This window comes from Cupriavidus sp. WGlv3, from assembly GCF_023952475.1.
GTDB classification, from domain to species: Bacteria; Pseudomonadota; Gammaproteobacteria; order Burkholderiales; family Burkholderiaceae; genus Cupriavidus; species Cupriavidus phytorum.
The window spans coordinates 225,992-282,619 of sequence record NZ_JALHRX010000004.1 but is presented as its reverse complement, the minus strand read 5'-3'; the positions used below and the strand labels follow the sequence as shown (position 1 = coordinate 282,619).

The following is a 56,628-nucleotide window of genomic DNA, read 5'->3' as shown; positions in this document are numbered from 1 at the left end:
CAGCACGAACTCTGCCTGGCATCCCTTGCCATGGCCCATGACGCGATCGCCCTTGCGCCAGCCGTTCACGCCTTCGCCGACATCGGCCACCTCGCCCGCGAACTCGACGCCGGTGGTAATGGTGCTGCCGGTACGCAGCTCCTTCGCCTGGTTGATTTCCCCCCGGTTCAGGCCCGATGCACGAACCCTGACCAGCACCTGGCCCGCTGCCACGACGGGCGCGGGAATATCCTGCACTTCGACCTTGCCGCCCTCCGGGCCGGGCACTACACGGACTGCCTTCACTGTTGGCTCCTTGTCTGACTCTGTCCTTGTCTCTTGATCTGTCTGCGCTTCACGCGCTGCCGGTTCACGTGGCGCCAAGCGCCGCGGCCCGGATCCGCGTCAGCAGCGTCAGCGCGCGTTCGGCCGCGGCCTCGCCGCCGGCGTGATTGCCCCGCACGAACGGCGCGCGGCTGTCCTCGATCGCCGCGAGCGCTGCGAGCGGCTTGTCCGCCGCCACCGCGAGCCGCCGGAATTCATTGACGGTTAGCAGGTAGGAGTGGAATACGTCCTGCTGCGGCGGCGTGGCGCCGAGCTTGTGCAGCAGCACGTTGAGCCAGTGCGTGCCGGCCAGCATCGCGGCCTCGATCGTCATCTCGTAGTCGGCCTCCTCGCACTTCTGCATGGACGACTCGATGCGGCGCGCAATCTCCAGGTGTCCTTCAATGTCCATGTGCGCCTCCTTCCATGCGCTGTGCCAGCAGCCCCAGGCAACGCTGCAGCGCCGCGTCGCAGCTCTGCGCGATCGCCTGCGTCGGCGTCAGGCCTTCACGCAGGCAAGGATCGCGGTAGTGCTCGATCCGCTCCATGTCTTCCATCATGGCAGCGATGTCCGCGGGCACCGGCGCCTCCACCTTGGGACGGCCGACGTGCAGCACGTCGCCAAGCGGCCGCAATGCCGCCTTCAGGCCGCCATCCGGCTGGGGCACCAGATAGACCCCGGGCTGCGTGGGAAACATGTCCTCATCGAGCGTGATCCCGGCCTGATGCAGTGCTGCATTGACCGCATGGGTTCCCGCCGTCATGCCTGCCCAGAACCACAGCTCGAAATCCTGGAGCGGATCCAGCCGTTCGCGCAGCGCCTGCAGCTTCGCAACCTTCTCCAGGTGTGACACCACCTTCATGCCTGCCTCCTCGCGTTGTTCACTCGGCGCGAACCGCGGCGCCGTTGTGATGACAATAGACACGGCCGATGCCGATGTCAACAACTTCTATATAGGACTTCTACGGACGAGTAGTGGTTTTCTCGGGGATTGCATTATTTCTCCTTGACTTGATGTGGCGAGACTCCCTACATTGCATCTCAACACCTATATAGGAATCTATCAATGCCGCGAGCCATCGTACTCAACCCGGCCGACAATGTGGCCACCCTGCTGGATGCCGGACATGCCGGCGACGCCTGCGCCCTGGAAGGCGAGCGCTCCGGAAAACTGGTCCTGCTGCAGGACGTTCCGTTCGGCCACAAGGTGTGCGTCACCGACACCTCGCCGGGTCAGGAGATCCGCAAGTACGGGCAGGTCATCGGCCGCGCCAGCCATGCGATCCGGGCCGGCGAACACATGCATGTCCACAACATCGAGTCGGCGCGGGCGCGCGGCGACCTGCACAAGGACTAAGACAGATGCCAACCACCTTTCTCGGATATCCGCGCGCGAATGGCGCGGTCGGCGTGCGCAACTGGGTTGCCGTAGTCTCCGTCATGGATAACTGCAACCCGGTGACGCGCACCATTGCCCGCACCGTGGGCGGCTGCATCCCGGTCACCACGCTGTTCGTGCGCGGGCAGTTTGGCGCCGACCTGGACTTCGCCTTCGAAGCGCTTGCCGGCCTGGGCCGCAACCCCAATATCGCGGCCGTGCTGCTGGTCGGCCTGGAGCCGTCGTCCACGGAAGAAGTGGCGCGCCGCATCCAGGCCGCCGGCAAGCCGGTGGAGCGCGTGCACCTGCAGCCCGACGGCACGGTTGCCTGCATTGCCGAAGGGACGCGCAAGGCCGCACGGCTTTCGCTCGAAGCATCGCGTGCGCGCCGCGTGCCGTGCCCGGTGTCGTCGCTGGTGATCGGGGTGGAATGCGGCGGATCGGATACTACGTCGGGCCTGAGCTGCAACCCGGTGATCGGGCGCATGGCGGACCTGGTGATCGCCGAGGGCGGCACGGTGATCATCTCCGAGACCTCCGAATTCATCGGCGCCGATCACCTGTTCGCCGAGCGAGCGGCCGACGGGCGCGTGCGCGAAGCTTTCGTCAGCGCCGTGCGCAACATGGAAAACCTGGCCATTTCTCGCGGCGTCGACATGCGCGAGGACCAGCCCTCGCCCGACAACAAGCGCGGCGGCCTGACCACGGTCGAGGAGAAGGCGCTCGGCGCCATGGCCAAGGCCGGCACCACGCCGCTGGTGGGCGTGCTGCGCTACGGCGAGGCACCGCAGAAAAATGGCCTGCATTTCATGGACGCCCCGGCCGCGGCAGTGGAAAATCTGACTGCGCTTGCCGCCGGCGGGTGCCAGCTCACCTTCTTCGGAACCGGGGTGGGCAACCCGATCGGCAGCATGGTGGCACCGACCGTCAAGGTGTGCGGCAACGTCAATACGCTGCAGACCATGGCCGACAACATTGATTTCGACGTCAGCGGGATCCTGCAGCACGGAGAAAAGATCTCCGATCTCGGCGATCAGCTCTATGCCTATGCGATGGACATCGCATCGGGCACGCAGCTGACCAGCGAGGTGCTCGATATCCGGGAGACCGCGATCAGTCGATTCGCACTGAGCCTCTGAGCAACCATGACCAAACTCAACAGCGTCTCCGACGCGATCATCCGCTCCATTGAATCCGGCGACCTGCGTGAAGGCGACCGCCTGCCGTCGGAAGGCGAGCTGGCCGCGATCCATGGCGTGAGCGTCGGGACCATCCAGAAGGCGCTGATCCGTTTGACGCACTCGGGACTGATCACGCGCGAGCAGGGCCGCGGCACCTTCGTATCCGGCACGCGCGTGGCGCCCGCCGATGTCCGCTACCTGCGCTTTCGCGATGAAGACGGGAACGAGCTGCCGTCCTACGTCCACGCGCGTTCGGTGAAGCGCATCAAGCGCAAGGGCCCGTGGTCGGACTTCCTCGAAGGCGACGGCTACGTGCGCATCGAGCGCGTGATCAATGTCGGCGGCCGCTTCGACCTGTACAGCGAATTCTGGCTGCGCGAGGAAGACTTCGCGCAACTGGGCGGCCTGGACCGCGAAGCGCTGGAGAAGAACCTGCGCGAGCTGATCGGCCAGCGCCTGTCGCTGCCGACGTTGCGCGTGGACCAGTGGATCCGCTTCGGGCAAGCGCCGGCGACGGCTGCGCGCGAGCTGGGGCTCGACGCCGAAGCGCCCGCCTTCATCATGGAAATGCGCGGCTACACACTGCGCGACCAGCCGCTCTATTACCAGTCGGTCTACGCCGCCCCGTTCACCGAGCGGCTGATGATCGTACGGGAGAAATCTTCATGACCAGTCGATGGAGCGCCCAACACCTGGAGCGCTGGACCTCCGCGGTATTCGAATCTTGCGGCGTGGCGCCGGAGCATGCCGTCGAGGCCGCCGCCGCGCTCGTGCGCAGCGAACTGCGCGGCTACAAGACGCATGGCATGACGCGCGTGCCGTCCTATGTCGAGCGCCTGCGCGCCGGTGACTTCAACCCGCGCGCCGCACTGTCGCACCGTACTTTCCCGGGCGGCATCGTGCTGGATGCCGACGGGGCCATGGGCCAGGTCGCCGGGCCGCAAGCCGTGCGACTGGGCCTCGAAGCGCTGGAATCTAGTGCCAGCGTACTGGTTGCCGTGCAGTCGTGCGGCCATCTGGGGGCGCTGGGCATTCACGCGCTGCTCGCGGCAGAAGCCGGCGCGTTCTGCATCGTCGGACAGCGCACGCCGCCGGTGCTCGGCATGGAAGGTTTTGCCCGCCCGGCCATCGGGCACAATCCCATCGCCTTCGGCTGTCCGCTGCCGGGCCAGGCACCGATCGTGTTCGACGTGGCCTGCAGCGTCGCCGCACGCGGCCACATTCTGCTCGCCGCGCGTGAAGGCGAGCCCATTCCGCAAGGCTGGGCGCTGGACGCCGACGGCCAGCCGACCACCGATGCGCAGCGCGCGCTGGCCGGCTCGCTGTTGCCGACCGGCGGCCACAAGGGCATGGGCATCGCCATGATGGTCGAATGCCTGGCAGGCGCGCTGTCCGCTACCGCAGGCTCGCTGGCCCCCGAGCGCAACAGCGTCGGCAGCGGCGGCGCGGTCGGACGCCAGGGGGGTTTTGTCTGGCTGGTGCGCCCCGAAGCCTTTGCCGGCCAGGACCTGTTCGCCGACTACATGGCGCAGTGGACTGGCAACTATCTCGCTGCCGGTGGCCGCGACGCAAGGCTGCCAGGCCACCGCGGCGACACGCTCGAACGCGAGGGTCGCGAGCGCGGCATTGCCCTGCCCGATGCCATCGCCCGCGAACTGGGCGAACTTGGCCGGACCTTGGCCATCCCGTTCCCGGCCTAGCCGGATCCGCGACGACATCAACGATATCCGGGCCACCGGCAGACGCTGGCCGCCCCTACCCCCCACTACACAGGCTGAATCCGTCCCATGAACGCCCCAATACTCCCCGACGACGCCCGTAAGGCCATGGAGGCCGTGTCGATCGACGACAAATACGCACTCGAATCCGGCCGCGCCTTCATGAGCGGCGTGCAGGCACTGGTGCGCCTGCCGCTGCTCCAGCGCCGGCGCGATGCGCTGGCTGGCCACAACACCGCGGCGTTCATTTCCGGCTACCGCGGATCGCCGCTCGGCAACTATGACCAGGCCATGTGGCAAGCCAGGAAATACCTGGCCGACAACCATGTGGTGTTCAAGCCCGGCGTCAACGAGGAACTCGGCGTGACCGCCGTGTGGGGTTCGCAGCAGCTCGACTTCGACGCGGACAGCAAGAAGTACGACGGCGTGTTCGGCATCTGGTATGGCAAGGGCCCCGGCGTCGACCGCAGCGGCGATGCGCTCAAGCATGCCAACCTCGCCGGCACGTCGCGGCTCGGCGGCGTGATCGCGCTCGCCGGCGACGACCACGTGTCCAAGAGCAGCACGCTGGCGCACCAGAGCGACCACACCCTGATCGCCTGCGGCCTGCCGGTGTTCTTTCCGTCGAACGTGCAGGACATCCTGGACCTGGGGGTGCACGCGTTCGCCATGAGCCGCTTCAGCGGCCTGTGGGCCGGCATGAAGACCGTGCAGGAGGTGGTGGAATCCGGTTCATCGGTGGTCACCGACTCGGACCGGGTCCGCATCCTGCTGCCGGAAGACTTCGCCATGCCCGAAGGCGGCCTGCATATCCGCTGGCCGGATGACCCGCTAGCCGCCGAGGCGCGCATGATGGAGTTCAAGTGGCCCGCGGCACTCGCCTACGTGCGCGCCAACCGCCTGAACCGCAACGTGGTGGAAGGCCCGAATGACCGCTTCGGCATCATCGCCAGCGGCAAGGCCTACAGCGATACGCGGCAGGCACTGCTCGACCTGGGTCTCGATGACGCCACCTGCCGCGCGCTCGGCATCCGCGTCCATAAGGTCAGCGTGGTGTGGCCACTGGAATCGCTCAGCGTGCGCGAGTTCGCGCATGACCTGCGCGAAGTACTGGTCGTGGAGGAAAAGCGCTCGCTCGTCGAACAGCAACTGAAGGACGAGCTGTACCACTACCCCGAACAGGCTCGCCCCGCCGTGTTCGGCAAGTACCGCCACACTGAAGGTACGGGCGGTGAATGGAGCCACACGCGGCCGGCCGAAGACTGGCTGCTGCGCGCCAAGGCCGACCTGTCGCCGGCGCTGGTCGCCAAGGCCATCGCGCAGCGCCTCAAGGCACTGGGCGTGCCCCCCGACGTGGCCGCGCGCATGGACGTGCGCCTGAAGGAAATCGAGTCTAAGGAACGCGCCACCGCGCAGGGCGATGCGCGCGGCACCGACCGCCTGCCATGGTTCTGCCCGGGCTGCCCGCACAACACCAGCACGAAGGTTCCGGAAGGCTCTGTTGCCACGGCCGGCATCGGCTGCCACGGCATGGTGGTGTGGATGGATCGTTCTACCACCTCCTGGTCGCAGATGGGCGGCGAGGGCGTGCATTGGATGGGCCAGTCGCCGTTCAGCAAGCGCAACCATATGTTCGCCAACCTTGGCGACGGGACCTACAACCACTCCGGCCTGCTGGCGGTGCGCCAGTCGATCCACGCCGGCGTGAACATGACCTACAAGATCCTGTTCAACAGCGCCGTCGCCATGACGGGCGGCCAGCCGGTGGACGGGCAGCTCGACGTACCCGCGATGTCGCGCGAGCTGCACGCCGAGGGCGTCCGCCAGATCGTGGTCGTCACGGATGAGCCGGAGAAGTACCAAGGCGTCACCAACCTGGCAACGGGCGTCACCGTGCGCCACCGCGACGACCTCGATACCGTGCAACGCGAACTGCGCGAAGTCAGCGGCGTGACGGCGATCATCTACGACCAGACCTGCGCGACCAAGAAGCGCCGCGAACGCAAGCGCGGCACCATGGCCGATCCCGACAAGCGCGTGGTCATCAACGAACTCGTGTGCGAAGGTTGCGGCGACTGCTCGGTGGAAAGCAATTGCCTGGCCGTGCAGCCGGTGGAGACCGAGTTCGGCCGCAAGCGCAAGGTGAACCAGGACACCTGCAACAAGGACTTCTCGTGCACCAAGGGCTTCTGCCCGAGCTTCGTCACCGTTGAGGGCGGCAAGCTGAAGAAGCCGTCGACCGGCGGCAAGACCCAACCGTTGCCGACCGATATCCCGCTGCCCGTGTTGCCGGAAGCGGCCCGCATCGTCGTGGCCGGCATCGGCGGCACCGGCATCGTGACCATCGGCGGCGTGCTGGGCATGGCCGCGCACCTGGAAGGCAAGGGCGTGATCACGCAGGACGCCACCGGCATGGCGCAGATGGGCGGATCGACCTGGAGCCACATCCAGATCGCCGCGAGCCCCGATGCCCTGCATGCGAGCCGCGTCGACATGGCCATGGCCGACCTGGTGATCGCCTGCGACACGGTGGTGGCCGCCAGCAAGGCAACCATTGCGGCCATGTCGCCGCAGCGCACCTATGTCGTGCTCAACAGCCATGTGACTCCGACCGCGGCCTTCGTAAGCAATCCGGACTGGGACCCGCAGACCGAGGACGCCGTGGGCCGCATCGCGCAGGCCGTCGGCCAAGGCCAGGTCGGCAGGTTCGACGCCGAGCAGGTGGCGAAGCAGGTGATGGGCCAGTCGATCTACGCGAACCTGATGATGCTTGGCTACGCCTGGCAGAAGGGCCGCGTGCCGCTGTCGCATGCCGCGCTGATGCGCGCGATCGAACTCAACGGCGTGCAGGTCGACAGCAACAAGGCCGCGTTCGAATGGGGCCGGCTGTGCGCGCACGACATGTCGCGGGTCCCGGCCGGCCACGCCAATGCGCAAGTCATCCAGTTCGTGCGCAAGCCGACGCTGGGCGATCTGCTGACCCGGCACGTCGAGTTCCTCACCGACTACCAGAACCGCGCCTATGCCGCGCAGTACGAAGCCCTCATCGACCGCGTCTGGAGCGCCGAGTCCGTCACCGGCGGCACCCGCCTCACCGAGACCGTGGCGCGCTCGCTGTTCAAGCTGATGGCCTACAAGGACGAGTACGAAGTGGCGCGCCTGCACACCGGCGCGGCGTTCCGCAAGCAGATCGAGTCGATGTTCGAAGGTGACTTCCGCCTGGTGTACCACCTGGCGCCGCCGCTCCTCGCGAGGAAGAACGAGAAGGGTGAACTCGTCAAGGGAACGTATGGCCCGTGGATGCGCACCGCGTTCGGCGTGCTGGCCCGCTGCAAGGGCCTGCGCGGCACCGCGCTGGACCCGTTCGGCTATACCGCCGAGCGCCGGGAAGAGCGCGCGCTGATCACCGAATACCGCCGAAGCATAGAAGCCCTGCTGCCGAAGCTTTCCGCGCAGAACCTGGAGTTGGCGCTGGAGATCGCGCGGCTGCCGATGGACATCCGCGGCTATGGCCACGTCAAGGCACGCAACCTCGCGGCCACCCGCACGCGTTGGGAACGATTGATGGCGCAGTGGGCGAGCAGTGAAGTCCGCAGCAAAGAGACCAAGCCGACCGTGGCAGCCTGAACCAGACTGATGTAGCGAGGCCCCGCTGCATGGCGGCGATGGGGACCACCAGACACCAAGAGAGGAGACAAGTCATGACATCCGTACTGCACCGCGTCGGCCGTACCTTGGGCGCCGTTGCGCTCGCTGCCTGTGCCGCCAGCGCCCTGGCCCAGGGCGGCTACCCGAACCACCCGGTCCGAATCATCGTGCCCTGGCCGGCAGGCGGGGGCGTCGACACCGTCACCCGCACCGTGGCCGAGAAGCTGACCGCGAGCCTGGGCCAGCAGTTCGTGGTCGACAACCGTCCCGGCGCGACCGGCAATATCGGGGCCGGCATGGGCGCCAAGGCCACTCCCGATGGCTACACGCTGCTGGTCGCCAGCGCGCCGATGGCCATCAACGCCAGCCTGCAGAAGAACCTGCCGTTCGACCTGAGCAAGGACTTCGCGCCGCTCGGTCTGATGGCGAGTTCGCCTTACATGCTGGTGGTCAATCCCGCCGCCGCGGGCTCGGTGAAGGAACTCGTCGCCCGTGCGAAGGCAGAGCCCGGCAAGCTCAGCTACGCGTCGGTGGGGCCCGGCACGCAGCAGAACATCGTCAGTGAAGTCTTCAAGGAGGCGGCCCGCGTCGATATCGTCCACGCGCCATACAAGGGCGGCCCGCAGGCGCTCACCGACATGGTCGGCGGCCATATCCACATGATGTTCCACGGCGTGCCGGCGGTGATGCCGTTCGTGAAGGGCGGCCAGCTCAAGGGCATTGCCGTGGCCAGCAAGCAGCGCCTGCCGCTGTTCCCGGAGATTCCAACCATGGCGGAAGCGGGCTTCCCCGGCATCGAGGCGAGCGAATGGTACGGGCTGGTTGCACCGGCCGGCACGCCAAAGGAAATCGTCGCGCTGCTGGGCAAAGAGATCGAGAAAGCGCTCAATGCGCCAGGCGTGCGCCAGCAGTTGGTCAGCAAGGGGTATGAACCGGCCAACAGCACCTCGCCCGCCCAGTTCGCGACGTTTATGGCCGCCGAGCAGAAGAAATGGGCGCTGGCGGTCAGGCAGACGGGATTCCGGCTGGAATAATGCACTGGTGCGCCACCGCTCACCGGGCGGGGCGCGGACAAGACATCGGCGCGGCCGCTGCCGCGAAGGCCGTCCCGTACGGCTACGCCCTGCTGGTAGCGACCACGCCAATGATCATGTCGTGTGATCGTGAGTTGAGCGGCGGGCTTGTCGAGGAGCGGCTTAAGCCATTAGCGGGGACCGTGTTCAACTGGCGCCGACTTCGTTCGTGAGCGACTTGCCGCTTTCGAACTCCGTCACGCTACGCAAGGTTGTTTCGCAAATGGTCGTCACCGCCTCTCGCGTGAGGAAGGCTTGGTGCCCGGTCACGATCACGTTTGGAAAGGTGATTAGCTGCTGCAGCACAGAGTCGTCGACGATGGTTCCGGACAGGTCGCGGAAGAACAGGTCCGCCTCCTGCTCGTACACGTCGATCGCCAGCCCGCCGAGATGCCCGCTCCTGAGCGCTTCGATGACTGCCTCCGTGTCGATTAGCCCGCCGCGGCTAGTGTTGATCAGCAAGGCTCCCGGCTTGGCGCGCGACAGGGTTTCGGCGTTGATGATGTGATGGGTCTCGGGCGTCAGCGGGCAGTGCAGCGAGATGCAGTCCGCGCTTGCGCCGATTTCCCCCTCGTCCGCGTAGCGTCCGCCAAGGGCCTCGAATTCCTGGGACGGGTACTTGTCGTAGCCGATCACGTTGCAACCGAACCCGACCATGATTTTTGCAAACACGCGCCCGATCTTGCCGGTGCCGATCACGGCCACGGTCTTGCCGCACAGGTCGAAGCCCATCAGGCCTTCAAGCGAGAAATTGAAGTCCCGCGTGCGGTTGTAGGCCCGGTGGATCTTGCGGTTGACCGCCATCAGCAGGGCCGCCGCGTGTTCGGCGACCGCGTTGGGCGAGTAGTCGACCACGCGCACGACCTTGATCCCGAGCGCCTGCGCGGCTTTCAGGTCGACGTTGTTGAAGCCCGTGCAGCGCAGCGCGACCAGCCTGGTGCCGCCGCGGCCAAGCGCTTCCAGCACGGTCGCATCGGCCCGGTCATTGACGAAGATGCACACGGCGCCGTGGCCTGCGGCGAGGCCCACCGTCTCGCTGTCCAGGGAAACTTCGAAGTACTTGAGCTGATGGCCTTCGGCCGCATTAGCGGCATCGAGATGTTGACGATCGTAGGACTTTGCGCTGAATACGGCGATTTCCATGATGTGTCTCCGCGGCGAATCGCATGGCGCGCTTCGCCCAGGTTGCCCTGCACTATCCGCCAGCCAGTGTGGCGGCGACCTGTACGAACAGGATTTTCACGATGGTCATTGACGGGAAGATCATCGAGTAGCCGAGGTCGGGCCGGTCGGTGGGCGCGACGCGGTTGGCAAATGCAAGGATGGCGGGATTTCCGGTCGCGCCGCAGATCACGCCCACCGCCAGGTCGAACGGCAGCCTGAAGACCCAGAGGCAGAAAATCGCAGTAATCAGCAGCAGGGCAAGCAGAATCACCACGCCATAGATCAGAAAGGACACCCCTGTCACGCCGATGGTGGCGAAGAACTTCGGCCCGGATGCAATGCCCACCTGTGCGAGGAAGATGGTCAGCCCGAAGTTGCGCAGGACCAGGTTGGCCGACAGCGGCATGGTCCAGACGAACGGCCCGAGACGGCGCAGCCGGCCGAGCACGAGGGCAACCAGCAGCAGCGCGGCGAGCCCCAGCGCCAGCGTGCCGACGCCGGGAATCGGCACCGGGATCAGCCCGACCAGCAGCCCGAGCGCCGCGCCGATGCCGATCGAGATAAAGCTCAGCTCGGCGGTGCCCTTGATGGAGTCGCCGAACAGCGCGCGAATCGGCTTCATGTGGGCGCGATTGACCAGCAGGCCGACGCGGTCACCGAACTCGAGGGTGAGGTCATCGCGGGGCATCAGGTCCGCATCGCCGCGCCGCACATGGGCGATCGAGCAGACCATGCCTTCGGGAAAACGGATATCGCGCAGCGTGCGCCCGACCACGAGCCGGCTTGAGGCGAACACGCGCATATAGTCCAGGTCTTCGCGATGGCTTGTCATGCGGCCTGGCTGCAGTTCTCCGCACAGCGAGGTGGCCTCACGCAGCAAGGCCGGGTCGGTGGCGGTCGCGAGCAGCACGTCGTTGGCCTGCAGGACCAGGTCGTCGGCGGACGGGTGGTTGTGGTGGGCGCGACGCACGGCGGCAATCGCTACTCCTTCCGGCAGGCGCGCTACCACCTCCGACAGCCGCACGCCGATAAACGCCGGGTTGGTCAGCGCAATCTCGGCGGTTTCGATCAGCTTTGGTGGCGGCCGCACGATATTCGGCTTGAGCAGCGCGGTGAGGGCATACAGAAACAGGATCGGCCCTGCCACGCCGACCGGGTACGCGACGCTGTAGCCCACCGCGGCGCCGTCGCTCTTCATCGCCGTCATCGCGGCCTGCAGGCTTGCCGTACTGGTGCCCGCGCCGGCGAACATGCCTAGCGACTCGTCGAGCTTCACGCCGACCAGCGGCACCAGCGCAACCGCGACCAGTCCGGAGCCAACCACGCCAAGGACCGCAGCGGCGTTGGCCTTGATGCCATCGGGGCTGGTCAGGCCCTTAAAGAACTGCTCTCCGTACTGGATCCCAATGCCATAGAGAAAGAGCAGCAGCCCCAGCGTGCCAAGGATGGCAGGCGGCGCGGCCTTGGGCGCGAACCCGCCGATCGCCAGCCCCACGAACAGCACCGCGCCCGAACCGAGTGACACACCCTTGATATTGATCTCGCCGATGACATAGCCCAGTGCAACCGTGAGGAACAGCGTGAGCAGCGGCTGGGTTTCGAGCAATGTCCGGACTGCATCCATGGCAGCTCCTTTCTGATGCCTGCGAGCATGGCGGGCGGACCTGGCCGGTCCTGGAGCGCTACCTGGCCGCAGCCGGCTGTACGGACACTGCAACGGCCTCGGTATAGACCGCTTCGACACGGTCGCCCTTCTGGATGCCGTTGAGGCGTGTCGGATCCCCTACCAGCAGGACCATGGTGCGTCCCTTTGGCCCCTTCAGGGTGACGGACCTGGCGCTGGTGTCGAAAGCGACGACCTCTGCCGTGACGGTCACTTCCCGGCCGACGGTGCCGCCCGGCTTTGCTCCCGGCGCAGCGCGCTCCGAGATCTGGCGCTCATGCATGGCAAGCGGACCACTGCTCTTCTTGAGGCTCATGGTCAGCGCTTCCCTGTACTCGACCGTGACAGTGTCGCCGACCTTGAGCTGCTCGAAGTTCCTGGCCTCCGGCCCCACGACGAGATCCCTGGTCTTGCCGTCGCCGGATTTCAGCCGGACCGTCCGCGTCGGCGCATCGATCCTGGTGATCGTGGCGGTGAGCTTGGCGGTGCCGGTCGCAGTCGCCCCTTCAGGGGACTGCGTGACGTCCACGCGGGTTTCGGGTTGCGCCCATGTTGCCGTGGTTGCCAGCAGCATTGCCGCCGCGGTCAGTAGTGTCTTGCTTTTCATGCCATCCTCCGTTTTCTGATCGGGCCCCGATGTGCGTCTTGTTCTGAACTCTAACGTTAGCCCCGGACGCATCAGAACTGAATCTTTTCGGATGACGAGATAAGAAAAATTTCCGGCCAACGGATGCGTCCGCCTTAACTAACCTGACGTCACGGTCGGCGTGTCTCCTGTGCGGGCTTTACTGAGACAGTTCACTTGAACCGCAGAGTGAGTACTTCAATTGCACGGAGTACCTGGGAGAGAGATTCCATCAATGGTTTTCCCACGACAGAAATCACGGGGCGTAGTGGCAACGTCCTCTAGGTCCAGCTCTCGGTCGAGGGGCAGTTTGCCGATTTTAGTGCAGCAAGAGCGAAACTCCGTCGAAAGTGCCGGAGTATTCATCATGGCGGGAGAATCGACGGCGGGTTGCTGAGGTGTCCGGCCACTCTTGGCCGCCGAGGGCTGGGCGGGTTGTTCAGATGCCGGGCCACTCTTTCTCGCCGGAGCAGTCTTCGCTGGCTGTCCGGTTGGCGGGACATTCCCCGTCGCCGGACGAACCCTTGCAGGTGGCTCGGGTGGCGGGGCGATTTTTGTCGCAGAAGATGGTTGGACAGGTGGTTCTGGGTTCGGGCCTGTCGACGCAGGAGAGACGCATTGGCCCAGTTGGCAAATGCGCTCGCCCTTGCATTGCATGTCATGTTCGCATCCAACTGCACCGGCGTGCGGCGCAGTCCCCGTGGCGAGTGACAGGGCGAGGAGCAAGCCTGGCGCTTTCATCTTCAGCTTCGCCTCCTCCTCTACGTTCGGTGACTGGCACGCTGCTCGACCCTGGCGCAAGTCAGACTGGACCATTTCGTAGTCTTAGGGCCATGCGGCGGGCGACACTCCTAGTATGGAATGTTCAAACAGTGAGCGCCACCCGAGCTGCGAGTGGGCGAGTTGCGGCAACGCCCGCCGCCAGACAGCCCGCGCCAGTGCGACGGCGTCGGCACATGTCCTCTTCAGGACAGCGCATGCGTATTGCGATGCCGGATGGCCTCATGGCGCATCGCGTAATGCCATCCCAGGTCGGCTATCGGCCCGGCCTTTCGGCCAGTCTCGACGGCATCCGCGGCGGCAGCGTTGCCTTGTCGCGCTCGCTCTGCGATACCAAACATAATGGCGGCCAGCCTGAACAGGTTGTAGGCGATGTAGAAGTCCCAGTGTTCGATACCCGCAGTGCCGTTGGCTTCGGCATACCACTGCAAATATGTCTGTTCGCTCGGGATACCGAGGCCTGCGAAGTCGAGATCGGCGATACCGCGCCACAGCGATGAAGGGATGTGCCAGCTCAGGCAATGATAGGCAAAGTCAACGAGCGGATGTCCCAGCGCGGACAACTCCCAGTCCAGCACCCCGATGACCCGGGGCTCGCTGGGGTGGAAGACCAGATTGTCAAGGCGGAAGTCGCCATGGACGAGACGCGTCTCCTCGCCCGCGGGGATGTTCCTTGGGAGCCAGCTCATCAGCGCTTGCATGGCGGAACTTTCGAGCGCGCCGGTGGCACGGCTCTGGCGCGTCCATCCGGCAATCTGACGCGCCAGGTAGTTACCGACAGGGCTGTAGTCGGCCAGGCCTGCCGCCCGGACATCGATGCGATGCAGCGCTGCCATCACCCGATTCATCTCCGCGTAGATGGCCCTGCGCTCGGCGCTTTGCATTCCCGGCAACGACTGGTCCACCATTACCCTGCCATCGAGGTACTCCATCAGGTAGAACGGGCTGCCAACCACGGACAGGTCTTCGCTGTACAGGTACACGGCGGGGACGGGCACATTACTGGCCTGGAGCGCGCTCATGACCCGAAACTCGCGGTCGATGGCGTGCGCCCTGGCCTGGATGTGCCCGGCAGGCTTCATCCGCAGCACGTAGCGGTGTGCACCGGAGGAGACCAGGAAAGTCGGATTGGACTGGCCACCGGTAAGCCGGGTGGCAGCAAGCGATGCCTGGTCGATCAGCCCGCGCGCAAGGAGCAGCCGGGCCAGCGCGTCCCAGTTGCGGTGAGTCGTATCGTTCATTGGGCTGTCCTTTGGCTGATGTGGAGAATCGCTTGACGCATCACAGCGTGCTGACGAGATGCCCGCCATCGACGGGCAACACGGCGCCGGTGATGTAATCCGATGCCCCCGATGCCAGCAGCAGCAAGGCGCCATCAAGCTGGGAGGGCTGTCCCAGGCGCCGCTGAGGGATCCGCCGGACCATCGCTTGCCCGCCGTCTGTCTGGAAGAAGGCGCGATTGATCTCAGTGGCGAAGTACCCCGGCGCCAGGGCGTTGACGCGGATGCCATGGCGTGCCCATTCCAGTGCCAGCGATTGCGTCAGGTGGATCAAACCGGCCTTTGCCGCCGTGTATGCGGGAACCTGCTGCGCCACCCGCAGCCCCAGAATGGAAGCGATGTTGATGATGCTGCCCTGCCGGCCAGCTTCGCGCATCTGCTGGGCGGCGTACTGCGCCACACGCCAGGCGCCGGTCAGGTTGGTATCGATGACCCGCGCCCAATCCTGCTCACTCGTCTCTAGCGCGGGCCCGGTGGTTGCGATGCCAGCACTGTTGACGACGATGTCCACGGTACCCTGCGCCTGCTCGGCCCGGAAGAAGGCGCCGGATACGGAATCGGGATCACACACATCCAGTTGAACCACACATCCGTCCGCGCCCGTCGCCCGGATCTCCGCCAGCAAGCGTTCCCCTTCGGCGAGTCGGCGGCCGGCAAGCACTACGCGGCATCCTGCGTTTGCCAGGGTCACCGCGAAGTGGCGGCCAAGCCCGCCGAATGCGCCCGTCACAAGTGCCACTTTGCCCTCCAAATCGGGAAAGACAGGTTGAGGACGAGGTGAGGAAGCCATACTTGCAGTCTCCTTGGACGCGGTCGTTGGAGCGCAGGTTAGGCCGTTGCGCCTGCCAAGCCAGCCACCCGAACGGGGAGGCACCCCACCATGCCCCCCCGAGGCAAACCTCGGGATGCCCGGTGCCTCCCCTGTTGGGGGGCTGGAAAGCCGCGCCATGGCGCTTACGCTGGCAGGCATCCGGCGTCCCTGGCGCTGCATGCAAGTCAGGGGCATGCTGCCCAGGCCGCTGCCACAGCGATCAAGGAGTTCCTCCGTGACACGGCCTACCCCAATCCCCCGCACGCCATCGGCGTACGCCTATCCGCTGCTGATCAAGCAGCTCCTGCACGCGCCGCTGGCGGTCAACCCGGAGCAGGAAATCGTCTACCGCGGTCAGGTCCGACACAGCTACTGGACCATGCGGCACCGCATCGGCCAACTGGCCAGCGGCCTGCAATCGCTCGGCATTGCACCGGGCGATACGGTGGCAGTCATGGACTGGGACAGCCACCGCTACCTCGAAAGCTACTTCGGCATCCCCATGATGGGCGCGGTGCTGATGACGGTAAACGTGCGGCTGTCGCCGGAACAGATAGCCTACACACTGAACCACGCTGGCGTCAGGCTGCTGATCGTCCATGCCGACTTTCTGCCAACGCTCGCCTTGATTCGCGCTCAGCTCGAAACCGTCGATCGCTTCGTTCTGGTCAGCGACGACACCTTCGCACTGAGCAACGCGCGCTTGCCCGATGGCTTCAGCGCCGAGTACGAAGCGCTGCTGGCGGCGTCGCCACCTGACTACGCCTTCCCGGATTTCGACGAGAACGCCCGGGCCACGACCTTCTACACCACAGGCACCACTGGGCTGCCCAAAGGGGTGTACTTCAGCCATCGGCAGATCGTGCTCCATACGCTGGCCACCATGGCGGCTCTGGCCGCTGCGCCCAGCCAGGGACGCGTGCATCGGGACGACGTCTACATGCCGCTGACGCCGATGTTCCATGTGCACGCGTGGGGGATGCCCTTTGTGGCAACGGCGCTTGGTGTGAAACAGGTCTATCCGGGCCGCTACGCCGCAGATCACCTACTGCGGCTGATGCAAGGCGAGCGGGTCACGTTCTCCCACGGCGTGCCCACGCTGCTCCACATGATCCTGTCGCACCCGGATTCGGCCGGGGTCGACCTGAGCGGCATGAAGATGATCGTGGGCGGTTCGGCGCTGCCGCGCGGCCTGGCGCAGGCCGCCATCGACCGCGGCATCGACGTGTTCACCGGCTACGGCATGTCTGAGACCTGCCCCATCCTCACACTGGCGCAGGTGAAGACCTCGCTGCTTGGCGATGCCGCCACCGAACTCGACCTCCGCACCAAGACCGGCTTGCCGGTTCCGCTGGTCGACCTGCGCATCGTCGATGACGAGATGCGCGACATTGCGCACGATGGCGAAGCCAGCGGCGAAATCGTGGTCCGCGCACCGTGGCTCACGCAAGGCTATCTCGGCGATGCGGCTGGGTCCGAGCACCTGTGGGCCGGTGGCTACCTCCATACCAACGACATTGGCTCGATCGACAGCGACGGTTATCTGAAAGTCACCGACCGCATCAAGGATGTAATCAAGAGCGGCGGCGAATGGGTGTCGTCGCTGGAGCTCGAAGACCTGATTTCGCGTCACGCCGCGGTGAGCGAAGTGGCCGTCATCGGCATCAAGGATTCACAGTGGGGCGAACGCCCCCTGCCGTTGGTCGTGCTGCGGCCGGGACAGTCCGCTGGGACGGAAGAAATCCAGGAGCATTTGCGCAACTTCGTCCGCCGCGGCGCGATCTCGAAGTATGCGATCCCGGAACGGGTGCTCTTTGTCGACGCAATCGAAAAGACCAGCGTGGGCAAGATCAACAAGCGCCTGCTCCGCGAAAAGTACCAGAACGCCCCGCCCCTTTCCCCTGCTTTCGGCACCCACCCATGAACCGGCGGCCAACGCCGCTGTGGCAAGTGCGTTATCACTAGAAAAACCGCTTCAGGAGACAAAGCAATGCAAGCTTCCACCATCACAGAGCGCATCAGACGCCATCCCAGGTTCGGCGAACTGGTCCGACGCCGCGCCCGCCTCTCGCGGGTATTGCTGGCCCTGGTCCTCGCCCCCTATCTCGCGCTGATGCTTGCGGTTGCGATGCAGCCCCAACGCCTGGCCGAGCCGCTTCATCCGGAAACACTGCTCAACCTTGGCATCGTCCTTGCCGTCGGAATCGTGCTGCTGGGCTGGGCCGCGACATGGTTTTACGTGCGCCGTGCCAACGGCAAGCTCGAGACGATGGTGCAGCAGATCCTGTCGGAGGCCGGACAATGAATCTCCAGGCCATTGCCATGTTCCTGCTCTTCGTCGCGCTGACGCTGGGCATCACGTACCGGGCCTCCTCGCGCACCCGGACTGCCAATGACTTCTTTACCGCAGGCGGCGGCATCACGGGTATGCAGAACGGCCTGGCCGTGGCGGGCGACTACATGTCGGCTGCCACGCTGCTCGGCGTAGTCAGCCTGGTCTATGCACGCGGTTTTGATGGGCTGCTGTATATCGTCGGGTTCTTCATCGGCTGGCCGGTCATGCTGTTCCTGATGGCCGAACGGTTGCGTAATCTCGGCAAATTCACCTTTGTCGACATTATTTCGGACCGGCTCGATCCCGTCAGCACGCGCTGCATTGCAGCGGCCAGCAGCCTGGTGGTGGTGCTGCTCTACCTGATCGTGCAAATGGTCGGCGCCGGCGAGTTGGTGCAGTTGTTGTTCGGCATCGACTATGCCTATGCCGTCGTCGGGGTCGGCGCGCTGATGATGATCTACGTGACTGTTGGCGGCATGATCGCCACGACATGGGTGCAGATCGTCAAGGCAGTGCTACTTCTGTTCGGCGGCTCGTTGCTGATGCTCCTGGCGCTGGGGCATTTTGGCTTCAGCCTTGAAGCGCTGGCTGCCAGGGCAATCGCGGTGCACCGCAGCGGCCCCGCCCTGCTCGCGCCGGGCACGCTGTTCGCCGATCCGGTCTCGGCGCTCTCGCTGTGCGTGGCCACCGTGCTCGGGCTGTCGGGACTCCCGCATATCCTGATGCGCTTCTTTACGGTGCCGAATGCGTGCGAGGCACGCAAGAGCGTGTTGGTGGCCAGCACCTGCATTGGCTACATGTTCCTCGCCATGTTTGCCATCGGTCTTGCGGCCATCGTGATCGTCGGTACCGAGCCGCGCTACTTCGAAGGCGGCCAGGTTGGCGGCAAGCTGCTCGGCGGCGGCAATATGGTTGCAATGCATCTCGCCAGCGCGACCGGCGGCAACCTGTTCCTCGGGTTCCTGGCGGCGGTCGCCTTTGCCACGATTCTCGCCGTGGTGTCTGGCCTGACGCTCGCGGGCGCTTCCGCGATCTCGCATGACATCTACGCCGGTGTCCTGCGGCGCGGCTCTACCACCGATGCAGCCGAGGTCTCCGTCACCAAAAAGGCCACGCTCGCCATCGGCATCGTCGCGGTGCTGCTGGGGATTGCCTTCAAGGGGCAGAACCTGGCGTTCCTGGTCGCGCTGGCTTTCAATGTAGCGGCATCGGCGAATTTTCCGGTGCTGGTGCTGTCGATGTACTGGCGCGGCCTGACCACCCGGGGCGCGGTCTGGGGCGTGGCGTCGGGCCTGGCGTCGTCGGTCGCGCTGGTGATACTTTCCCCCGCCGTCTGGAAGAATGTGCTGGGGCATCCTTCAGCCATCTTTCCGTACGACCACCCGGCCCTGTTCACGGTCCCGCTCGCGTTCCTGGTCACATTTCTGTGCTCGCGCTTCGACCGCAGCGCCAGGGCCGAGTCAGAGCGACTGGCCTTCGACGCGCAACTGGTCCGCGCACAGACCGGCCATGGAGCAGAGGCACCGTCCAGCCACTGAAACCCGGCGCATGACCCGGCGCGGGTTGCGCGCCAAACCGAGGTGCAACCCGCTGCGGTAGCCCCGTGCTAGGTCGCTGCAGGCGTCAGCGCGGCATAGAACGCCGCGTTGTCCCAGTAAGCTCGCATGAATTCGATCCGGCCATCCGTGTCCATACGAACGATAAAGACGTGCGGCAGCGAGAAGGACTGGCCTCGGCTTGCGATCCCGAGCACGTCCCGGGCCTGCGTGCCCGTGATGGTCACCTCGGCAATCGCGGTGCGCTGGTCATCGTCGCCATAGACCGCGGTGACCTGGTTGTTCAAGTCCGGGAAACCATCCATCAGTGCGCGCCAGATTGCCTTGCCGGCCTCGCCAACCGGCCCCTCCATTGCCATGGGGACATAGTCGATCCGCGCATCTTGAGAAAACATGGCAAGCATGCCGTCTATGTCATGCTCACGGTAGCGGGCGAAGAATGCCTTGACGATCTCGATCTGGTTCATCACGTATCTCCCTGGAAACACCCCCCGGCAAGCTAGCTCCGCGTTTCAGGGCGCTGCGCGACCCGAGGCAGGTCCCGACCCAGGCCGCTGCGGACCGCCTGGATGCGGGAGTTCACTTTCAGCTTCTCAAAGATATTCTTCAGATGCCACTTCACGGTTTCCGGGGCGACGCGAATGGCGCGGGCAATCTCCTTGTTGGAAAGCCCCCGTGCCACGTAGTCGAGAATTTCCACTTCACGGGCGCTTAGCCTGCTGGCGGACGCCGGCTCCACCTGGTCATCCGCGGCGTCTGGCGCGCGTGCCGGCGCATCGAAGCCCGCGCATAGCCTCCTCACATACCAGGGCTCAACCTCGGCCAGGCGGTCTTGCTGCTGACGCAGCGCGTCAAGGATTTCCCGGGCCGCAGGCCCGGCATCGAGAAACACGCGGTACAGACCGTTAGCCTGGCCATACGTGAGCGCGGCACGCATGGCCTCCACAGCCTCCACACGCTCGCCCGCACTGTGCAGGGCGACCGCCAGCATCACTGATATCTGGGCGGAAAGGTACTGCATGCCCGCCGCACGCAACTCAGCCTGCACGCCCCGCAAGATGGGAACCGCTTCCGCCGCCCGGCCACGCGCCACCAGCAGACGGCAATGCGCCATCTGGAAACGCTGCCAGGTCTCCAGGTAGCTGCCCTGCAAGCCCGCTGGCCGCTGCCCGACAAGCGCTTCCAACTCGTGGCCGATCCTCGTGGCGCGGCCCAAGTCGCCGGACCGGATACCGATCCGGATCGCCTCGGCCTTGCATGCGACCTGCATGCGCAGCCATCGGCGGCTTCTGGCAACGGCTTCCGCGTTTTCTACGACCCGATAGGCTTCGTCCTGCTTCCCCGCCAGCAGCCTCAGGCGCGCCAGCGTCACGCAGAAGCCGACCAGTGGCCCCAGCGAGCACGATTGCATCGCCATCTCGAGCCGCCCTTCCAGCAGTTCGGCGACCCGGTCCAGGTCATTCCATTCATAGTGGATGGCGGCCAGGTAGCCGACCGGGAGCACCGATGCGGCAGACTGCCGGCCGGCGCGCGCGTTGGATTCGCGCAGCACATCCTCCAGGGTCTGAACGGCCTCGCCCAGCCTGCCTTCCACGAACAAGCTGAGCCCAACCATGCTTTGCCGGTACACCTTGGCGTAGATCGGCGTATCAGCGCCGGTATTGAGGGTGAGCGTGCGCCGCAGGCGTTCGACCTCGTCAAACCCCGCTGCATAGCTGAGCCCGAAGATCTGTGTGGTCAGCCCGATGCCCTCTTCCCATGAGCCGGTTTCGGGGCCGAGCGCCAGCACCTTGCGGCCCATTTCCAATGAGAGTTCGCTTTCATCGGACAGACCCGCGATTAGCGCCGTGACCGCCTGCAACTCGACGCGCACTACCTCGGTCAAGGGCAGCCGCCCGTGGCCGATGTCCTCCTCGACCGCCTGCAACACCGCTTTGGCCGCCACTGTCTGCATCGTCAACGCGAGCGCCCAAGCCTGCGCCAGGCGCAGGCGCAGCCGGCCATGCACCGCCTCGGGGGGCAGCTTGGCAACCCAGCTCAGCACCGTCCGCACGTCGCTGGCCTCGACCAGGGTCATCGCGCATTGCTCGACCCAGCCGGCGGCGCGATCGACATCCCCCGCGGCCAAGGCATGCCGGACCGCTTCCTGCCACAGCGATTGCGCCGCAAACCATTCACTGGCCCGGCGATGCAGTTCGGCAACTTCGTGCGGACGCTCCCTGACCAGGCGTTTTCTCAGGTATTCGGCAAACAGCGCGTGATAGCGGTACCACTGGCCCTCGGCGTCCAGGGGTCTGACGAACAAATTCCGAGCCATCAGCCACTCGAAAGTGGCATGCGACTTGCTGGAGCCTGTCACTGCCTCGCACAAGGGCACCGACATTCGGTCCAGCACCGAGGTCTGCAGGAGAAAAGTCTGTAGCGGCTCGGGGACGTGAACAAATACGTTCTCGTTCAGATACGCTTCAACGCTGCGCCGGACGAATGGCAAGCGCTCGGCAAAGACGTCTGGCTTGTCGGTTGCGCTTAATGCAAAGGTCGCCAATTGCAAGCCAGCCGCCCAGCCTTCGGTCGCTCGAAGCAGGACCTCAGTCTGGGCAGCGCTCAGTTCATGCCCGGAAACGGCGGAAAAAAACGCCTGCGTCTCGGCGCTGTCAAAGCGCAGGGCTTCCGCATCCAGCATCAACAATTGACCCCGGGCTTCGAAGTAACTCAGCGGAAAGCCTGGCTCGCCCCGCCCCGCGACGAGTAAATGCAGGTTCTCCGGGGCATAGCGCAGCAGCCGGAACACCGCCTCGTGGATGGCGGGCGCTGCCAGCCGATCGAAATCATCCAGCACCAGCACCATCCGGCGCGGCAGCGCCAAGACCGCATTGAGTAGCTCGGCAAACATTGCGTCCGCCGGCGCCAACGGGTCCGGCGCCAGGCCGCACGGGATCTGAACGCCGGCCCGGCTGCAGGCATCCCTGGCCGCTGCGAGCAGGTAGGCGCCGAACTGGAAGAGATCGTCGTCGTCTCGGTCGATACTGAGCCAGCCAACGGCGCAGCCTTCCTGCGCCATGACCGTCTTCCATTCACTCAACAGCGAAGTCTTGCCGAAGCCGGCGGGGGCTACCAGAACCGTCAGCTTGCGTTCCATGCCAGGGCGCAACAGCTCGATGGCGCGCTTGCGACGGATATAGTGACGCGTTCTCGGCGGCGCCAGCTTTGTCAGGATCAAGGCTGGCCGCCATTGGGGCAGTTGCGCAGCGGCGACCGGCGATGATTGGGTCATGCGTGGCTCTTCCTAACGGCGGGTGCGACCACTACACGATCACACCCATTTATCCGCCTGCTCCCGGCGCACCATCTCGGCGGCTGAATCAGGCGTGATGGTTCGGTAGCGATGCGACGCGGCGGTGATGATATCGATCATGGCATCGATCATTTCCTGCGGGTCATGCTGGTTATTCAGCGCACGCTTTACCCGCGACTGCATCTCGGGGCACTTATGAAGCTTCTCCCCAAGACAAGAGGGTCTTCTTGCCACTCGGATCTAACTTTCCTTCACTAGGATCAGCCGAGCAGGTCTGGATGCGACTGTAACGGATGATCGCCGAAACGGAAGTCAAGCCACAAGGGCAGGAGATACCGTCAGCGGGGGGGACGGCGGGGGGCTTGGCCGGCGATGCCAACTCGCCGCTGTTTCCGGGCGTTGCTTTGTACTTCGGTGATACCTCCTGGGCTGATCCGAACGCCGCTTTCAGCATTGCCAGGACCTGTACTGGGTACCCCCCCCACTTAGGGAGGCTCCTTGCAAACACCGCAGCGATACGGGAATGATTGCGTCAGCGATGCGAACGGCGTGTCTCGCGTTTCCACTAACAGTTTCTCGCAAATGGGAATCGCAAGGCATAGATTGGTTCGCGCATCTTTAAGCACTCCGGCGCCGCCAGCTACGGGCCAGGCCTGGCTCGGCAAGCGCGAGATGAATCCAAGGAACCTGCCATGTCGACTATCTCAAGACGCTCCTTTGTCCAGTCCATCAGCGCCGCAACACTCGCGCCGGGGATGTTGCTCGCCTCGGCCGAGGCTGGAGCGTCCGAAAGCTCCGCTCTGCCCAAAGGGGCCGGCGCAAACTACGCCGATTACAAGCATATCCAGGTCACCAAGGACCGCCACGGCGTCGCCACCGTTACATTGAACTATGCGCCGCTCAACCTGCTCGATGAGGTACTGTCGGATGAGTTCGACCGCGTGACCCGCCAACTGGAACAGGATGCGGGGGTGCGCGTCATCATCCTGCAGAGCGCCGTTCCGAAGTTCTTTATCGCTCACTCGGGCTTGCGCCGTGTCGGCTCCGCACCGAAAACGACTTCGAATACACGTACCTTCCGCCTGACCCAGATGCTCGGCGAGCGCTTGCGCAACATGCCAAAAGCCGTGATCGCCAAGGTTGAGGGCATCGCCCGTGGCGGCGGCTGCGAGATCGCGCTGGCCGCGGACATGTGCTTCGCCGCGATCGGCAAGGCTGTGTTCGGCCAGCCCGAAGTCGTTTGCGGACTGGTCCCTGGCGGGGGCAACACACAGCGATTGCCGCGGCGCATGGGGCGCGCACGTGCCCTTGAGGTGCTGCTCGTCGGCGAAGACTTCTCGGCAGAACTGGCCGACCACTACGGCTATATCAATCGTGCGCTGCCGGCCGATGAACTGGGGCCATTCGTGGACAGGCTCGCACGCCGCATTGCGACCTTCCCCACCACCACCATCGCGCACCTGAAAAAGGCGGTGGACATGGGCTCAGACGTATCGTTCTCCGAAGGGTTGTTGGTCGAAGCGCATGAAGCCGATCTTTGCGTAGCCAACGAAGCGATACAGGCGCGTGTGAAGGCGATACTCAAAGCGGGCGCCGAGACCTACGAAGGCGAACTCCATTTCCCCGACCTCTCTGCCAACCTGCCGCCCGCCGATTAGGCGATCTACCTGCCTCCGAACGGTCATCGCCCGCCGGTGCGAAAAAGCGTTGATACGAGCGAGAGAGTGCAGTGCACATAGCAAGGTGCCGGAATGCATGGCTCCTGCTGGTGATTGGGGGATTTCCCCTCATCCTTAAAGCCGGTGGAAACTAAGCACCAAAAACCCGTTCATCCTTAGAAGGAAGCCCATCATGACGTCCCAGACCGACAGCAAGCAGCCGACGCCTGATCAAGCCGAGCGCAACGCATTCTTCCCCTCCCCATACTCACTCTCACAATTCACTTCGCCAAAGTCGAACCTCTCCGACGCCGACTATCCGGACGCTTATCAGGGCGGCCGCTGGAAAGTTCTGCTCGTCGCTGCGGACGAGCGCTATCTCCTCACCGGAAACGGTACCTTCTTCTCTACTGGCAACCATCCCGTCGAGACCCTGCTGCCCATGTATCACCTGGACCGCGCAGGCTTCGAGTTCGACATTGCCACGTTATCCGGCAACCCGGCCAAGTTCGAATGGTGGGCGTTCCCTTCCGAGGACGCCGAGATAAAGTCCCTCTACTCAAAGTACGAGCAAAAGTTCCAGCAGCCCCTCAAGCTTGCTGACGTGGTCAGTTCCTTGAACACGGATGCAAACTACATTGCCGTCTTCATCCCTGGTGGACATGGTGCCCTGATGGGGCTACCCTTCAGCGCAGATATGAAGGCAACGCTTCAGTGGGCCATGCAAAACGACAGGTTCATCATCACGCTTTGTCATGGGCCTGCCGCCCTGCTTTCCGCAAGCGTCGACGAACCTAACGGTGGAGATCTGTTCCGCGGCTACCGCATCTGCGCATTTCCAGATTCCATGGACAAGCAGACCCCGGATATTGGCTATATGCCCGGCCCCTTGCGTTGGTTCTTTGGCGAGAAGCTTGCAGCGATGGGAGTCGAGATCGTAAACACCAAAATCGATGGGAGTACTTTCCGTGACCGGAAGCTCCTCACAGGTGACAGCCCGTTCGCTGGCAACAATCTTGGCAAGCTGGCTGCGCGCGCGCTACTCGATGAAGTGCAGAGTACGGGTGGGCGCTAGTTGTGAGTCGTCAAGACGTTATCTCCTGACGCAGGTCGGGACATGCGCGCAAGGGCGCCGACACCGTTTGGTGGTCGGCGCCAATTGTTGAGGTATGGGGTCGGGCGCGACGCCCAACGGGCTATCCTCAACGCCACGCCTGCGTAAACTCGCTGATCACCCTCTCCAGGTGGTTACGCATTGCCGCCCGCGCCGCTGTCGCGTCGCGCGCCATCACCGCAGCGAAGATGCGCTGATGGTCTTCCTGCGATGCCTCCCGCAGCTCCGTGGTATGGAAGTGTTCCTCGATCTTGCCCCATAGCGGATCGCTGCGCCCGCTGTCCCACAGTGCGGTGACCATATGCAGCAGGACCCGGTTGCCGGTCGATTCGGCCAGGCACAGGTGGAACTGCCGGTCCGCCGCCTCGTTGGCCTGCTTGTTGTCCATGTGCTCGCGCATCAGGCTCAGGGCCGCGAACATACGGTCAAGGTCGCCGTCCTTGCGCTCGCTGGCCGCCAGGCCGGCGATTTCCGATTCAATCAGCGCCCGGGCGCGCAGCGATTCTATCGGCCCCGGCCGCCAGGGCATCTCGAACGGCTCGCGACCGGACGCGGGCGCTTCTGCGCAGACGTAGATCCCGGAGCCGCCGCGCACTTCGACCAGTCCCTGCACCTCCAGCGCGATGATGGCCTCGCGCACCAGGGTGCGGCTGACGCTGAACCGCTCGGCCAGCGTGCGTTCGGACGGCAAGCGCATGCCGGCGGAGAACTCGCCGGATGCGATCAATGCCTGCACCTGGCTGGCCAGGCTCAGGTACGAACGGTCGCTGGCCGCTGGCGGGTTCTCGAGTATCGGTCGGGTTGCAAGATCGCTGTGGGAATGTGGCATCGCAGGTAAGGCGGCGGCTGCCTAATGTGATCACCGGTTGACCACTCGCCACGAGAAGGTGGGCCTGGCAGCGCCTGATGCACACCATGGTAAACCATGACGGCAAAATCGGGCAACCTGTTCATAATTGGTGAACCAAAATATCCGATTCGGTACACCAGTGTGGCGTGGCCTACCGGCCATGACGCGCGCCGGTTCAGGCCGGATTGCCTTTCCGCTCTCTTCCGCCGCATCAGAGTCGCCCCAAGGAAGCCCACCCATGAAGATGTCGTTCCGCTGGTTTGGCCCGACCGACCCAATCCCCCTCGAATACATCCGGCAGATCCCGGGCATGACCCACATCGTCTCGGCCATTTACGACGAACCGGTCGGAGAGGTATGGCCGCTGGACAAGATCCTGGCGCTCAAGTCCACCATCGAGGCGGCAGGGCTGCAGTTCAAGGTGGTGGAGTCGGTTCCGGTCCATGAGGACATCAAGCTCGGCAAGCCGACGCGCGAGCGGCTGATCGCGAACTACCAGCAGACCATCAGGAACCTGGCCGCAGCGGGCATCGAGGTCATCTGCTACAACTTCATGCCGGTGTTCGACTGGACCCGTACGGAACTGGCAAAGAAGCTCGATGACGGCTCGACCTGCCTTGCCTTCAGCACCCGCGAGGTAGAACAGGTCGACGTCAGCCAGGGTATCGCCCTGCCCGGCTGGGATTCCAGCTACGCGCCAGAAGAACTGCAGTCGCTGCTGGCCGAATATCGTGGCATCGACGAAGGCAGGCTCTGGGAGCACCTGGAGCATTTCCTGCGCGCGATCATTCCGGTGGCCCAGGAGTGCGGCATCAAGATGGCCATTCATCCGGACGATCCGCCGCGCCCCATCTTCGGACTGCCGCGCATCGTCAAGAACCGCAACGACCTGGCACGCATCCTGGGGATGGTCGACACGCCGGCAAACGGTCTGACGCTGTGCTCCGGCTCGCTTGGCGCCGGCCCGCAGAACAACGTCGAGGCGCTGGTGCGCGAGTTCGGCGGCATGGGACGCATCCACTTCGCCCATATCCGCAACGTCAAGATCACGCCGCAGGGCGATTTCGAGGAAACCGCCCACCTGTCGAGTTGCGGATCGCTGGATATTGCCGCGATCGTCAAGGCGTACCACGACGTCGGCTTCCAGGGCTATTACCGCCCCGACCACGGCCGCATGATCTGGGGCGAGACCGGCAAGCCGGGATACGGCCTCTATGACCGGGCACTCGGCGCGGTCTATATCAACGGGATGTGGGAAGCGATGGAAAAGACGGCCTGAAACGCCGTGGGGCTGCGGCCCAGTCAAAACATAATCGGAGACCTGTCATGACAATCACCAAGAAATCGCCCGTGAATGCGCGCCGGTCCGCGTTGATCCTGGGCGTCGCAGCGCTCGGCCTTGGCGCGCTGGCAACGACCGCCGCGTGGGCGCAGACCAACTGGCCGACCAAGCCAGTAACGCTGCTGGTGGGCTTTCCGCCCGGTGGCCAGACCGACTTCGCGGGACGTGCGTTGCTTAACGGCCTGCAGAGTTCGCTGGGTCAGTCGTTTGTCATCGACAACAAGGCCGGCGTGAACGGCAATATCGCCTCCATCGAGGTCATGCGCGCGGCGCCCGACGGGAACAAGCTGCTGGTAGGCAACGGCTCGATGACGATCATGCCGCACGTCTACACCAAGCTTGGCATCGTCGATCCGCAGAAGCTGACGCCGATAGGCGTGATGCTGCAGTCGCCGCTGGTCCTCGTCGTGCCCGCCAGTTCGCCCATCAAGACTTACGCGCAGTTCGTCGACGAGGTCAAGGCGCGCGACAAGTCGGGCAAGACCATCGACTATGGCTCGGGCGGTACCGGCGCATTGCCGCATGTCACGATGGAACTGCTGCGCGAGCGCATGGGCGGCCCCAGAATGAACCACGTCCCCTATAAGGGCAGCAGCCCCGCTATGGTCGACCTGATGGCCGGACGCCTGGATGCGATGTTCGATGCCACGTCGGTCGTCGCGCCTTTCATCAAGTCAGGCCAGTTGCGGCCGCTGATGGTCACGGGACCCAAGCGCGTGGCCATGATCCCGGACGTGCCAACGGCCACCGAGAGCGGCATCAAGGACTTCACCATCATCTCGTTCATCGGTCTGTACGGACCGCCGGGCCTGAGCCCCGACATCGTCAAGAAAGCCAACGGCGCATTGAATACGGCGCTGAAGGACCCGGCCGTCGTCAAGAGCATCGTCGACCGCGGTGACGAGCCCGGCGGCGGCACGCCCGAGCAGCTCGCAACGCTGACCCGCACCCACTACAAAATGTGGGGCGAGGTGGTGAAGGCCAACAACATCACGGCTGATTAAGGCTGCGCAGGCCGGTGAATGCCGGTCTGTCGCCAGCGCCGCGTCGCGGCACTACGTGCGCGCTCTGCGCGAATAAGGCACGGAAGGCGGATGATCCGACGGCTGAGTTCGGCCAGTATCGGTCCCACACCGGCCATTTAGGTCTGAGGGGCGATTGTCCGAGTGAGGTCGGCATGAGGAGATGAGATCCAAGCGATAGTCGGACCCTCTCTTCCGCGAACCTACCGGCCATGCGTTGTCAACTTGCCGGCTGGATCAGCATAAAAAGGCGGCCATAGCCTGCCCGGGAATGGAGGGCTTCAGCGGATCAACCCGATTTTCCTCAATGCAAGGCATGGCCGCGCGGATAGGAGCTTGCGCCAACCCGGCGAGCGTCACAGTCCCGCCCGTCAGGTATTCTCTATGCGGCCAAGTACTCGACGGGCCGCCGCTTCGAATCTCGGGTCCAGGACGGCGCCAACATTGAACCGCGACCATGGCGATTTGACTTCGGAGTTCACGCGGAAAACGCGGCCTGGCGCGATGACCACCTTCTGCTGCAGAAGGTGCTCGGCCAGAACCAGTGAGTCTTCCACGTTCGGTAGTGCGCCCCACAGGTACAGACTTTGTTCAGTCCTGGCGAGTACGTCAATATTGAGCCTTTCAAAGAGCGCCAGCGCCCTGGCGGTGGCTTCAGCCAGGCGCGACCGCAGCCTGGTCACGTAGCGCTGGTAGTGGCCTTCGCTGAGAATTACATCGACGGTCCGCTCGCAATACTCTGAACTGCTGACATGGATCAGCGCCTTTAGGTCGGCCAGATCGCTTGCCAGGTCGGCGCCGCATGCAATGAAGCCTACGCGCAAGGCAGCCGAGAAAGACTTTGAGAAGCTGCCGATATAGATGGTGCGTTCGAGCTGGTCCAGCGCCGATAGCCGGGGCAGTGTTGTGGGCTTGAAGTCCGCGAGCGCGTCGTTCTCCACGAGCAGCAAGTTGAAGCGCTGCGCGAGCTGCAATACTCGGTACGCCTTGGCAGGCGAGAGATCCGAGCCGGTCGGATTGTGTGCCACGGATTGCGTGAAGAACAAGCGTGGGCGGTGCTGGACAAGGAGCTGCTCCAGCATCTCCACGTCCGGCCCGTCGGCCAGCCGCGGCACGCCAATGATGGTAGCGCCGGCCAGCTTCAGCTTGCCGAACAACGGGTAGTAGCCCGGATCATCGACAAGAACCGTGGCGCCGGCCGGGACAAAGTACCGGATCGCCAGGTCGAGCGCATCGTTGGCGCCATGGGTCAGGACGATCTGCCGGGGATCGGCGCCCACGCCGACGTCGCCTAGCTTGCGCACCAGATGGTCACGCAAGGGGCCGTATCCGAAGCGATTGCCGTACCGGAACAACGCACCCAGACCGGTGCGCACAACTTTGTGGTGATACTTGTCCAGTCGCGCTTCCGACAGCCATTCGACTGGCGGGAATCCATCCCCCACGGCTAACACGTCTGGCCTGCTTTTCAGTTGCTCTCGCATCAGCCAGACGATGTCCATCGCCCGCCTCAGCGAGCCGGCGTCCTCGTCGGCCTGTGCCTTCACAGGCCGGTCGAGCACAAAATAGCCGGCGCCGCGCCGGGGTTCCACCAGCCCGCGGCTGACCAGCAGTTCGAACGCAGCCACGATCGTGTTCTTGCTGTATCCGTGCAACAGGGCCAGTTCCCGCAGCGAGGGTAGTTTGTCGCCGGTCCGGTAGGCGCCTTCGACAATCTGTCTTTCCAGAGTGTTCGCCAGCGTTGCGGCGAGTGTAGGGGACTTTGTATGCATCGCAGGCGTTATGGTCTAGGCCGCGCTTCGCGCCGGCAGGTTTCACCCAAACTGTCCCGTCAAACTGTACCTTTTTTCACGGGTACAGTCAGCCTAAAGTGTCACCATTCCATACCCCAAGGAAGGAAACATTCAATGGCTACCGATTCCAGACTGCCCAATTTCCGCGCCATGACCCCGGCCCAGCGCCTCGAATATGTCGCGGGCGCAACATCGCTGACACAGGAAGAGATTCGCTTGCTCGCCGAACCCGGCGCACTGGGCGCGGCCCGGGCCGACGGCATGATCGAGAACGTAGTGGGCACCTTCGAGCTACCGTTCGGCATTGGGGGATATTTCCAGGTCAATGGCCGCGATGTGCTGGTGCCGATGGTGGTGGAAGAGCCGTCTGTGGTGGCGGCAGCTTCCTACATGGCAAAGCTTGCGCGCGAATGCGGCGGCTTCGAGACCTCCAGCACCGGGCCGCTCATGCGAGCACAGGTGCAGGTACTGGGGGTGACCGATCCCTACGGCGCCCGACAGGCCCTGCTGCGTCATCGCAAAGAGATCCTCAGCGTAGCGAACAGCCGCGACCAGGTGCTGATTGGCCTGGGCGGCGGCTGCAAGGACATCGAGGTCCACGTCTTTGCCGACACGCCAAGGGGCCCGATGATCGTGTTGCACCTGATCGTCGATGTGCGCGACGCGATGGGCGCCAACACGGTGAACACCATGGCAGAAGCGGTTTCGCCACTGGTGGAGCAAATTTCCGGTGGCACGGTGCGCCTGCGCATCCTGTCCAATCTAGCCGACTTGCGCCTGGCACGGGCGCGGGTCCGGCTGACAGAGGCGGTGCTGGCAACCAGGGAACGCAGCGGCGCCGAGATCATCGAGGGCATCATCGATGCATACACCTTCGCCGCCATCGATCCCTACCGGGCGGCCACGCACAACAAGGGGATCATGAACGGCATCGACCCGGTCATCGTGGCGACCGGCAACGACTGGCGCGCCGTCGAGGCGGGCGCCCATGCCTACGCCTGCCGCGGCGGACACTACACGTCGCTGACGCATTGGGAAAAGGACAGCAGCGGCGCCCTGGTCGGCACCATTGAAATGCCGATGCCGGTGGGCCTGGTGGGCGGTGCGACTAAGACCCACCCCCTGGCACGCCTGGCCCTGAAGATGCTCGACGTCGATTCAGCCCAGCACCTGGGCGAGATTACCGTTGCCGTGGGCCTGGCGCAGAACCTAGGCGCACTGCGTGCACTGGCCACCGAAGGTATCCAGCGCGGCCATATGGCGCTGCATGCGCGCAACATCGCGTTGGTAGCGGGTGCCGTCGGTGAAGAGGTCGATCGTGTGGCCAAACGCATGGCCGATGAGAAGGACGTGCGCACCGATCGTGCCGTAGCACTGCTGGCCGAACTCAGGGGCCAATAGGCAGCGCAAGGCGCCACCGCGTGGCGCCCCATTCAATACACAGCCAAGAGCTGCCGACGCGCCAGAGCGCCTCAATGCCGGCCAACTTACGGAGACAACCCAATGAAAACAAATGAAGCGCGACTCGCGTCGCGCCTGGTCGAAGTCTGGGGAGACACCGCGGATACCGGCCATCTTGCCTGGTCCATCCTGATTGGCGGCAGCGTCAGCATCGTGGGCTTCCTGGTAGCAAGCCGCCTCCTGGCGGGGCTGGTCGCGACACCGGAGCTGGCGCGCGCCTACGCCATGCTGGCCGGCCTTGCCGGCTGCCTGCTTGCCGGAATCATCTGCGCAATCCTGTTTCGGCCCAAGCGAGAAGTCACCGAAGACGACTCCGGCGACCCGAGCTGGCGCGAGGAAGTCCTCGACAAGCTCGCCGCGGAATCTGGCGGTCTAGGGTCGGTCGCCGACCTGCCCGCCGCCGCCGTGCGCGAGATGCATGAGCTGGAGTTGTTCGAACTCTTCGCATCGCGCGAACGCCATAGTGCGGGGATCGAGCCGATTGGCAACGCCGCTTCCCCGGCAGCGCCTGCAGCGTCCACAGTGCCCATCCAGCCGCAATTCACCGCGACGTGAACGCCTGCCCAAGGATATCGGAGACACATCATGCTTGAATCCGCAATACTGAACCACATCCTCGTTGCCGCGGGCATGGGCCTGGCCGGCGCCATCATCTTCGCCGCCATCGGGCTGATCTCGGGCACCGACGAAACCACCACGCTCGCCCCGCTCACCCTTCTCGTCGTGTTGCTCGGCGTGCCACCCGAAGGGGTCTTCACCTTCTTCCTCGCGGGCGCCGTCGCCAAGCATATGACCCACGCGATTCCGACTGCGCTGCTCGGCATTCCCGGCGACACCATGGCGACGCCCTTGCTGCAGGATGCCAACCACCTGCGCAACCTGGGCGTGCCGCATATCGCCCTGCGCAAGATGATCTCGGGCGCCATCATTGCGGCCTTTGCCGCGGTGCCGCTCGCCGTGCTGTTCGCGGTGCTGCTCGCCCCATTCGGCGCCGCGATCACCAAGGCCGCGCCGTGGATCTTCGTCGTGGCCGCCGTGATCATCGCTTACAGCTCCGCCGGGCGCTGGGCCTCGATTGCCACGCTGGTGCCGTTCGTCGTCGTCATCGTCGCGCTGCAAACGTTCACGGCGAAGTTCGGCGTGAAGCTCAGTATCAGCTACTTCCTGGGCATTGCCATTGGCCCGCTGATTGCGGATTTGTTCTCGGTGATCTCCCCGGCGGACAGCGCGCGCATGCGCCGCGACAAGGTGCGCACGTTCACGCTCGCGCCCGACGTGAAAGGCTGGTCGGGATACTTCCCGAATCCGTTCCGGGTTCTCGACCGCGACCAGACCAAGTGGACGGTAGCGACCGCCGCAGTGTCCAGTGCGACCTTTGTGTTCAGTCCCGTGGCCATGACCGTGGTCCTGGGTGAAATTGTCGGCGCGCGCGTGAAACATGCCTATCATCGCCTGACCACCGTGCTCAGTGCGCGCAACGGCGTGACCGAAGCAACCTATATTGCCGAGGCGCTGATCCCCCTGATCGCCTTTGGCTTGCCGCTGAGCCCCGTAGCGGCCGGCCCTGCCGCGCCGTTGTTCAACGCGCCGCCGGTATTCACTGTCGATGCCGCCTCGGGCCAGACGCATAACCTGCACAACCTCCTGAACCATTGGGAGTTCCTGGGCTACGGGCTTCTCGCCGTCCTGCTGGCCGCGCTGGTCTCCTACCCGTTCGCCATGAACTACGCGCGCAGTGCCGCACTGTTCGTGTCCCGCAGGATCTCCCACGAAGCCATCATCGCCACCTTCGTCGGCCTGATCCTGGTGATCAGCGTTTGGGAGGGCCAGCTTCTTGGCCTGCTGGTCATCCTAACGATGGGGCTGCTGGGTGGACTGCTGTCCAGGACGATCGGGTTCAACACGGGCGTGCAGTTCATGGGCTACTACACGGCGGTGCTGACGGTGCCGGCGTTGCTGAAGCTGATTGGGTGATTCCACGGGCAAAGGACGACCATGACGGAGCATGTAAGGATTGTCGAAGTCGGTCCGCGCGACGGGTTGCAGAACGAACGGCAGGCCGTTGACGTGGAGACGAAGGTCTCCTTGATCGAGCGCCTTGTGGCGGCTGGCGTCACGCATATCGAGGCGGCATCGTTCGTCTCGCCGAAATGGGTTCCGCAAATGGCCGGCAGCGCCGATGTCATGCAGAAAATCAGCCGCCCGCCGCACGTGCAGTTTAGTGCCTTGACGCCAAATCTGAAGGGGCTGGAGGCAGCACTGCGTGCCGGGTGCGACGAGGTCGCGGTCTTCGGAGCGGCGTCCGAAGCGTTCTCGCAGAAGAACATTAACTGTTCCATCGCGGAAAGCCTTGATCGATTTCGCGAGGTAGCAAACGCCGCGATCTCAGGCGGCATCCGGCTTCGCGGCTATGTATCTTGCGTCATGGGGTGCCCTTACGAGGGCAATGTCGATCCGGCGCAAGTCGTCCAGGTCGCGCTTAGACTCCTGGATATGGGATGCCAGGAGATTTCACTGGGCGATACCATCGGGCGTGGGACGCCGAGCGCAACGAAGGCGCTCCTTGACGCCTGTCTGCGCCGAATCCCCGCAACACAACTGGCGGGCCACTACCACGACACTTATGGCATGGCCATCGCGAACATTGCCGCGTCACTTGAGTTTGGTCTGCGCACCTTTGACAGTTCCGTGGCCGGTCTCGGCGGATGCCCATATGCCGTGGGTGCCAGCGGCAACGTGGCAACCGAGGACGTTGTCTACCTGCTGCACGGCTTGGGCTTTGAAACAGGTATCGACTTACACAGGCTTGCGGATACGGGGCGCTTCATCAGCGATGCTGTTGGTCGCACCTCAGCTTCCCGGGTGGCACGCGCACTAGACAAAGGCGGACGGTAGGCATTGCTCCGTGATTGGACTGCCTTTGCGATCAGCATGTTAATTCCCACCAAACCTGATTGGACTGACCATGGATGCTAGCGAAACCAGTTTCACCCACATCAAGCCGATGGATACAGAGTTCACTGAGGGCGGCTTACGAGACTTCTTTGTTTACCGCGATCTCGGAATCGCAAAAGCTACAGGCGGCAAGGTGGTGGCCCAGTTGGTGCGCGCCAATAGAGCGCCAGAGGCAGGAACTGGATGGCACGTCCATGAGGCCGACTTTCATATTGTCTACATGCTGAAAGGATGGGCACGCTTCATGTACGAAGACCAAGAAACATTGGTCTCGGCAGGAGACTGTGTCCACCAACGCCCAGGCATCCGGCACTTCCTGTTTGACTACTCGCTAGACATGGAATACCTGGAAGTGGTGGGGCCTGCCCAATTCACTTCGATTGGAGTGAGCGGCCCTTGCGCCGTGCCCAGCCCCGGGAAATGGAAGCAATCTTAGAAAGCACCCAGCGCTATTCTGGCCGCCGTCCTATCAGAATGGTTCGCCCCCTTTTCGCGGGATCGCGGATGGGTCCTCACTGCCCCTTGTTCTATGGCAGCGTTCAGTGTGAGCTTGCTATTCTGAACCGCCAGTGAGCTTGCCGACGCCCTCAAGTGTCTGATGAGGGTGAGCAAACGGTCATTGACCTTGCGTATTGCGACCGGCCGAAAAGGGTCGAAAACAGGCGCCGGAATTACGGCTTGACCAACATATCCCTGGCGTACTTGAGCCCCATACCATAGCCACCGCCAAAACGCTCAACCAGTCCGCGTGCCCGGTCATAGGTTTCCTTGCGCGTCCAGTCCCTCTGGAACTCGAGCAGGACCTGCAACCAGCTCGTCACCTCCGCGCCTTTGGACCGCATGCGGTCCAGCGCGTAGTGGTGGGAATCGACGGTCGCCCCGCCGCAGGCGTCCGCCACGACAAAGGCCTGATAGCCCTCGGCCAGGCAGCACAGGACCGGGAAGCACACACAGGCCTCCGTCAGCATGCCCGCGAACAGCAGCTTCTTCCTGCCGGTGGCAATCACGGCCTGCCGCGCGGCGTCGTCTTCCCACAGGTTCATGGAGCGCCGGTCGTACACCGGAACGTCGGGCAACAGCTCGCGGATGGCCGGAAACGGAGGACCGCTATACACCTTCGTTGCCGAGGTCGAGAGAATCGCGGGGACGTCGAATGTCCGGGCGGTCTCGACAAGCGCCACCAGGTTATTGAGTAGCTGCTGGCGGTCCATGGACTGCACCGCGAATCCCAGGCCTGCCTGGGGATCCACCAGCACCAATGCACACTCCTGCGGCGAATTGAGTTCGTCCATCTCGCACCTGCCTCAAAAGCTGAAGTTAAGTCTCGGAGCACCCCAAGACATTCAAGCTAGTCGATCGTCGCCGGCTACCCAAGTACGGCCTTCGAGCGCGCGCAGGATCGGGCACTTGTGGCGGCATCGCCGGGGTGCAGTTCGCAGGCGATACCAAACCACGTCATCAACTGTGCCCCGGCCTCTGCCATGGCTGAGTTCGGCCAGTTTCGGTCAGCCGACATTTACCCTGCCGCAGGGCCGATTTGGCAGAGAAGCGGTCGTCCGTGGCGCTTCCGAACAGCATGGGTGCGCTGGATTTTTCGTTAGTCAACCTTGATCTCTGCGGTTGCCGCCAGCGCTTTCCACGCCCGGATATCCCTCTGGATCACCCGTGCAAACTGCTCCGGCGAATTCTTCTCGACCCACAACAGGCCCTGCTGCGCGAAGCTGGCCTGCAATGCCGGCGCCACCATTACCCTGGCGATTTCCTCGTTGAGCCGCAGCACGATCCCGGCCGGCGTATGGGCCGGGACAAAGACGCCATACCAGCCATCGAGATCCAGGTCGAAGCCCTGCTGCTTCAGGGTGCGCACCTCCGGCAGCATGGGCGAGCGCCGCGTGCCGGTCATGGCAACCGGCACCAGCTTGCGGGCCTGGATCAGTGAGAGCGGCGAACGCGCGTCGACGAATGCAATGCTGACAACCCCGCCCTGCAGGTCGGTCAGCAGTTGCCCCATGGTCTTGTAGGGAATATGCCGCATACGCAGGTCGCGCGCGCGGGCAATGGCTTCCATCGCCAGGTGGCCGGTCGAGCCGACGCCCCAGGTGCCGTAGGCAATGTTGGGATGCGCGCGGACGTAGTCGACAAAGCTGGCAAGGTCGCGCACCGGCGTCTCGGCGGTTGCCACCAGCAGCACGCCGCCGGCGCTGACCTGGATCACCGGTGCAAGGTCCTTGTCCGTGTCGTAGGGCATGCCGTCACGCAGCGCCGCATTGATCGCGATCGCGGAAGCGTTGCTGAACAGGATGGTATAGCCGTCCGGCGCTGCCTTGGCCGCCAGGTTGTTGCCGACGATGCCATTGGCGCCGGGCCGGTTTTCGACCACGACCGGTTGCCGCAGCGCGCGAGAGAGCGGCTCGGCGAACACCCTGGCGACGAGGTCGGTGCCCGAACCCGCACCGCCCGGCACGATCATCCGCAATGGGCGCGATGGCCAGGCAGAGGGTGCCGGGGCCTGCGCAAACACGTTTGGCGCGAGACAGGCCGCGATGGCGGCGGGAATTGCGTCCTGTAACCACCTGCGTCGGTTCATCATTGTCTTCCTCGGGGATTGTCCTGCCATGCATTGACCGCGCGCTGCTGCCTGGCGCTGGATCTTGCGCCGCGGCAGCGGCTGTATCGGTCGCCGGTGCTGCTCAGCCGCTCAGCCGCGCCTGGGCGGCGGCTGGAAGCCAACGAAGGCGCGATTCCAGGTGGGACTGATGACAAGCTCGTTCACCGTGGCGCGCGCCGGCAGGGACAGCACAAAGGCCACCGCCGCGGCCACATCCTCCGGCTGCAGCATGCGCGCCAGGTCTTCTGCGGCGGGCGGCGTGGGCCGGTTGATCAGGATCGGCGTGGCGGTCTCGCCGGGATAGATGGCGCAGGCACGGATGCCGTTGGCGCACTCTTCCATCGCCACGGACGTCGTCATCGCCGCCATGGCGTGCTTGCTGGCCCCGTAGGCGGCACCGGTCAGCGCCGAGGCGTAGCGTCCGGCCCACGACGAGATATTGATGATGGTGCCTTCGCCCTGGTCGCGCATGCCGGGGAGCACCGCATGCATGCAGTAGAACGCGCCGTTGAGGTTGATGTCGATGACCTGGTCCCAGTCGGCCGGCGTCAGGCGGGACAGCTTGCGGTTGACCACGTTGATGCCGGCGGCGTTGACCAGGATATCGACGGCGCCAATGCGCTCCTGAAGCTGGCGGCCGGCGGCAGCCACGGCTTCGCGGTCGGCCACGTCCAGCGGCAGCGCGATCACGCGCTCATTGCCGCATTCTGCGGCGAGGCTGGCGACCGCCGCTTCGCTGCGCGCGGAGACCACAACCGTGGCGCCCGCTTGCCACAGCGACAGCGCACAGGCGCGGCCGATGCCGCTGGAGCCGCCGGTGATCCAGGCGGTCTTGCCGTGAAGGGAAAGGATGGGGGCGTTCATTGCGAAAGATTCCTTGGTCTGGGATAGCGGTAAGGGAGACGCTTCAATGCGTGGTCACGCCCATGATCTGGTTGACGTCATAGATCGGCGGGCGCGGATTCTTCGCCCACGCGTCGGTCAGCAGGTAGCGCAGCCGGAAGCTCTCGGGCACGTCGGCCAGGCCCGGCGTGAACAGCCACAGCCGCAGCAGGTGGCGCTTGCGGTCCAGCTCGGGATGGTCCTCGTAGCTGGTGCGCGAGTGCAGGACCACGTAGTTGTTCAGGAACTGCATGTCGCCGGGCGCCAGCTCCATGTCGATGCGAAAGCGCGGGTCCTGCGTGTATTGGTCGAATCTGTCGAGCGCGGCGATGTCCTCGGGCGCCAGCGGCGGCGCGTCGGGGAAGCGCTGCGCCGTATTGATGAAGCTGCGGATGTAGCGGTTGAACAGGCGGCCGTTGTGCCAGCTGAACACATGCGTCATCGTGTACGGCGCCTGGCCCGGCGCTTCCTCGTGCCGGCGGTCGAACGCAAAGGGCTGGTACAGCCGCGCCAGCAGTTCGGGATGCTCGCGCAGCATGGCGTTATGGATTGCCATGGAACTGGCGATGCTGCTCTTGCCGCCGCGGCGCGCAGTGCGCAGGCACAGCAGCCCGACCACGTCGGCGCCATCGGTATGGAACGGCAGCCGATGGCGCGACTGATAGCCGCGCGCCGTCATGTCTGACTTCGGGTCCTTGCCAAGATCCCAGACATGGCCCAGCACGTCGCCGAACGCGTTCTGCGCAACCGCGCGGCCCAGGTGCATGCCGATGCCCCAGTAGATCGTGCCGGCGTCCATCTTGGAATAGCGCTCGACCGGCAGCCCGCGCAGCAGCACCACGCCCAGTCCCCGCTCCAGGCGGTGGCGCAGGTCTTGCAGCTTCGCCCCAAGGCTGCCGAGCGGGAATGTCTCCTTGCTGATCGCCGGCACCGCAAGGCCCAGCGATTTGCAATGCGCCAGCGCCGCGTCCAGCTGCGCGATCTCGTCCGCGCTCAGCCAGACCACCCACTCACTCTCCTTCGCGGCAATGTCGCTGGCTTCCCACGCCGCCGGGGTCTCCACCGCCTTCAGTGCTGCTTGCGCCTGTGCTGTTTCCATTGCTGTCTCCTTGTTGTCGCGGCCATTGCCGGGCCGGTGCAGCCATTGTGCGAAGGCAGCGCGCGCATGACTAATGAAAGTTGATGCGTTTGACCAAACCAAAAGGTAATATCACCGCGGCGATGCCGTGCCGTCACCGGCCACGCCGCGATGAGTCACGCTTTGTTTCTAGGGGTTTTCACCATGGACGCGATCGGTTTTCTGCGCAGCGGACTGAAGCTACGCCATCTCCGTCTGGTCATAGCACTGGAGGAGCACCGGCAGGTCGCGCGGGTCGCGAACGCGATGAACATCACGCAGCCGGCGGTATCGAAGGCGCTGGCCGAGGTCGAGGAAGGCCTGGGCTACCCCTTGTTCGTGCGGCGGCCCCGCGGCATCGAACCGACGCCGCACGGCATGATCTTCGTCAGCTATGCGCAGTCGATCCTGGACGAACTGGACCGCGCCGGCGACGAGCTGCTGGCGCTGGGGCAAGGCGCCTGCGCATCGATTGCGGTCGGCGCCATGCCCGGCTCGACGCTGGCGCTCGCGCCGCGCATCATCGCGCTGGCCAAGGCGCGGATGCCGACGCTGAACATCGCGGTGTACGAGGCGCCGATGGACGTGCTGATGGGCCAGTTGCGCACCGGCCGCCTTGATATCGTGCTGGGGGCGCTGTCGGAGCGCGCTACGGCCGGGGATATCGAGCAGCACCACCTGTATGAGGAAGTGTTGCGCGTGGCGGTCCACCCGGAGCATCCGCTGGCGGCACGCGCGACCGTGGGCTGGCCAGACCTGTCGCCGTACCCGTGGGTCGTGCCGCCGCGCACGGCGCGGCTGCGCCAGAGCCTGGACGCGTCGCTGCGACGCATGAAGGTGGAGGTGCCGGCCAACCATGTCGAGTCGGTATCGGCCGGCCTGGTGCTAGGCCTGCTGGAGGCGATGCAGGCGGTGGCAATGGTGACCGGGCGCCTGGCGCGCACCTATGAAGCGCGCGGCCTCGCCCATGTCCTTCCGCTCGAGATACCGGGCGTGCTGCTGCCGGTGTCCACTTTCACGCTGGCCGGCAAGGCCCCCTCGCCGGCTGTCGAACTGTTCCAGCAGTGCGCGGAACAGGCGGCGGCCGGCTGACTGGCCCGCTATTCCGGCCTGATGCCGTTGATCTTCACCACGTTGGCCCAGGTGGCATAGTCGTTGCGCACCGTGCGCGCGAACTCCTCCGGCGTGGTCAGCGGCGGATCGGCCATCATGTTGAGCTGCTGGAAGCGTGTGGCGAGCGCCGGCGAGCGCAGCGCCTTGTTGATCTCGCGGTTCAGCGTCACGACGATCTCGCGTGGCGTGCCCTTGGGCACGAACAGCCCGTACCAGCCTTCGTTGGTCATCGGGAAGCCCTGCTCGGCCATGGTCGGCACCTCGGGGAACGCGGGCGCGCGGTGCTTGCCGGTGATGCCCAGCGGCCGGATCTTGCCGCTCTTCACCAGCGGCACCGAGGTGGTGATGTCGACGAAGGCGATCTTCAGCACACCGCCCTGCAGGTCGGTCAGGATCGGCGGCACGCCCTTGTAGGGCACATGGGTCAGGTCGATGCCCGCCAGCGTATGCAGCTGTGCCATGGCGAGGTGGCCGCCCGAGCCGATCCCCCAGCTGCCGTAGTCATACTTGCCGGGCCGCGCCTTGATCGTTGCCACGAAGGACTTCATGTCCCTCGCCGGAAAGTCGGGCGTAACCACCAGCAGCACGCCACCCGAGCCGATCTGCGCCACCGGCACCAGGTCCTCGACGATGTTGAATGGCAGCTTCGGCTGGATCGCCTGGTTCATTACGGTGGCCGAGGCGCTCGCCAGCAGCACGGTGTAGCCGTCCGGCTGCGCGCGCACGACGGCATCGACCGACAGCTGCCCGTTGGCGCCGGGCTTGTTGTCGACCACCACGGGTTGCTTCAGCGCCTGCGAGATCTGTTCGGCGAACACGCGTGCCAGCACGTCGGGGCCGCTGCCGCCGGGGCTCGGCACCACCATGCGGATCGGGCGCGAGGGCCAGTTGCCCTGCGCGAGGACGGGGGCGGCTGCCAGCGCGGTGGCGGCCAGGACTGCGAGATGCCATGCACGCTTGCCGCGGCATGTGGGGCTTGATTTCATATTGTCTCCGTAAGCCCACGCCGCTTCTGTGGATGGCGATGCCCGTTTCCAAGATCGCATCGGCGGCGTGTGTGCACCGGGATTTTGCGCACGATCTGGCCGCGAAAACCAATGAAATAAAACCGCGGAAGCATAAGCGATTGGTCATGCCAGCACGACGAACCGTGCGCCCGGCTCAATCGCGGTGCAACGTCAGCCGCGGCCTGCGGCGCTCCCCAACGCGCACGGTGCCGGGCGCGACACCCTGCCAGCGGTGGAAGGCCTTGTTGAAGCCGGCCTGCGTCTTGAAGCCCAGCGCCCGCGCGACATCGCCAAGCGGCATGTCGGTGTTGCCCAGCAGCCGCCGCGCCAGCGCTTCGCGCTCTTCATCCAGCAGTTGCGCGAACGAGGTGCCGTGGTCCTGCAGGTGGCGATGCAGCGTAAAGCGATGCACCGCGAACAGCGAGGCCAGCCGCGGCGCGGTGCATTCGCCCAGCAGCATCAGGTCGCGGATCGCCTGGCGGGCCTGGCCCAGGAAATCCGGCGCGACATGCGATTCCAGCTCGCTCAGGTAGCGCACCACCGAGGATTCGACCGCCTCGTCCGCCACGCCGCAGCGCTGCTCCAGCGTACCGGCCGGGAACACGAATTCGTCGCGCGGCTGGCCGAAGCGCACATCGGGGCCGAAGTGCGCGACGAACGGCGCCAGCTCCGGCGGCGGCGGACGCGACAGCGAGACCGCCGCGGGCAACCAGGACCTGCCGAGCATCAGCCGGAACATCTGCAGGTTGGCCGCGAGATAGGCGGTCAGCAGGTCGTCGCGGCCCGCGCAGGCGCCGTCGATCTCGACCGAGAAGACCGCATAGCCTTCGCGCACGGTCAGCGCCGTGTCGATGCCCCGGTACCAGATGCGCCCGTAGCGCAGCAGGCCATCCACCGCGTCGCGCACATTGCGCGACGACAGCAGCAGCAGGCGCAGCGGCCCGGCGTTTTCCATATTGGCGCGCGCGCCGACCTGCACTGCGAAGTGGGGCCGGCCCGAGGTGGCGGCCGCATCGGCCAGGATGCGCCCGCACAGCGTCAGCGCCAGAGGCGCCATGGGCTCTTCCAGCGACGCCGGGCCGATGCCATAGCGGCCCAGCAGCGGCCAGGGGTCGGCGCCCTGCGCCCGCAGCACCTCGACCACCCGTGCAAGCGTGCCGACCGGGACCGAACGGTTCTCGGGCTTCATGGTTCGGGTTTTCACCAGCTGTGACAAACGGATAGGAAATAGTGACAGCAGGATAAACGCAGCATGCGTCCGGCGTCCAGAATACCTGCACCGCCCCCATGCAAAGGGCTTCACCACAAGGAGACTATCCATGCATTTTCTCGACGACAGCCTGCTCCCCGAAAACCAGGAAAAACTGGTGATCCAGGTCGCGCCCTACGGCCCGCAGTGGCTGCCCTCCGACTCCGACGACATCCCGGTGAGCATGGACGCACAGATCCAGAAGGCCGTCGATTGCTACAACGCCGGCGCCACCGTGCTGCATGTGCATGTGCGCGAGTCGGATGGCAAGGGTTCCAAGCGCCTGTCGATGTTCAACGAGATGCTGGCGCGGCTGCGCGAAGCCGTGCCCGACATGGTGCTGCAGGTCGGCGGCTCGATCTCGTTCGCGCCCGAAGGCGAAGGCAAGGCCGCCGAGTGGCTGGACTACGACACCCGCCACATGCTGGCGGAACTCGATCCGAAGCCTGACCAGGTCACCATCGCGATCAACACCAGCCAGATGAATATCTGCGAGATGCTGAGCGCCGACGACGTGCAGGGCACCATCCTCGAGAAGCCCGAGTACCTCAAGGCCTACAGCGAGATGGTGGTGGACTCCAAGCCGTCGTTCTTCATCGAACACCTGGAGCGCCTGAGCAAGGCCGGCATCCAGCCGCACTTCATGCTCGGCCACGTGGCGCAGCTGGAGACGGTCGAGCGCCTGATCCGCAAGGGCCAGTACCGCGGCCCGCTGATCCTGAACTACGTCGCCATCGGCGGCGGCGCTGCGGGCCTGCACCCGGCCGACATGATCGAGTTCGCCCGCCGCACGCCCGACGGCGCGGTGCTGACCATCGAAAGCGCGATGCGCGCGGTGCTGCCGATGAACGCGATGGCGATTGCGCTGGGCCTGCATGTGCGCGTGGGCATCGAGGACAACCTGTGGGGCCGCAAGGGCGAACGCATGACCTCGGTGCAGCAGATCGAGCAGACCGTGCGCCTGGCGCGCGAGCTTGGCCGCGATGTCGCCAACGGCAAGGAAGCGCGCCGCATCTACAAGATCGACGAGTGGTACGACAGCGCGGACGAGACCATCCGCCAGCTCGGCATGGCGCCGAACCGCAAGCCGGGGCAACGCGGCTTCACGGTGCCGGGCAGCGTCTGAGCGCCGTCATCCGCCGCGGCATGCGCGTTGCTTTGGCCGCGCGTGCCGCGGCTTCCGAACACAGCCCCCTGCGGCAACCGAGCAACCGATCATGAAACTGACCAACAAGATCGCCGTGGTGACCGGCGTCGGCCCCGGCCTCGGCCAGGGCATCGCCGTGGCGCTGGCGCGCGCCGGCGCCGACCTGGTGATCTGCGACATCGACCCCGCATCGCTGGCCAGCGCGCGCGAGGCGGTCCTCGCCGAAGGCCGCCGCTGCCTGTCCGTCGTGTGCGACGTATCGTCGAGCCAGCAAGTGGCCGACATGTTCGCGCAGGCGCGCGAGACCTTCGGCACCGTCCATGTCCTCGTCAACAACGCCGCGCTGACGCCCAACCGCCCGGTGGACACCGAGCGCCGCAACCAGCTCTATGCGTACCTGCAGACGCCGGTGCCGCGCGGCTCGCTCGGTTTCACCAGCGAGATCACCGACGAGGAATGGCTGCGCTACTGGGGCGTGAACGTGCATGGCACCTTCTACTGCACCCGCGAGGCGCTGCGGCTGATGCAGCCGCAGCGCTATGGCCGTATCGTCAATATCGCGTCGATTGCCGGGATCTCGTCCCGCAGCGCGCACAGCCCGCACTACAGCGCCACCAAGGGCGCGGTGGTCGCCTTCACCCGCTCCGTGGCGCTGGAAGTCGCCGGCGCCAACATCTACGTCAACGCGATGGCCCCCGGCGGTGTCGCCACGCCCGCCTTCAACGAATACCTGGAAAAGATCGGCGCGGACGGCCGCAACCGGCTCTGGCAAAGCTGCCCGGCGGGCCGCTTCGGCACCGTCGAGGAATACGCCGCGACCGTGCTGCACCTCGCCAGCGACGAGCACTACCTGGTCGGCCAGGTCATCAGTCCCAACGGCGGCTCGGCCATCTGAGCCCTGCCAAACGCCCCGACAACAATGCAACAGAACCTCTTTCCCCACTACAAGGCGCTGCGCGATACCGGCGCGCTCGGCAGCGAACTCGATCCGCTGACCGATTGGGATCCCAAGTGGATTGCCAACTGGGTCGCGCTGGCGCGCGATGCGCAGGCCGAAGGCATGCTCGACCCCAAGCTGGTGGCGCTGATCCGCCTGAATCTCGACGTCACCGCCACGCACCTGTACAAGCCGGGCGTATCGCGCCACGTGCGCGAGGCGATCCGGCTGGGCGCCACCCGCGCCGAAGTCCTTGAAGTCTTCAAGCTGGCCAGCGTGGTCGGCATCCATGCCTGCGCGGTCGGCGTGCCGGCACTGGCCGAGGAACTGGCGCGCGCCGGCATCCCGGATGAGCCCGCCGTTGCGTCAGTTACGCCAGGCGCGACGCCGGTGTGCGACGCGGTGCGCGCCAACGGCATGTTCAACCCGCTGTGGGAAACACTGTACCGCTGGGATCCGCAGTACCTGGAGAAATTCCTGGCGATGGGCTTCGGCCTGTGGACAGACAACATCCTGCCGCCGCTGTGGATCGAGTTCCTCTGCATCGCCGGCGATGCCGCGATCACCCACATGTACGGCCACGGCACCCAGCGGCATATCGAAGCCGCGCTGCGCCTCGGCGCCACGCGCGCGCAGATCCTGGCCGTGCTGAAGATCGTCAGCCTGCAAGGCATCGAGGCCTGCGAACTCGCGGTACCGATGCTGGAGCATGCCATGCGGGAAACCGCAGCCTGACCCCGCGGCCGGCTAGCTCCCCTCTCCCATGCATGGGAGAGGGGAGACAACACACGCAACGCCCAGGAGTACGTAGTGCAACCACTCGCCCCCGCCTCAGGCATCACCGCGGCGCTGCCGCAGGATGCCAGTTCGCTTGCCGCCCTCTACCGCAAGATCACGTGGCGGCTGCTGCCGTTCCTGTTCGCGGCCTATGTGCTGAACACGATCGACCGCATCAATATCTCGTTCGCCAAGCTGCGCATGGCCAGCGACCTGGGTCTCTCGGATGCGGCCTATGGCATCGGCGCGGCGGCATTCTTTGCCGGGTACATCCTGTTCGAGGTGCCCAGCAACCTGTATATGCAGAAGACCGGGGCGCGCCGGACCATCACGCGCATCCTGCTGCTGTGGGGGCTGGCAACCGTTGCCACCAGCCAGGTCAGTTCGCCCGAGGCCCTCTACGTCGCGCGCTTCCTGCTGGGCGTGGCCGAAGCCGGCTTCTTTCCCGGCGTCATCCTGTACCTGACCTACTGGTTCCCCGCGCAGCGGCGTGGACGGATCACTTCGCTGTTCCTGATGTCGGGCACGTTCGCCGGGATGATCAGCGGTCCGCTGGCGGCAGCGATCATGCTGCACCTGGACGGATGGCTGGGGCTGCGCGACTGGCAGGCGCTGTTCGTGGTGGAAGGCCTTCCGGCGATGCTGCTGGGCCTGGTGGCCTGGCGCTACCTCGACGACCGCCCCGCCCAGGCAAAGTGGCTCACGCCCGCGGAAAAGGCCATGCTCGCGAGCGACCTCGGCAAGGAAATCCAGGCGCGCCAACACGGCGGCATCCTGGCGCTGCTCAGGGATCCACGCATCTATGTCATCGGCCTCGCTTTCCTTTCGATCTATGCCTGCACCAACACCATCGCCTACTGGATGCCGACGCTGATCCAGGGCTTCGGTGAGGCGCATGTGGCGCGCATCGGCTGGATCTCCACGCTGCCCTATGTACTCGGGCTGGTGACGATGTACCTGCTGGCGCGCAGCTCCGACCGCCGCCTGGAACGGCGCTGGCACGTGGCCGGCTGCCTGCTGGTTGCCGCCGCCTGCTTCGTGCTGATGGGCCTCGCGCGCGGCGAACTGGTGCCAGCGGTGGCGTGCATGACGGTCGGCGCCGCCGCGTGCCTGGCCGCGCTGCCGGTGTTCTGGACGATTCCGCCGGCGTACCTGGGCGGCCAGCAGGCGCCTGCCGGCATCGCACTGGTCAGCAGCCTGGGCGGCGTGGCGGCCTTGATCAGCCCGATCGCGGTAGGCGCGATCAAGACCCGCACCGGCGACCTCTATCTTGCATTCGACCTGCTGGCGATGCTGCTGGCAGCGGGAGCCGTCACGCTATTGCTTGCGCTGCCGGCCCGGCTGCTGGAATTCGGCAGCGGATCTCGCGAAAGGGGCCACGAAGTCAAAGTTATAACCACCGAAGACGCTTGAGCTAGAATTCCATGGCCCGCGCCTCCCCTCACTTTCCCCACGATGAATCCCGGACCGCATGACGTCCTGAGCCGGATCCTTTCCGCATGCAAGGCTGAACGCGCCGTGACGGCAAGCTTCCGGCTCCACGCACCGTGGGCATTGCACTCGGCCGGCACCGAGGGGGCGCTAATCCGCATGTGTACCGGACCCGGATACTGGATCTGCACCGATGGCGGCACACCTGTCGAGATCGCTCCACGCGATATTGTCATGCTGCCGCGCGGCACTCCGCATACGGTCTCATCGACACGCGACCCAGGCGATCGCGTCGTGCCCTTCGCCGATCTGATGAAGGCGCACATGATTGGCAGCCATGGCGACCATCCGATCGAACTGACATATGGCGCGGATAGCAAGGGCAGCTTGGACACCCCACCCACGCAACTGTTCTCCCTGCACCTGTGGATGCCCGCGCTGGACGTCGGCACCATCCCGGCGGAATTGCCACGGGTGATCGTGCTGCGTGCCGATGAACTGGCGCTGGCGCACACGCTTGCAAACACGATGGAACTGCTGGTGCAGGACTCGCTGGCCCAGCGCCCGGGCTGGCAGTTGTCAGCGGCACGCATGGGCGACCTGCTGCTCGTGCATATCCTGGGCGAGTATCTGCGCACGCCCGCGGCCATGCGTCAGGGCAGGCCAAACGTCCTTGACGACCCCGGCATCGCGCGCGCTGTTGCCGCCATGCAGGAAGAGCCGCAACGGGACTGGAGCATCGCTCAGCTCGCTGCTGTGGCGTACCTATCGCGCACGGTATTCGTCGAGCGCTTTCGTGCGTTGCTAGGCGTGCCGCCGATGCAGTACCTGAGCGCGTATCGCATGAACCTGGCTGCCGAACGGCTGCGCGAGCCGCGCACACGGATTGCCGATGTCGCCGAAGCCACGGGCTACACCTCCGAAAAGGCATTCTCACGCGCGTTCCAGCGCTGGATTGGCGTGTCGCCCGGTCAATATCAGCGCGACGCATCGGCGCCCTGACGCTTCTGCGCGCTGCTGATCCGGACGATCGGTGCCCGAATCCGGCGTTATGGAGGTTGAGTCTGGCAGGGCGACTGCCCAATAATTCCGCTCAAATTTCGCTCAATCGCCCGCGCTGGCGAACAAGGAGACTTGGGCATGAAGCAGGTGGAACACGCACTGGTCGTGGGAGGTGGCATCGCCGGCTGTGCGGCGGCCATTGCGCTGGCACAGGCCGGTGTGCGAGTGACGATGCTGGAAAGGCAGCAGGAATGGAAATTCCAGAGCTCCGGCATCTTCATCTATCACAACGGCCTTGCGGCGCTCGGCAGCCTCGGGGTACTTCCGCAGATTGTGTCGAGTGGCTTTGCCATTGCTGATGGCCGGAATATTTACCTGGACGAACGCGGCGAACCGATCACCGATACGTACTATCCGTCCCGGCTCCGGGACATTCCGCCGATCGTCGGCATTCGTCGGGCCGAGATGCATCGCATCCTCGCCAGCCGACTCGATTTGCTGCGCGTCGATATCCGTCTGGGCACTACTGCCGTCCGTATCGATCAGAACACGGCAGAACACGTCACCGTCACGCTTTCCGATGGCACCACGGGCCAGTATGACCTCGTGGTCGGGGCAGACGGCATACGCTCGGAGATCCGCCGTCTCGTCGCAGGCCCGCTGGAGCCGGTCTACACCGGACTGGGCGTCTGGCGTAGCGTGCACACGCGACCGAAGGACCTCACCGCGAAGATCATGATGATGGGTGTCGGCAAGAGGCTCGGCATCATGCCGATCAGCGATGACCAACTGTACCTGTTCGGCACACTGCCCGAACCCGCCGGGCAATGGTATGAGCGCGCCGACTGGCCGGCGCTGATGCAAGCCCGCTTTGCGGAGTTCGATGGACCGGCGCGCCAGTTCCTGGACGCGCTCTCGGCCGACGCCGAAGTTCTCTACACCGCCGTGGAGGAAGTTGCCGCCCCGCTGCCCTGGCACCGTGGCCGTGTGATCATGATCGGCGACGCCGCCCACGCCTCCACGCCCTTCATGGGACAAGGCGGCGCGATGGCGCTCGAAGACGCAGTGCTGCTGGCGGAGATGCTGTCGCGTGACGTCGACGTGGAGAGTGCGCTGCGAGCCTTTGGGGAGGCACGCTTTCCCCTGTGCAAGTTCGTGCAGGACACTTCGCGTAAAGTCGGCGAGGCTGGAGCGCAGGAAGACGTCGACATCGTCAGGGCACGTAACGAAACGATGCAGCGCACCGCGCAGCAACAGGTGGACGACTTCTACGCGCGGATGGATGTGCTACGCCGTCAATTGCCCTTGGCGCAGAGCGCCTGACAGGCGGGGTACAAGCGCGCCTCCCTCGCGCGCAGACGCGAGCTTCTCGACGCCATCACGATAGTGGTCGACGAATTCGACCGCCCGTCGAGCCCTTCCCGACGCCCCTAAAAGAAAAATTGCGAATCGTCTGATCGCGATCCCCACTGGAAAGGCAAAAACTAGAGCCATCACCGAAACAAGGTGATCGGGAGTCGAAACCCGCTATTCTCTCTGACGGATGGTCGCTCATGCGACCATCCCCACACGCACGCGTGCGTCGCTTCACTATGGCGGGCCGGGCGGGGCAGCCGACAAGGCTGGCCGGTGTTCGTCAGAGAGCCGGTATTTCGACCCTCGCTGCCAGGCCCGCCACCCTCTGCCGTTTGCATCAGGCGGGTCTCCCAACCTTCTTCAGGAGAACGCAATGCAAGAGAAACCCCATCCGCAGCACGAAACCATCTTCATCGGCATTCCGGCAGAAGCCCTGGAATCGCTCGACCGGATCCAGGCCGGCCTGGGTAGCGTCCTGTCGCTGCTCGAAGTGGAAAGCGAACGGTCAGAGGGATGCCACGGCGTCCATTGCCTGCTGGCAATGATCAAGATGCAGGTGGATCAGATCGCAGAGGCGTTGCAGCCTGAAGCTGAGTCGTTATGACACCGGGTCATCCGTCTCTTCCCCTGCCGCGGCCCCGTCTTCGCGCAGCCAGACGATAGATTCCGCGCCCTGCCCGACGGTGCTTTCCATCCGGCCATAGCGCTCGACCAGCGCGTAGCTGATGGACCGGCCGAGGCCGGTCCATCACTCGGCCAATATTTTCGCTGTGCCCTGAAAGACGCTTCACTGTAGAGACCTCTACAGCATTGAAATACCCGCTATAGGCTTCTACCATGCGCCCATGACCGCAACCACTCAATCCTGGGCGCTGCTGATCGTCACGCTTCCCACGTCCGGCGCCACCGCGCGCATGCGGATCTGGCGTGCGATCAAGAGTATGGGTTGCGCCGCGCTGCGTGACGGTGCTTATCTTTTGCCCGGGGGCGTGGAGCAGGTCGGCCAATTGCGCCAGCTGGCTGACGAAACCCGGCACGAAAACGGACAAGCCTGGCTTCTGCAAGTCAGTGCCGGAACTCCGGACGAAGAGATCGCGTTCCGCGCCTTGTTCGACCGCAGCGCTCACTATGACGAACTGCAAGCTGCGCTGGCCGAAGCGCTTGAGGTGCTCTCCGACCAGAACGGCGCCGAACTGAATCGACTGCTGCGCCGCCACGAGCGCGCCTATGAAGCGATCCGCCGGATCGACTTTTTTCCTAATGAGACATCGCGCCGCGCAGAAGCCGGCTGGAATGATTTCAGCCGGGCCATCGAGGCAATTCAGTCGCCGGGCGAGCCCCAGCCCCTCACCCGTACGATTCCGCGCCGGGATGCCGCGCAATATCAGGGGCGGCGCTGGGCCACGCGCCGCCATCTGTGGGCGGACCGCGTGGCCAGCGCCTGGCTGATCCGGCGCTTCATCGATCCCCATGCACGGTTCCTCTGGCTGGAAAGCCCCGGAGATTGCCCGGACGATGCACTGGGCTTCGACTTCGACGGGGCGACCTTTACCCATGTGGGCGATCGCGTTTCCTTTGAAGTGCTGCTGGCGAGTTTTGGCCTCGAGGCTGACCGGGGACTCGGCCGGCTTGCCAGAATGGTCCATGCACTGGACATCGGCGGGATCTCGGTGCCGGAGGCCAGCGGCTTCGAAGCCGTGCTGGCCGGCGCGCGAACGCGGCTGCAGGATGACGACGCGTTGCTGGCGGAGATCAGCTCGGTGCTGGATTCGCTCTACGCGCATTTTTCAGCCAACAAAAGACCCTGAATCAATCCTTCCAAAACCATGGCACCGCAGCAACGCCCCGACCATCCCGCCTATACCCTCTGGCAGCTGGTGGCCTATTTCCTCCGCTTGGGGACCTTTGGCTTCGGCGGCCCGGTAGCACTGGCCGGCTATATGCACCGCGACCTGGTGGAGCGGCGTGGCTGGATTACAGATGGCGACTACAAGGAGGGCCTTGCGCTGGCGCAGCTGGCACCGGGCCCGCTGGCCGCGCAACTGGCCATCTATCTCGGCTACGTGCATTACCGCATCCGGGGTGCAACGCTGGTCGGCCTGGCATTCGTGCTGCCGTCCTTTCTCATGGTGCTGGGATTGGGCTGGGCCTATGTCCGCTTTGGCGGACTGACCTGGATGCAGTCCGTGTTCTATGGGGTGGGCGCCGCCGTCATCGGCATCATTGCCATCAGCGCATATAAGCTGACCACCAAGAGCGTGGGCCGCGACAAGCTGTTGTGGGCGATCTACCTGACGCTGGCTGCCGTGACCGTCATCACGGAATCCGAGATCGCCTGGCTGTTTCTCGCCGCCGGCGTACTGGTCTGGTTCTGGCGTGCGCCCCCGAAGTGGTTGCGCCAAAGCGGCGCCAATGCGATGGCGGCCACGCAGATGCCGGCCGCAAGCGGGCTGTTCAGCGCGCTGGACTGGCCGCTGCTGTCACAGCTCGGCGTGTTCTTTGCCAAGGCGGGCGCCTTTGTCTTCGGCTCCGGCCTCGCGATCGTGCCGTTTCTCTACGGCGGCGTGGTAACGGAATACCAATGGCTCAACGAAAAGCAATTCGTCGATGCGGTGGCCGTCGCCATGATCACCCCCGGCCCCGTGGTCATCACGGTGGGATTCATCGGCTACCTGGTGGCCGGACTGCCGGGGGCCTGTGTGGCGGCATTGGCTACCTTCCTGCCGTGCTACCTGTTCACGGTACTGCCCGCCCCCTACTTCAAGAAATACGGGAAGCTTCCCGCCATCCTCGCCTTTGTCGACGGCGTCACGGCGGCAGCGATTGGCGCAATTTCCGGCGCCGTGATCGTGCTGGCGAAACGTTCGATCGTCGATGGCCCCACCCTGCTGCTGGCGCTGGTCACGGTCGCACTATTGCTGAAGTTCAAAAAGCTGCCTGAGCCGGTCATCATCACCGGCGCCGCATTGATCGGCCTGGCCGTTTATCCAATACTGCACCGCTGAGCCCCTGACAAGCAGCCTGCCGCAAACCCTGTCAACTCACGCCGCCGCTCATCACCCGTCCGGCGCCAATTGTTGCGGTTCGCTCAACATACTGAAGGCCGTCGCGACGCTACTGGCAATCGCTCCCGCTGCCTAGAATCGGTTGCAACGATGGTCGCACGGAACGCGCGACAGTCGAGAAGGATGTCCGCGCAACGCAGCGGAACATGCCTGCCGCCGAGTGCGGCTTCCCCCCCACTGACAGGACTCCCGATGATGAGCGAAACAACCCGCAATGTGCAGCCGGTTACCGCCAACCTTGGCAAGGATGGTGCCGGCGAACTCGTGCCCTCCCGCTACGCCGTGCGCGTGGGTGACGTCGATGTCGTGCTGATCAGCGATGGCATTCTTCCGCTGCCGGCCTCGACCATGTCCACCAACGTAAGCCAGGCCGACCGCAACGCCTGGTGCGATGGCCGCTTCCTGCAACGCGACACCTTCGACTGGGCGCTGAATATCGCGCTGGTGCGCAGCGGCGAACGCCTGATCCTGATCGACTCGGGCGTTGGCGACGGCTTCGAATATTTCACGCGCGCCGGTCGGTCAGTGATGCGCCTGGAATCGGCGGGTATCGACCTGGCCGCGATCACCGATATCGTGATCACGCATATGCATATGGACCACGTCGGCGGGCTGAACGTCGATGGCGTCAAGGCCAAGCTGCGTCCGGACGTACGCATTCACGTGGCGGCCGCGGAAGTGGAGTTCTGGAAAAATCCGGACTTCAGCAAGACGGTAATGCCGGAGGCGGTGCCTCCCGCGCTCCGCAAGGCGGCGGCAAAGTTTGCGCAACGCTACAGCGAGAACATCGTGCAGTTCGACCAGACCGTGGAAATCGCTGCGGGTGTGTCGGCGCGCGTGACGGGCGGGCACACGCCGGGGCACTGCGTCGTGGACGTGGCATCGAACGGCGAGAAACTGACGTTCGTCGGCGACGCGATCTTCGAAGTCGGCTTCGAGCGGCCCGACTGGCAGAATGGCTTCGAGCACGATCCCGAAGGCGCCACGGACGTGCGTATCGCGCTGCTCAACGAAGCCGCGGCAACCGGTTCCCTGCTGGCCGCGGCGCATGTCGCGTTCCCGTCCATCGGGCATGTTGCGAAGCATGGAGAAAGCTTCCGGTTCGTGCCGGTGCAATGGGATTACTGATTGACGAGCGCGGAAGCAAAAAAGCCCGTCGCACCGGCGACGGGCCTTTTGTTCTTCAAACCCGGCAATCATGCAGAGGCGTTACCCGTTTCGCGAGCCAGACGGCGCCATTGCCCCGGCGTCATTCCCATCGTTTCCGTGAACGCTCGCCGGAACGCAGCCACGGACCGATACCCGACCGAATCCGCCACGGCCTCTGTGGTCATCGCCGGTTTCTTCAGCGCGTTGGCGGCCAGGCTCATCCTGATATCCGTCAGCAATTCGATGGCCGAACGTCCGAGCTTGTCCTGGAAGTGCCGCATGAAGGTGGCGCGTGACATGCTGCACAAGTCGGCCAGATCCGGCAAAGTCCAGGGGCGCGCCGGATCGGCGAACATGGCCGAAATGGCGGGCGCCAGCCGTGGATGGCCGACAAGCGCCAACAAGCCTGCGGGGGCCTGCGCGGATTCGCTGGCGGCGCGCAGTACCAACGTGAACAGCGCCGAGGTAAGCGCGTTAAGCATGGCGCATCCGCCCAGTTTGTCGCCGGTGGACTCCATGCGCATCAGTTCCAGCAGGCCGGCCAGGTGATGCGAAGCGGATGACATGGCCTCTTCGCGATGGACGTCCATCGCACGTACCACCAGGTTCGTGGGCAGATAACTGCGAATCAGCCGATCATGGGGCGGCTCGATGAGAAATCGCCCGCATAACAGGTCCAGCTGCTCGCCTGGGCCATCATTCTGGCTGAGCATCCATCCTGCAGCACCGTGGCGATTGTGGGTACGACCCGGCTGCTGTCCACTGCCATCGTGCAGTACGTGGGCCGACCCGTGAGGCAATAGCACGATATCTCCTGCCACCAGTTCCAGCGTCGTCTGCGTCTGCGGATTCTCGACCATCGCCCGGCCCTTGAGCACGACGTGGTACGGAATCTCGTGCGCCGCGGACTGAGGCCAGGCCACCCGCCATGGCGCACCATAGACGCAACGGACCTCCAGCCGCCCGGTGACGGTGATCATTTGCAGCAGTTGGCTCAGCCAGTCAACTTGGGACATTGGATCTCGGGAACCTGGAACGATCAAGCATCTTATGGCAATTGCACAGCGGTCTCTCGCTCTTCGGTATCCCGGGAATCTTTCCCGGGTACCTCCAGGCTTGGGCATGGTGCTCGCATCGACCGGAGACGAATCGATGCGAGCGGATCGCGTCAGACCGAGCCGGCCGGCGCAACGGCAGGAAAGTCCTTCTCGGGATCAAACACGTTATTGATGAAGTTGGTCAGGGAAAACATGGCAACCAGCGCGACGATTTCCATGATGTTCGCATCCGTGTAGCCAGCATCGCGGACGGCTTTGAAATCGGCGTCAGTGACGTTGCCGCGGGTCTCGATGACTTTGCGCGCAAACTGGACCGCCGCGTCGCGCTTCGGGTCGGTGGCATGGCCCCTGCGGGCCAGAATGATTTCATCGGCGGCCAGCCTGGCCATATGCTCGGCGGTAAAGCTGTGAACCGTCAGGCAGTAATTGCAGCCGTTCACTTCGGAGACGGCGAGGCCGATGCTGTCACGCGTCTTCACGTCGAGCGCCTTGCTCAAGGAGCCCAGCAGGGTGGCCCATGCGTTGAACGCGATCGGACTTTGGGCGAAGGTCGCCATCATGTTCGGGGTAAATCCTAGGTTCCTGGTGAACGCATCGAGGGTCGGTTTCGATTCGGCCGGCACTTGCTCCGGCTTCAGGGCATCAGTTCTTGGCATCGTAGTCTCTGTAAGGTACTGGCTTTACTGTTTGGGAAAATCCATGTGCGGCGGCGGACCGCTTATAGCAGGTCCAACACATCGGCCACCGGCAGGCGCGGCTTCTGCGGCCAGTTTCCGGTGCGCTCCGCGCCTACGGACAACAGCATGACCGGCACTTCGTTCCTGGCCAGTCCAAACTCGCGGTGCACTGCTTCAGCATCGAAGCCAATCATCGGCGTCGAACCCAGGCCTAGCGAGCGCGCGGCGTAGATCATCGCCGCCGCGCCAAAGGTGCCGCTGCGTACGGCCTCGTCCCGCTGGCGCTGCGGGTAATCCATGTACAGGTTGCGTGCGGGAATTTCCCATTCCGGCACCATTTCCGCCGGCATGACGCCCGCCTCCACCAGCGGCGCCAGGCGATCCGGTATTACGCTCGAATCGGCCAATTGACCACAGACGATGAAAGTCACGGCAGCTTCGGTGATCGGGGGCTGGTTCCAGGCGATCGGGCTGAGCCGTGCCTTGGCCTCGGCGGAACGTACGGCGATGAAACGCCAGTTCTGCATGTGGAAGGATGTCGGCGCGCTGGTACCGATTCGTACCAGCGCGCGAATTTCGTCGTCGCTCAAGGCGGCGGCGGGATCGTAGTACTTGGCCGCGCTACGGCTCAAGATACATTCGATGACTGCATTGGTCCGGCTGATTTCCTGGGTCATGGAGGGCTCTCATCAGGTGGTTGGGAGCCTCCACTTTAGGTGTAGCCAATGCTCATTTCGAGACTCAATCTGCTCAAAAATATGCCCAAAAGGATCAAATCCGCAACTACTGCGCAGCGCCCTGTTTCCGCACGGCATGCGCTTCCGTAACCTCCCGCTGCGCCGCAGCCATTTTCTGTGGCCAGGTACTTTTGATATAGGCCAGCACGGCGACGATGTCGTCGTCGGACAGCGATTGCCCGAACGCCGGCATATCGCTGACATACCCCTCCGGAGCCGTCACCCCGGCTACCAGCCCATTCTTGGTAATCGCAAATAACACGGCGTCGGGATGATGCCAGGTATGGCCGGACGCATCATGCGGGGGTGC

At 64.7% G+C, this 56,628-nt stretch carries 51 protein-coding genes (2 of these 51 only partly in view); 29 read left to right on the top strand and 22 right to left on the bottom strand.

What is annotated here, in order from left to right; all coding sequences use genetic code 11:
• From MKD38_RS10220 to MKD38_RS10210, 3 genes are all read right to left on the bottom strand, one after another.
• A protein-coding gene (locus MKD38_RS10220; protein ID WP_252676461.1) for a zinc-binding dehydrogenase crosses the window boundary here: on the bottom strand, nucleotides 1–285 show its 5' portion. 687 nt of this gene lie to the left of the window's left edge; 285 of the gene's 972 nt are visible here — the first part of the coding sequence; it begins with the start codon at nucleotides 283–285; the stop codon falls past the left edge of the window.
• Between the two features lie 64 nt (nucleotides 286–349).
• Nucleotides 350–715 carry a hypothetical protein gene (locus tag MKD38_RS10215; RefSeq protein WP_252676459.1) on the bottom strand — a complete coding sequence of 122 codons (366 nt, stop codon included), beginning with the start codon at nucleotides 713–715 and terminating at the stop codon, nucleotides 350–352.
• The gene (locus MKD38_RS10210; RefSeq protein WP_252676730.1) at nucleotides 705–1,166 is read right to left on the bottom strand and encodes a hypothetical protein; all 462 of its coding nucleotides are present in this window, start codon (nucleotides 1,164–1,166) and stop codon (nucleotides 705–707) included. The genes MKD38_RS10215 and MKD38_RS10210 overlap by 11 nt, the downstream gene beginning before the upstream one ends.
• Before the next feature lie 204 nt (nucleotides 1,167–1,370).
• On the opposite strand from MKD38_RS10210, the gene MKD38_RS10205 reads away from it, so the two are divergent.
• From MKD38_RS10205 to MKD38_RS10180, 6 genes are all read left to right on the top strand, one after another.
• A complete protein-coding gene (locus MKD38_RS10205) occupies nucleotides 1,371–1,661 on the top strand; it encodes a UxaA family hydrolase (RefSeq protein WP_252676457.1) in 291 nt (96 codons plus the stop codon).
• Nucleotides 1,662–1,666: 5 nt separating this feature from the next.
• Complete coding sequence (locus MKD38_RS10200) at nucleotides 1,667–2,821, top strand: UxaA family hydrolase (protein WP_252676455.1); 1,155 nt, start codon at nucleotides 1,667–1,669, stop codon at nucleotides 2,819–2,821.
• A gap of 6 nt (nucleotides 2,822–2,827) precedes the next feature.
• Nucleotides 2,828–3,532, top strand: a complete 705-nt coding sequence (locus tag MKD38_RS10195) for a GntR family transcriptional regulator (protein WP_252676453.1) — start codon at nucleotides 2,828–2,830, stop codon at nucleotides 3,530–3,532.
• Nucleotides 3,529–4,563 (top strand): Ldh family oxidoreductase, encoded by a 1,035-nt coding sequence (locus tag MKD38_RS10190; RefSeq protein WP_252676451.1) that lies wholly within the window; start codon nucleotides 3,529–3,531, stop codon nucleotides 4,561–4,563. Before MKD38_RS10195 ends, MKD38_RS10190 begins: the two co-directional genes overlap by 4 nt.
• An 87-nt stretch (nucleotides 4,564–4,650) precedes the next feature.
• Nucleotides 4,651–8,208 (top strand): indolepyruvate ferredoxin oxidoreductase family protein, encoded by a 3,558-nt coding sequence (locus MKD38_RS10185; protein WP_252676449.1) that lies wholly within the window; start codon nucleotides 4,651–4,653, stop codon nucleotides 8,206–8,208.
• A 74-nt stretch (nucleotides 8,209–8,282) separates the two neighbouring features.
• Nucleotides 8,283–9,263, top strand: a complete 981-nt coding sequence (locus MKD38_RS10180; RefSeq protein ID WP_252676447.1) for a tripartite tricarboxylate transporter substrate binding protein — start codon at nucleotides 8,283–8,285, stop codon at nucleotides 9,261–9,263.
• A gap of 186 nt (nucleotides 9,264–9,449) precedes the next feature.
• On the opposite strand, the gene MKD38_RS10175 is transcribed toward MKD38_RS10180, so the two are convergent.
• From MKD38_RS10175 to MKD38_RS10155, 5 genes are all read right to left on the bottom strand, one after another.
• Complete coding sequence (locus tag MKD38_RS10175) at nucleotides 9,450–10,445, bottom strand: 2-hydroxyacid dehydrogenase (protein ID WP_252676445.1); 996 nt, start codon at nucleotides 10,443–10,445, stop codon at nucleotides 9,450–9,452.
• Nucleotides 10,446–10,497: 52 nt separating this feature from the next.
• Complete coding sequence (locus tag MKD38_RS10170) at nucleotides 10,498–12,090, bottom strand: aspartate:alanine exchanger family transporter (RefSeq protein ID WP_252676443.1); 1,593 nt, start codon at nucleotides 12,088–12,090, stop codon at nucleotides 10,498–10,500.
• A gap of 58 nt (nucleotides 12,091–12,148) precedes the next feature.
• Nucleotides 12,149–12,736 (bottom strand): hypothetical protein, encoded by a 588-nt coding sequence (locus MKD38_RS10165; RefSeq protein ID WP_252676441.1) that lies wholly within the window; start codon nucleotides 12,734–12,736, stop codon nucleotides 12,149–12,151.
• A 983-nt stretch (nucleotides 12,737–13,719) separates the two neighbouring features.
• Complete coding sequence (locus MKD38_RS10160; protein ID WP_115699789.1) at nucleotides 13,720–14,775, bottom strand: phosphotransferase family protein; 1,056 nt, start codon at nucleotides 14,773–14,775, stop codon at nucleotides 13,720–13,722.
• A gap of 40 nt (nucleotides 14,776–14,815) precedes the next feature.
• Complete coding sequence (locus MKD38_RS10155) at nucleotides 14,816–15,604, bottom strand: SDR family NAD(P)-dependent oxidoreductase (protein ID WP_111520153.1); 789 nt, start codon at nucleotides 15,602–15,604, stop codon at nucleotides 14,816–14,818.
• Nucleotides 15,605–15,818: 214 nt separating this feature from the next.
• Between MKD38_RS10155 and MKD38_RS10150 the strand changes: the two genes are divergently transcribed.
• From MKD38_RS10150 to actP, 3 genes are all read left to right on the top strand, one after another.
• Nucleotides 15,819–17,549, top strand: a complete 1,731-nt coding sequence (locus tag MKD38_RS10150; RefSeq protein WP_371925676.1) for a fatty acid--CoA ligase — start codon at nucleotides 15,819–15,821, stop codon at nucleotides 17,547–17,549.
• Between the two features lie 66 nt (nucleotides 17,550–17,615).
• Nucleotides 17,616–17,930, top strand: coding sequence for a DUF485 domain-containing protein (locus MKD38_RS10145; RefSeq protein WP_111520151.1), 315 nt, complete (start codon nucleotides 17,616–17,618; stop codon nucleotides 17,928–17,930).
• Entirely contained in the window at nucleotides 17,927–19,498 is a 1,572-nt protein-coding gene (gene actP, locus MKD38_RS10140) for a cation/acetate symporter ActP (protein ID WP_252676728.1), read from the top strand. The genes MKD38_RS10145 and actP overlap by 4 nt, the downstream gene beginning before the upstream one ends.
• Nucleotides 19,499–19,566: 68 nt before the next feature.
• Here the strand turns inward: actP and MKD38_RS10135 are convergent, their stop codons facing one another.
• A complete protein-coding gene (locus MKD38_RS10135) occupies nucleotides 19,567–19,983 on the bottom strand; it encodes a nuclear transport factor 2 family protein (protein WP_115699786.1) in 417 nt (138 codons plus the stop codon).
• 32 nt (nucleotides 19,984–20,015) lie between these two features.
• The gene (locus MKD38_RS10130; protein WP_252676437.1) at nucleotides 20,016–22,790 is read right to left on the bottom strand and encodes a winged helix-turn-helix domain-containing protein; all 2,775 of its coding nucleotides are present in this window, start codon (nucleotides 22,788–22,790) and stop codon (nucleotides 20,016–20,018) included.
• Between the two features lie 713 nt (nucleotides 22,791–23,503).
• Between MKD38_RS10130 and MKD38_RS10125 the strand changes: the two genes are divergently transcribed.
• Nucleotides 23,504–24,469: an enoyl-CoA hydratase/isomerase family protein gene (locus MKD38_RS10125; protein ID WP_111520147.1), complete on the top strand. Its 966-nt coding sequence runs from the start codon at nucleotides 23,504–23,506 to the stop codon at nucleotides 24,467–24,469.
• Between the two features lie 193 nt (nucleotides 24,470–24,662).
• Complete coding sequence (gene hchA, locus MKD38_RS10120; protein ID WP_252676435.1) at nucleotides 24,663–25,544, top strand: glyoxalase III HchA; 882 nt, start codon at nucleotides 24,663–24,665, stop codon at nucleotides 25,542–25,544.
• A gap of 127 nt (nucleotides 25,545–25,671) precedes the next feature.
• On the opposite strand, the gene MKD38_RS10115 is transcribed toward hchA, so the two are convergent.
• Complete coding sequence (locus tag MKD38_RS10115; protein ID WP_252676433.1) at nucleotides 25,672–26,412, bottom strand: FadR/GntR family transcriptional regulator; 741 nt, start codon at nucleotides 26,410–26,412, stop codon at nucleotides 25,672–25,674.
• 259 nt (nucleotides 26,413–26,671) lie between these two features.
• Here MKD38_RS10115 and uxuA point away from each other — a divergent pair, with 259 nt between their 5' ends.
• The gene (gene uxuA / locus MKD38_RS10110; RefSeq protein ID WP_252676431.1) at nucleotides 26,672–27,712 is read left to right on the top strand and encodes a mannonate dehydratase; all 1,041 of its coding nucleotides are present in this window, start codon (nucleotides 26,672–26,674) and stop codon (nucleotides 27,710–27,712) included.
• Nucleotides 27,713–27,759: 47 nt separating this feature from the next.
• A complete protein-coding gene (locus tag MKD38_RS10105) occupies nucleotides 27,760–28,779 on the top strand; it encodes a Bug family tripartite tricarboxylate transporter substrate binding protein (RefSeq protein WP_252676429.1) in 1,020 nt (339 codons plus the stop codon).
• Between the two features lie 389 nt (nucleotides 28,780–29,168).
• Here the strand turns inward: MKD38_RS10105 and MKD38_RS10100 are convergent, their stop codons facing one another.
• Nucleotides 29,169–30,569 carry an aminotransferase-like domain-containing protein gene (locus tag MKD38_RS10100; RefSeq protein WP_252676428.1) on the bottom strand — a complete coding sequence of 467 codons (1,401 nt, stop codon included), beginning with the start codon at nucleotides 30,567–30,569 and terminating at the stop codon, nucleotides 29,169–29,171.
• A 135-nt stretch (nucleotides 30,570–30,704) separates the two neighbouring features.
• Here MKD38_RS10100 and MKD38_RS10095 point away from each other — a divergent pair, with 135 nt between their 5' ends.
• The 5 genes from MKD38_RS10095 to MKD38_RS10075 all read left to right on the top strand — a co-directional run bounded on the left by MKD38_RS10095 (nucleotide 30,705) and on the right by MKD38_RS10075 (nucleotide 35,442).
• Nucleotides 30,705–31,991, top strand: coding sequence for a hydroxymethylglutaryl-CoA reductase, degradative (locus MKD38_RS10095; RefSeq protein WP_252676426.1), 1,287 nt, complete (start codon nucleotides 30,705–30,707; stop codon nucleotides 31,989–31,991).
• Nucleotides 31,992–32,093: 102 nt separating this feature from the next.
• Complete coding sequence (locus MKD38_RS10090; protein ID WP_252676424.1) at nucleotides 32,094–32,606, top strand: hypothetical protein; 513 nt, start codon at nucleotides 32,094–32,096, stop codon at nucleotides 32,604–32,606.
• A gap of 30 nt (nucleotides 32,607–32,636) precedes the next feature.
• Nucleotides 32,637–34,025, top strand: coding sequence for a tripartite tricarboxylate transporter permease (locus tag MKD38_RS10085; protein ID WP_252676422.1), 1,389 nt, complete (start codon nucleotides 32,637–32,639; stop codon nucleotides 34,023–34,025).
• A gap of 21 nt (nucleotides 34,026–34,046) precedes the next feature.
• Nucleotides 34,047–34,946, top strand: a complete 900-nt coding sequence (locus MKD38_RS10080; protein ID WP_252676419.1) for a hydroxymethylglutaryl-CoA lyase — start codon at nucleotides 34,047–34,049, stop codon at nucleotides 34,944–34,946.
• A gap of 70 nt (nucleotides 34,947–35,016) precedes the next feature.
• A complete protein-coding gene (locus MKD38_RS10075) occupies nucleotides 35,017–35,442 on the top strand; it encodes a cupin domain-containing protein (protein ID WP_252676417.1) in 426 nt (141 codons plus the stop codon).
• A 235-nt stretch (nucleotides 35,443–35,677) separates the two neighbouring features.
• Here MKD38_RS10075 and MKD38_RS10070 read toward each other — a convergent pair whose 3' ends face one another.
• The 4 genes from MKD38_RS10070 to MKD38_RS10055 all read right to left on the bottom strand — a co-directional run bounded on the left by MKD38_RS10070 (nucleotide 35,678) and on the right by MKD38_RS10055 (nucleotide 39,595).
• On the bottom strand, nucleotides 35,678–36,298 hold the full coding sequence (locus MKD38_RS10070; RefSeq protein WP_252676415.1) for a hydrolase: 621 nt from the start codon (nucleotides 36,296–36,298) through the stop codon (nucleotides 35,678–35,680).
• Between the two features lie 305 nt (nucleotides 36,299–36,603).
• On the bottom strand, nucleotides 36,604–37,476 hold the full coding sequence (locus MKD38_RS10065; RefSeq protein ID WP_252676413.1) for a Bug family tripartite tricarboxylate transporter substrate binding protein: 873 nt from the start codon (nucleotides 37,474–37,476) through the stop codon (nucleotides 36,604–36,606).
• Nucleotides 37,477–37,704: 228 nt separating this feature from the next.
• Complete coding sequence (locus tag MKD38_RS10060) at nucleotides 37,705–38,478, bottom strand: SDR family oxidoreductase (RefSeq protein WP_252676411.1); 774 nt, start codon at nucleotides 38,476–38,478, stop codon at nucleotides 37,705–37,707.
• Between the two features lie 43 nt (nucleotides 38,479–38,521).
• Nucleotides 38,522–39,595, bottom strand: a complete 1,074-nt coding sequence (locus MKD38_RS10055) for a TauD/TfdA family dioxygenase (RefSeq protein ID WP_252676409.1) — start codon at nucleotides 39,593–39,595, stop codon at nucleotides 38,522–38,524.
• Between the two features lie 183 nt (nucleotides 39,596–39,778).
• Here MKD38_RS10055 and MKD38_RS10050 point away from each other — a divergent pair, with 183 nt between their 5' ends.
• Nucleotides 39,779–40,705: a LysR substrate-binding domain-containing protein gene (locus tag MKD38_RS10050; RefSeq protein ID WP_252676407.1), complete on the top strand. Its 927-nt coding sequence runs from the start codon at nucleotides 39,779–39,781 to the stop codon at nucleotides 40,703–40,705.
• Nucleotides 40,706–40,713: 8 nt separating this feature from the next.
• On the opposite strand, the gene MKD38_RS10045 is transcribed toward MKD38_RS10050, so the two are convergent.
• Nucleotides 40,714–41,712, bottom strand: a complete 999-nt coding sequence (locus MKD38_RS10045; RefSeq protein WP_252676405.1) for a Bug family tripartite tricarboxylate transporter substrate binding protein — start codon at nucleotides 41,710–41,712, stop codon at nucleotides 40,714–40,716.
• Between the two features lie 175 nt (nucleotides 41,713–41,887).
• Nucleotides 41,888–42,922 carry an AraC family transcriptional regulator gene (locus MKD38_RS10040; RefSeq protein WP_252676403.1) on the bottom strand — a complete coding sequence of 345 codons (1,035 nt, stop codon included), beginning with the start codon at nucleotides 42,920–42,922 and terminating at the stop codon, nucleotides 41,888–41,890.
• A 130-nt stretch (nucleotides 42,923–43,052) separates the two neighbouring features.
• Here MKD38_RS10040 and MKD38_RS10035 point away from each other — a divergent pair, with 130 nt between their 5' ends.
• From MKD38_RS10035 to MKD38_RS09990, 10 genes are all read left to right on the top strand, one after another.
• On the top strand, nucleotides 43,053–44,108 hold the full coding sequence (locus MKD38_RS10035; RefSeq protein ID WP_252676401.1) for a beta-keto acid cleavage family enzyme: 1,056 nt from the start codon (nucleotides 43,053–43,055) through the stop codon (nucleotides 44,106–44,108).
• 91 nt (nucleotides 44,109–44,199) lie between these two features.
• Nucleotides 44,200–45,024 (top strand): SDR family NAD(P)-dependent oxidoreductase, encoded by an 825-nt coding sequence (locus MKD38_RS10030; RefSeq protein ID WP_252676399.1) that lies wholly within the window; start codon nucleotides 44,200–44,202, stop codon nucleotides 45,022–45,024.
• A gap of 24 nt (nucleotides 45,025–45,048) precedes the next feature.
• Entirely contained in the window at nucleotides 45,049–45,801 is a 753-nt protein-coding gene (locus tag MKD38_RS10025; protein ID WP_252676397.1) for a carboxymuconolactone decarboxylase family protein, read from the top strand.
• Between the two features lie 75 nt (nucleotides 45,802–45,876).
• Nucleotides 45,877–47,256, top strand: coding sequence for an MFS transporter (locus MKD38_RS10020; protein WP_252676395.1), 1,380 nt, complete (start codon nucleotides 45,877–45,879; stop codon nucleotides 47,254–47,256).
• A gap of 42 nt (nucleotides 47,257–47,298) precedes the next feature.
• Nucleotides 47,299–48,276, top strand: coding sequence for an AraC family transcriptional regulator (locus MKD38_RS10015; protein ID WP_252676393.1), 978 nt, complete (start codon nucleotides 47,299–47,301; stop codon nucleotides 48,274–48,276).
• Nucleotides 48,277–48,414: 138 nt separating this feature from the next.
• A complete protein-coding gene (locus tag MKD38_RS10010) occupies nucleotides 48,415–49,599 on the top strand; it encodes an FAD-dependent oxidoreductase (RefSeq protein WP_252676390.1) in 1,185 nt (394 codons plus the stop codon).
• Between the two features lie 406 nt (nucleotides 49,600–50,005).
• A complete protein-coding gene (locus tag MKD38_RS10005) occupies nucleotides 50,006–50,236 on the top strand; it encodes a DUF1484 family protein (RefSeq protein WP_252676388.1) in 231 nt (76 codons plus the stop codon).
• Between the two features lie 241 nt (nucleotides 50,237–50,477).
• Entirely contained in the window at nucleotides 50,478–51,440 is a 963-nt protein-coding gene (locus MKD38_RS10000; RefSeq protein ID WP_252676386.1) for a chromate resistance protein ChrB domain-containing protein, read from the top strand.
• A gap of 18 nt (nucleotides 51,441–51,458) precedes the next feature.
• Nucleotides 51,459–52,637, top strand: a complete 1,179-nt coding sequence (locus tag MKD38_RS09995) for a chromate transporter (protein WP_252676384.1) — start codon at nucleotides 51,459–51,461, stop codon at nucleotides 52,635–52,637.
• A gap of 255 nt (nucleotides 52,638–52,892) precedes the next feature.
• Nucleotides 52,893–53,825, top strand: a complete 933-nt coding sequence (locus MKD38_RS09990; protein ID WP_252676726.1) for an MBL fold metallo-hydrolase — start codon at nucleotides 52,893–52,895, stop codon at nucleotides 53,823–53,825.
• A gap of 68 nt (nucleotides 53,826–53,893) precedes the next feature.
• Here the strand turns inward: MKD38_RS09990 and MKD38_RS09985 are convergent, their stop codons facing one another.
• The 4 genes from MKD38_RS09985 to MKD38_RS09970 all read right to left on the bottom strand — a co-directional run.
• A complete protein-coding gene (locus tag MKD38_RS09985; protein ID WP_252676381.1) occupies nucleotides 53,894–54,862 on the bottom strand; it encodes an AraC family transcriptional regulator in 969 nt (322 codons plus the stop codon).
• Between the two features lie 152 nt (nucleotides 54,863–55,014).
• Nucleotides 55,015–55,560 carry a carboxymuconolactone decarboxylase family protein gene (locus tag MKD38_RS09980; protein WP_252676379.1) on the bottom strand — a complete coding sequence of 182 codons (546 nt, stop codon included), beginning with the start codon at nucleotides 55,558–55,560 and terminating at the stop codon, nucleotides 55,015–55,017.
• 62 nt (nucleotides 55,561–55,622) lie between these two features.
• Nucleotides 55,623–56,258, bottom strand: coding sequence for a nitroreductase family protein (locus tag MKD38_RS09975; protein WP_252676377.1), 636 nt, complete (start codon nucleotides 56,256–56,258; stop codon nucleotides 55,623–55,625).
• Between the two features lie 106 nt (nucleotides 56,259–56,364).
• Nucleotides 56,365–56,628, bottom strand: partial view of a c-type cytochrome gene (locus MKD38_RS09970; protein ID WP_252676375.1) — the 3' portion only. It continues 279 nt past the right edge of the window; 264 of the gene's 543 nt are visible here — the last part of the coding sequence; its start codon lies beyond the right edge, outside the window; its stop codon occupies nucleotides 56,365–56,367.

Bases quoted from the DNA above. Each gene is read 5' to 3' on its own strand.
- MKD38_RS10215 (WP_252676459.1), bottom strand. From the start codon at position 715: ATGGACATTGAAGGACACCTGGAGATTGCGCGCCGCATCGAGTCGTCC.
- MKD38_RS10210 (WP_252676730.1), bottom strand. From the start codon at position 1,166: ATGAAGGTGGTGTCACACCTGGAGAAGGTTGCGAAGCTGCAGGCGCTG.
- MKD38_RS10205 (WP_252676457.1), top strand. From the start codon at position 1,371: ATGCCGCGAGCCATCGTACTCAACCCGGCCGACAATGTGGCCACCCTG.
- MKD38_RS10200 (WP_252676455.1), top strand. From the start codon at position 1,667: ATGCCAACCACCTTTCTCGGATATCCGCGCGCGAATGGCGCGGTCGGC.
- MKD38_RS10195 (WP_252676453.1), top strand. From the start codon at position 2,828: ATGACCAAACTCAACAGCGTCTCCGACGCGATCATCCGCTCCATTGAA.
- MKD38_RS10190 (WP_252676451.1), top strand. From the start codon at position 3,529: ATGACCAGTCGATGGAGCGCCCAACACCTGGAGCGCTGGACCTCCGCG.
- MKD38_RS10185 (WP_252676449.1), top strand. From the start codon at position 4,651: ATGAACGCCCCAATACTCCCCGACGACGCCCGTAAGGCCATGGAGGCC.
- MKD38_RS10180 (WP_252676447.1), top strand. From the start codon at position 8,283: ATGACATCCGTACTGCACCGCGTCGGCCGTACCTTGGGCGCCGTTGCG.
- MKD38_RS10175 (WP_252676445.1), bottom strand. From the start codon at position 10,445: ATGGAAATCGCCGTATTCAGCGCAAAGTCCTACGATCGTCAACATCTC.
- MKD38_RS10170 (WP_252676443.1), bottom strand. From the start codon at position 12,090: ATGGATGCAGTCCGGACATTGCTCGAAACCCAGCCGCTGCTCACGCTG.
- MKD38_RS10165 (WP_252676441.1), bottom strand. From the start codon at position 12,736: ATGAAAAGCAAGACACTACTGACCGCGGCGGCAATGCTGCTGGCAACC.
- MKD38_RS10160 (WP_115699789.1), bottom strand. From the start codon at position 14,775: ATGAACGATACGACTCACCGCAACTGGGACGCGCTGGCCCGGCTGCTC.
- MKD38_RS10155 (WP_111520153.1), bottom strand. From the start codon at position 15,604: ATGGCTTCCTCACCTCGTCCTCAACCTGTCTTTCCCGATTTGGAGGGC.
- MKD38_RS10150 (WP_371925676.1), top strand. From the start codon at position 15,819: ATGCTGCCCAGGCCGCTGCCACAGCGATCAAGGAGTTCCTCCGTGACA.
- MKD38_RS10145 (WP_111520151.1), top strand. From the start codon at position 17,616: ATGCAAGCTTCCACCATCACAGAGCGCATCAGACGCCATCCCAGGTTC.
- actP (WP_252676728.1), top strand. From the start codon at position 17,927: ATGAATCTCCAGGCCATTGCCATGTTCCTGCTCTTCGTCGCGCTGACG.
- MKD38_RS10135 (WP_115699786.1), bottom strand. From the start codon at position 19,983: ATGAACCAGATCGAGATCGTCAAGGCATTCTTCGCCCGCTACCGTGAG.
- MKD38_RS10130 (WP_252676437.1), bottom strand. From the start codon at position 22,790: ATGACCCAATCATCGCCGGTCGCCGCTGCGCAACTGCCCCAATGGCGG.
- MKD38_RS10125 (WP_111520147.1), top strand. From the start codon at position 23,504: ATGTCGACTATCTCAAGACGCTCCTTTGTCCAGTCCATCAGCGCCGCA.
- hchA (WP_252676435.1), top strand. From the start codon at position 24,663: ATGACGTCCCAGACCGACAGCAAGCAGCCGACGCCTGATCAAGCCGAG.
- MKD38_RS10115 (WP_252676433.1), bottom strand. From the start codon at position 26,412: ATGCCACATTCCCACAGCGATCTTGCAACCCGACCGATACTCGAGAAC.
- uxuA (WP_252676431.1), top strand. From the start codon at position 26,672: ATGAAGATGTCGTTCCGCTGGTTTGGCCCGACCGACCCAATCCCCCTC.
- MKD38_RS10105 (WP_252676429.1), top strand. From the start codon at position 27,760: ATGACAATCACCAAGAAATCGCCCGTGAATGCGCGCCGGTCCGCGTTG.
- MKD38_RS10100 (WP_252676428.1), bottom strand. From the start codon at position 30,569: ATGCATACAAAGTCCCCTACACTCGCCGCAACGCTGGCGAACACTCTG.
- MKD38_RS10095 (WP_252676426.1), top strand. From the start codon at position 30,705: ATGGCTACCGATTCCAGACTGCCCAATTTCCGCGCCATGACCCCGGCC.
- MKD38_RS10090 (WP_252676424.1), top strand. From the start codon at position 32,094: ATGAAAACAAATGAAGCGCGACTCGCGTCGCGCCTGGTCGAAGTCTGG.
- MKD38_RS10085 (WP_252676422.1), top strand. From the start codon at position 32,637: ATGCTTGAATCCGCAATACTGAACCACATCCTCGTTGCCGCGGGCATG.
- MKD38_RS10080 (WP_252676419.1), top strand. From the start codon at position 34,047: ATGACGGAGCATGTAAGGATTGTCGAAGTCGGTCCGCGCGACGGGTTG.
- MKD38_RS10075 (WP_252676417.1), top strand. From the start codon at position 35,017: ATGGATGCTAGCGAAACCAGTTTCACCCACATCAAGCCGATGGATACA.
- MKD38_RS10070 (WP_252676415.1), bottom strand. From the start codon at position 36,298: ATGGACGAACTCAATTCGCCGCAGGAGTGTGCATTGGTGCTGGTGGAT.
- MKD38_RS10065 (WP_252676413.1), bottom strand. From the start codon at position 37,476: ATGATCGTGCCGGGCGGTGCGGGTTCGGGCACCGACCTCGTCGCCAGG.
- MKD38_RS10060 (WP_252676411.1), bottom strand. From the start codon at position 38,478: ATGAACGCCCCCATCCTTTCCCTTCACGGCAAGACCGCCTGGATCACC.
- MKD38_RS10055 (WP_252676409.1), bottom strand. From the start codon at position 39,595: ATGGAAACAGCACAGGCGCAAGCAGCACTGAAGGCGGTGGAGACCCCG.
- MKD38_RS10050 (WP_252676407.1), top strand. From the start codon at position 39,779: ATGGACGCGATCGGTTTTCTGCGCAGCGGACTGAAGCTACGCCATCTC.
- MKD38_RS10045 (WP_252676405.1), bottom strand. From the start codon at position 41,712: ATGAAATCAAGCCCCACATGCCGCGGCAAGCGTGCATGGCATCTCGCA.
- MKD38_RS10040 (WP_252676403.1), bottom strand. From the start codon at position 42,922: ATGAAGCCCGAGAACCGTTCGGTCCCGGTCGGCACGCTTGCACGGGTG.
- MKD38_RS10035 (WP_252676401.1), top strand. From the start codon at position 43,053: ATGCATTTTCTCGACGACAGCCTGCTCCCCGAAAACCAGGAAAAACTG.
- MKD38_RS10030 (WP_252676399.1), top strand. From the start codon at position 44,200: ATGAAACTGACCAACAAGATCGCCGTGGTGACCGGCGTCGGCCCCGGC.
- MKD38_RS10025 (WP_252676397.1), top strand. From the start codon at position 45,049: ATGCAACAGAACCTCTTTCCCCACTACAAGGCGCTGCGCGATACCGGC.
- MKD38_RS10015 (WP_252676393.1), top strand. From the start codon at position 47,299: ATGAATCCCGGACCGCATGACGTCCTGAGCCGGATCCTTTCCGCATGC.
- MKD38_RS10010 (WP_252676390.1), top strand. From the start codon at position 48,415: ATGAAGCAGGTGGAACACGCACTGGTCGTGGGAGGTGGCATCGCCGGC.
- MKD38_RS10005 (WP_252676388.1), top strand. From the start codon at position 50,006: ATGCAAGAGAAACCCCATCCGCAGCACGAAACCATCTTCATCGGCATT.
- MKD38_RS10000 (WP_252676386.1), top strand. From the start codon at position 50,478: ATGACCGCAACCACTCAATCCTGGGCGCTGCTGATCGTCACGCTTCCC.
- MKD38_RS09995 (WP_252676384.1), top strand. From the start codon at position 51,459: ATGGCACCGCAGCAACGCCCCGACCATCCCGCCTATACCCTCTGGCAG.
- MKD38_RS09990 (WP_252676726.1), top strand. From the start codon at position 52,893: ATGAGCGAAACAACCCGCAATGTGCAGCCGGTTACCGCCAACCTTGGC.
- MKD38_RS09985 (WP_252676381.1), bottom strand. From the start codon at position 54,862: ATGTCCCAAGTTGACTGGCTGAGCCAACTGCTGCAAATGATCACCGTC.
- MKD38_RS09980 (WP_252676379.1), bottom strand. From the start codon at position 55,560: ATGCCAAGAACTGATGCCCTGAAGCCGGAGCAAGTGCCGGCCGAATCG.
- MKD38_RS09975 (WP_252676377.1), bottom strand. From the start codon at position 56,258: ATGACCCAGGAAATCAGCCGGACCAATGCAGTCATCGAATGTATCTTG.